Below are 54,768 nucleotides of genomic sequence, written 5' to 3'. Positions count from 1 at the left end.
GCCTTCCAGACCTGCCGGAAGATCGCCCCGGCCACCGTGCCCGCGGCGATACCCAACAACACGCCGACCGGCCGGTATGCGACCCTGCCGATACTCTTGCTCACCTACGCCTCCCCCGCACGATCATCAGCACCACCACGGTGGCCACCGCGCCGGCCGCGATGGCCGCCCACGGCACCGGGTTTCGGCGCACCAACTCGCCCTTGTCGTACGCCTGTGCGCGTACCATCTCGCCCTTTTCGTACGCCTGCGCCCGCGCCATTCCGGCGCCACGGGCGGCCTGCCCGCGGACCCGAGCGACGGTCTGCGCCGCCTGCTCCCGCATCCGCTCCTTGGCCTGCTCGGCGGACTCCTTCAGACGCGCCTTGACGTCGGCCTTGGCGGCCAACGCCTCCATCGTCTCGCCCAACTCGACCCGGGTGCGACGGATCTCCTCGCGGAGGGCCTCCGTGTCGCCGGTCCCGTTACCGGTCATTGCCGCCCCCTGTCCTTCACCGCGGCGGTGACGGTGTCCATGTCTGCCCGGAGGCTACGGACCGTGGCCGCCGGCACCGGCGGGACGGCACGGCTGACCTGCTTCTTACCCACCAGGGCGAGGATGCCGGCCACCAGGAAGCAGGCCACCGCCACGATCAGCGCAGCAGCCCAGGCGGGCAACACCAGGTCGAGCAACAGGATCGCCGTGGCGACCAGCGCACCAAGACCGAAGAACGCGAGCGCGCCACCGCCGCCGAACAGGCCGATCCCGATGCCCGCGTGCTTACCCTTCTGGGTCAACTCCGCTCGGGCCAGCGTCAGTTCGTCCCGTACGAGGCGGGAGATCTGCTCAGTGGCCCGCTGCACCAACTCGGCGGTGGAGGGCTCGCTCCCGTTCTGGGATGTGCGGGCTTTCGCCACGTCAGCCATGCTGTCCTCCTTTCCTCATCACCGCGCTGTATGCCCGAAGTCGCCGCTCGTCAATCCTAAAGCGCGCCAAGCAGCTCACCGTCCCGTTGTCCGGACGCCGCGCCGCCGATACGCGGCGAGCCGCCGCGATCACGCCAGAGACGTCCGGCAGCACATCCCCCACCCAAGCCCGACCAAACCTCCCGCACCGGCCCCCTCCACCCCGGGCGGGGGTGGGGTGGGGGTGGGTTATTGGGGGCGGGTTTCTTCGGGGCCTACGAAGGCTTCGCTGCGGGCGTCGCCGTCGTCGCTGCCGCCGAAGACACGGGCGTCGTCGGGCGCCTCGGTGTCGGACAGGCGGCGGGCCGGCCGCCTCGGCTGCACCCACTGCCAGGACAGGTTGCTGTTGGAGTCGCCCAGCTCGGTGCGCAGCCGTGGCATGGCGGTCGGGCGGTTGTCCCGGATCCAGGCGACCAGGTGCTCCCGGACGAGGCAGCGCAGGTCCCACAGACTGCCCGCGTCGGCGGCGCTGACCAGCGCGCGCAACCGGACCATTCCGCCGGTGGCGTCGGTGACCTGCAGGACGCAGACCCGCCCGTCCCACAGCTCGGTGCCCTCGACGAGGCGCCGCAGCTCCTCACGCATGATCTGCACCGGCACCGCCCAGTCGACGTCGAATTCGGCGGTGCCGAGCACCGCCGCCTCCGTCCGGGTCCAGTTCTGGAACGGCTTGCTGGTGAAGTACGAGGTGGGCAGGATCAACCGGCGGTCGTCCCAGATCTGCACCACTACGTAGCTGAGGGTCAGTTCCTCGATGCGACCCCACTCCCCCTCGACGACGACCACGTCGTCGAGCCGGACGGCGTCGCTGAAGGCGAGTTGGAGGCCGGCGAAGACGTTGCCGAGCAGGCTCTGTGCGGCGAGCGCGGCCACCACACCGACCACACCGGCCGAGGTCAGCACACCGGCGCCGATGCCCCGCACGCTGGGGAACGTCATCAGCATCACGCCGACGGCCAGGATGACGATCACCGCGATGGTCAGTCGGCGCAGCATCACCACCTGGGTCCGGACCCGCCGGGCGTGCCGGTTGTCCGGTACGTCGACCCGGAACCGGGCCAGCGCGGTGTCCTCCACGACGAGCAGCAGACCGGCGACCAGCCAGGCGAGGGTGGCGATGACGCCGAGGATGAGCAGGTGCAGCAGCAGCCGACGCCAGCTCTCGCCGACCGCGTACCCGGTGCTGAAGCGGACGGCGAACTGCACGGCCAGGACCGTTGCGGCGACCTGGAACGGGCGGTGCGCGTGGTCGGTCAGCTCGGTCAACAGCAGTGACCGGCGGCCGAACCGCCGGGTCAACCGGTGGACGACCTCGACCAGGAACAGGGCGACCGCCGCCGCGACGAGCGCGGCGACGGCCGTTTCGAGATAGTTCTGCACGGCTTCGGTGCTCCCCTTCGACCAGGCGTCGGGCACTTCGGGCAAAAGCCCAAGAGTGCCCGACAGCCCGGGAATCGACCAGTTCAGACCTTGCGGTACCGGGACTGGAGGAAGCAGTAGACGCCGAAGGCGGCGATGCCGAGGGCGACCAGGGTCAGCAGGAACATGCCGTAGGACTGCTCACGCAGGGCGTGCAGCGCGGCGTCCAGACCACGAGCCTTCTCCGGGTCGTAGTTCACCGCGGCCACGATGACCAGCAGACCGGCGATGCCGTACGCGACGCCCTTGGCGATGTATCCGGCCATGCCCAGCCGGCGGGCGAGCTGGCGGGTCTTCGGGTTCATCTCGCCGGTCTTGAGGTGCTTCTCGAACTTCTTCCGGGCGCCGTAGATCACCAGGCCGATGCCGATCGCGGCGACGACCAGGCCGGCCAGGCCGACCAGCCACCGGCCACCGCTGGAGGTCATCAGCTTGCCGGTCAACGCCTCCTGCTGGTCGGCGCTGTTCGACCCGGCGTCGGAGAAGACCTTGAAGGCGGTCCAGGCGAAGTAGAGGTAGACGATGGTCCGGCCGGCCGAGGCGACCCGTTCCATCACCCGCTCCTTGCCGCGCTCGGCGCGGTGCCCGACCGCCGCCTCCAGCGCCTGCCAGATCGCCATCGCGAGCAGGCCGACAGCGACGGCGATGACCAGGAACTTGCCGAGGGGCTGTGCGGAGAGGGTACGCAGCGCGCCGGACTGGTCGCCGTCGTCGGACGACGTGCCGAACGCGATCTGCAACGCCAACCAGGCGAAGAGGAGGTGGACGATGCCGTAGCCGATGAAGCCGGCCCGGGCGAGGAGTTCCAGCCACCGGCTGTCCGCCGTACGGGAGGCGGTGGCTTCGGCGCTACGGGTAAGTGACATGGCGTCACAATCTCCGATTCTGAAGATTCCCAAACGTCGGCCACCGCCGCCCGCCCGGGTCAGCTACCCGGGTTGCGCGCTACGCGAATCTTGACCTGTTGGTCGGTCACGCTGTCCAGGGTGACAGCGAAGCCCCCGGCCTCGGCGGCCTGCTGGCCGGTGGTGAGGGTGAGCTGCTCACCGGCGACCTCGACGGTCACCTGGTCACCCTCGGCACCGACCAGCTTGGCCTCGACGCCCAGGATGGTGGCGCTGGCGTCGACACCCCGCTCGAAGGTGACGGTGCAGGCGTCCAGCCCGCAGTCGGTGGAGGCGCCCTGGGAGCTGCACCCGGCGAGCACGGCGAGGCCGAGCGCCAGACCGGCGAAGAGACCGGCAGCGCGGCGGACGGTGGGAATGGGCACGGTGGCGGGTCGGTTCGTCACCCCGCCAAGAGTACGAGACATCCGCGACGGCACCGCCCAACGGTGATCACCTGGCGGCCGGGAAGGGTACGGGGAGCACCGGCTAGGGTCCGGGACATGCCGTTCGACATCGCCCGCACCCGGGCCGCGTACCCCGCCCTGACCGAGGGCTTCGTCCACTTCGACGGTGCCGGCGGCACCCAGACCGCGGCCGGTGTGATCGACGCGGTCACCGACGCCATGCGGTCGGCGGTGGGCAACCGCAGCGCCGCCTTCCTACCGGGTCGCCGGTCGTTGGAGCTGGTGGCCGAGGCCCGCTCGGCGGTGGCCGACCTGCTCGGCGGCGACCCGGCCGGGGTGGTGCTCGGCCCGAGCGCTACCGCGCTGACGTACACCCTGGCCCGCACGCTCGGCGCGGCCTGGCGCCCGGGTGACGAGGTGGTGGTCTCCCGGCTCGACCACGACGCGAACGTGCGGCCGTGGGTGCAGGCCGCCGAGGCGGCCGGCGCGACGGTGCGCTGGGCCGAGGTCGACCGGCACACCGGTGAACTGCCCGCGGCACAGTACGCGGACCTGGTGGGTGAGCGGACCCGGTTGGTGGCGGTCACCGGCGGTAGCAACGCCATCGGCACCATGCCGGACGTGTCGGCGATCGCCAAGACGGCGCACGCGGTCGGCGCGTTGGTCTACGTCGACGGGGTGCACTCGGTGCCGCACGGGCCGACCGACCTGGCCTCGCTCGGCGCCGACGTGCTGGTCACCAGCGCGTACAAGTGGTCCGGCCCGCACCTGGCGGCGATGGTGGCGGACCCGGCCCGGTGGGCGGCGCTGCGCCCGGCGAAGCTGGTGCCGTCCTCCGACGCGGTGCCGGACCGGTTCGAGTACGGCACGCCGAGCTTCCCGCTGCTGGCCGGCGTGGCCGCGGCGGTGGATCACCTGGCGGGGCTGGACCCGGACGCGGTCGGGGACCGGCGGGCCCGGCTGCGGGCCGGGCTGGCCGCCGCCCAGGCGCACGAGGAGGCGCTACTGGACCGGCTGCTCGCCGGGCTGGCGCGGCGGCCGGCGATCACCGTCTACGGCTCGCCGGCGCGGCGCTGCCCGACGGTCTCGTTCCGGATCGCCGGGATGTCCCCGACGGCCACCCAGGAGGCGCTGGGCGACGCAGGGTTCTGCCTCTCCGTCGGCGACTACTACGCCTACGAGTACTTCCAGCTGATGGGTCTGCGCGACAGCGGCGGGGCGGTGCGGGCCAGCATCTACCACTACAACACGGCCGACGAGGTGGACCGGTTGCTCGGCGAACTCGACGCGTTGGCCGAGCGGGCGGGGAGAATGGCCGGATGAGCACCCTGGTCGAGGACAACCCGGCGAAGCACCGCTTCGAGATCCTTGTCGACGACGCGCTGGCCGGCTTCACCGCGTACCTGCCGCGCGGGGAGGTCCTGGTCTTCACCCACACCGAGGTGGACCGGGGCTTTCAGGGCAAGGGGGTGGGTGGCACGCTGATCCGCGGCACCCTGGACCAGCTCCGGGCCCGCGGCACGACAGTGGTGCCGCAGTGCCCCTTCATGGCCGCGTTCATCGACAAGCACCCCGAGTACGCCGACCTGGTCGCCGACCTCCCGTAGCGCGGACCGTCAGCGGACGCCGGTGAGCACCTCGGCGGCGGCCTGCCCGCTGGCCCGGGTGGCGCCGTGGGTGGCCAGGTGCACCGCCCCGGTGACCAGCTCGGGCACGCCCAACTCGACCACTACGGCGTCCGGCCGGGCGGCCAACGCGCGGTGCACGGCGGCGCGCATCCAGTCGTGCCGGTGCTGGTCGCGGACGACCAGGACCAGAGGGCGGCTGCCCGCACCGGCGCTCGGGTCGGCTGGGACGTCGGGTTCGGCGTAGCGGACCGTGCTGGTGCCGGGCAGCAGCTCGGTCAGTGGTCCGCCGATGCCCCACGGGGTCTCGGCGCCGATGGCGATGTTGCGCAGCGGCTCGAACTCGACGACGTGTGCCGCGCGGGTCAGGGGCAGCGCGACAGTCGTGCCCGGGGCGGCGGTGACCCGGACGGCCCGGCGGGCGGCGACCAGGCCGACGTCGGCGGTGGCGCGCGCTCCGGCCGAGCCGGAGCTGCGGGCGGCCACCGTCCAGGCGGCGAGTTGACCGACGCGCTTGGCGGCCTCGGCGAGACGTTCCTCGGGCAGCTCACCGGAGACGACGGCGGCCACGATGGCGTCGCGCAGCTCGCCGGCGGCCTGCTCGTCGGCCCGTTCGCCGCCGATGCAGATGGCGTCGGCCCCGGCGGCGAGGGCGCGGACCGTCGCCCCGGCGAAGCCGTACCGGTCGGCGACCGCGCGCATCTCCATCGCGTCGGTGACCACCACGCCGGAGAAGCCCAGCTCGTCGCGGAGCAACCCGCCCAGGATGCGCTGACTCAGCGTCGCCGGCAGGTGCGGGTCGAGCGCGGGCACCAGCAGGTGACCGGTCATCACCGCCTGCACCCCGGCGGCCACGGCGGCGCGGAACGGGGCCAGTTCGCAGGCGTCCAGCCGGTCCCGGTCGGCGGTGATCCGGGGCAGGTCGTGGTGTGAGTCGACCCGGGTGTCGCCGTGCCCGGGGAAGTGTTTGGCGCAGGCCGCGACGCCGCCGGCCTGGAGCCCGCGGACCCAGGCGGCGGTGTGCCGCGCGACCAGCACCGGGTCGGCGCCGAAGGAGCGGACGCCGATCACCGGGTTCGCCGGGTTGGAGTTGACGTCGGCGTCCGGCGCGTAGTTGAGGGTGACCCCCGCCGCGGCCAGCTCGGCGCCGAGGTCCCGGGCGACGGCCTCGGTCAGCTCCGGGTCGTCGACAGCGCCGAGGGCGAAGTTGCCGGGCCGGGAGCTGCCGTGCACCGACTCCAGCCGGGTGACGTCGCCGGCCTCCTCGTCGATCGCCACGATGACGTCCGGCCGTTCCGCGCGCAGCGTCGCGGTGAGCGCGGCCACCTGCTCGGTGTCGACGACGTTGCGGGCGAAGAGCACCACCGAGCCGAGACCCTCGCCGAGCCAGCGGCACACCCATGGTGGTGGGGTGGTGCCGACGAAGCCGGGTTGCAGGACGGCGGCGGCGAGCGCCGGGAGGTGCCCGTTGGTAGTGCTCACTCCGCCCCCTCGCAGTGATCGGTGTCGATCACCGGCGACGGTGCGCCCCCGTCGATCCGCTGGTTGCGCTCGCTCATGCGGCCCCCGTACCCCATCTCTCGCGCGCCCTCGGCGCACCGCCACCGGCAGGCGGTCCTGCCATGGTCACACTGAGCGATTCAATAGTCAATAAACCTTACAGTTGCCTGGCGGCCCGCTCCCCGGGGAGAGTGCGGGGATGGATCCCGTCCTGCTGGCCGACGCGACGAGCCCGGCTGACATCCCCGGCGTACGCCTGCTCGGCCTGGTGGTCGGCGCGCTGCTGCTCCTCGCCGCGATCCGGGCGATGTTCGGTCGACGCTGAGCGAGCCGTGCCGATCCGGGCCCGGCGGTCCGGGTGTGGTCCCCCGCGACCGGGGTACGGCTCTTGCCATCAGCAGGTCCGCGTGCCGAAGGGGTAAGCCATGAAGATCGGATATTTCCTGTCCAGTGAGGAGTTCACGCCAGCCGAGTTGCTGGAGCAGGCGCGCGGTGCCGAACGGGCCGGCTTCGAGGCGCTGTGGATCTCCGACCACTACCACCCCTGGGTGGACGCACAGGGCCAGAGCCCGTTCGTCTGGTCGATGATCGGCGCGCTCAGCCAGGTCTGTTCGCTGCCGGTGACCACAGCGGTGACCTGCCCGACAGTGCGGATCCACCCGGCCGTGATCGCGCAGGCGGCGGCGACCAGCGCGGTGCTGCACGGCGGGCGCTTCGTGCTCGGCGTCGGCACCGGCGAGGCTCTCAACGAGCACATCTTCGGCGACGCCTGGCCGCAGGCCGACGTCCGGCTGGAGATGCTGGAGGAGGCAGTCGAGGTGCTGCGCGCGCTGTGGGGCGGTGGCTTCGTCAACCACCACGGCAAGCACTACACAGTGGAGAACGCCCGGATCTACACGTTGCCCGACTCTCCCCCGTCGATCTACGTCTCCGGCTTCGGGCCGAAGTCCATCGACCTGGCCGCGCGGATCGGTGACGGCTACGTGAGCACGATGCCCGACGGCGAGATGGTCCGGCGCTTCCGCGAGAACGGCGGCGGCGACAAGCCGTGCCAGGCCGGCTTCAAGGCGGCGTACGCGGACAGCGAGGAGGAGGGGCTGCGCATCGCGTACGAGCGCTGGCCGAACGCGGGGGTGCCGGGTGAGCTGTCCCAGGTGCTGCCCTCGCCGCGGCACTTCGAGCAGGCTGCCGAGTTGGTCAAGCCGGAGATGCTGAAGGAGGCGTTCGTCTGCGGCAACAGCGCCGACGCCCACCTGGAGATGATCGACCAGTACGCCAAGGCCGGTTTCGACGAGGTCTACGTGGCCAACACCGGCCCGCACTACCAGGGCCTGTTCGACCTCTACCAGCGCGAGGTCCTGCCCCGCCTGCGCTGAGTCGGACATCAACGAGCCCATGATCGTCCGAATGCGTTTCGGCGGTCATGGGCTCGGGTACCTCCGGCCCTCGATGAAACTGTCCACGCACTCGATGACGTTGCGCCGCGCGGCCCGCAGCCTTTTCGGCTGGAAGGCGCTACGGCCCAACCAACTGGCCGCCATGCGCGCCGTGATGAAGCGACGCGACGCACTAGTGGTGCTGCCCACCGGCGCCGGCAAGTCGGCGATCTACCAGATCCCGGCCAGCCTGATCCCCGGCCCCACAGTGGTGATCTCCCCACTGCTGGCCCTCCAGCAGGACCAGATCGCCTCCCTCAACGAGCGGCAACGCCCGGAGCTGCGGGCGGTGCGGATCAGCTCGAACGAGTCGCCGACCCAGCAGGCCGAGGCGATCACCGAGATCCGCGAGGGCCGGGCCGAGTTCCTCTTCATCACCCCGGAACAGCTCAGCAACCCGGACCGGATGGCCGAGGTCGCCGAACTGAAGCCGGCACTGGTGGCGATCGACGAGGCGCACTGCATCTCCGCGTGGGGGCACGACTTCCGCCCCGACTACCTGGCGCTCGGGCACCTCATCGACGGCATCGGCCGACCGCCGGTGGTCGCGCTGACCGCCACCGCCTCCCCTCCGGTACGCGACGACATCATCGCCCGGCTGCGACTGCGCGAGCCGGAGGTGGTGGTCTCCGGACTGGACCGGCCGAACCTGTTCGTCGAGGTCGCGCACTGCCCCACCGAGGACTACCGGTGGCGGCGGCTGATCGCGCTGCTGAGCGACGACGAGCGGCCCGGGATCATCTACGTGCCGACCCGTCGCGCCGCCGAGGAGCTGGCCACCCGGTTGACCGACGCCGGCTACCCGGCGCAGTTCTACCACGGTGGGATGGCAGCCGGCGCACGCCACGAACTGCACGAGGCGTTCCTCGCCGACCAGGTCCCCATCATGGTGGCGACCTCGGCGTTCGGCATGGGCATCGACAAGCCCAACATCGCCTGGGTGGTGCACATGGCGCTGACCGACTCACCGGACAGCTACTTCCAGGAGATCGGCCGGGCCGGCCGCGACGGGCAACCAGCCCGGGTGCTGCTGCTCTGGCAGGCCGAGGACGTGGGCCTGCAACGGTTCTTCAGCGGCGGCCTGCCCGACGTCGACGAGCTGCGCGACCTCGCCGCGCTGCTGCGTCGCGAGCCGGCCACCAAGACCGAACTGCGCGAAACCACCGGCCTCGGGCCGCGCAAGCTGGGCCAGTACCTCTCCCTGTTGGAGCAGGTCGGGGCGGCCGAACCGCGCGCACGACAGCGCATCGGCGCGCCCCGTTACTCCCCCACCCCGACCGACGCCGCCGCGGCGGCGCTGGCGGAGGCGGAGCGCCAGCAGACCGTGACCCGGTCCCGCACCGACATGATGCGGGCCTTCGCCGAGACCCGGGCCTGCCGGGGGCAGACCCTGCTGGCCTACTTCGGCGAGCAGATGACGCAGGTCTGCGGCCACTGCGACAACTGCCACAACGGCACCAGCGTGGCCGACCAGGGCGCGGTGGGTCCGTTCCCGGTGCACAGCCAGGTGCGGCACCCGGAGTGGGGGTCCGGCATGGTGCTCTCCTACGAGGAGGACAAGATGACGGTCCTCTTCGAGGAGGTCGGGTACAAGACGTTGTCCGTGCGCGTGGTGTCCGAACAGGGCCTGCTGACCCTGGACTAGCCTGACCCGGGCGCCGCTTTCGGGCCCGGTGGATCGACCAAGCAGAGCACCGATTGACCAAGCAGAGCAGGGCGGAAGGGGCGTTGTCGTGATCGAGCAGCCGGCGTACACCGGGTTCGGTTTCTCCGACGAGGAGTGGGGGCTGCTGGTCGGCCTGCCGCAGTCGGTGCTGACCGCGGCGAGCGCCGCCGAGTCCGACGGCACCCGCCGGACCATGGCGGAGACCGCGGCCGGGCTGGAGACCATCGCCGCCGGCCGGGAGTCGGCCAGCCCGCTGGTCGCCGCCGTGGCCGGCGAGATCGTCACCCGGGTCGGTGACCCGGACACCGGCGAGGAGTTGCCGGTCATCGCGCCCGCCGACCCCGGGGCGTACATCGACGACGTGCTGCTGCGGGCCGGTGAGGCCGGCGCGTTGCTGGCCGCGCGGGTCGACGAGGGTGAGGCCGGCGCGTACAAGCACTGGCTCGTGAAGATCGCCGAGCAGGTGGTGGGCGCCGCGTCCAGCGGTGGGCTGCTGGGCATCGGCGGCGAGTCGGTCAGCGACTCCGAACGGCGTTTCCGCGACCGGCTCGCGCACGTGCTCATCGACTGACCGACGACAACGACGTGTCGGCCGGTCGGACGCCGCGCAGCGCGACCAGCGCGGTGACCGCGCCCAGCAGCATCACCGCCATGGCGGCGTACGCGGCCAGGTGCAGCCCGTCGGTGAACGCGACAGCGGCGGCGTGCCGCACCGCGTCGGCCAGCTCCGCCGGCAGTTCCTGGGCGACCGCGAGCGCACCGCCCAGGGTCTCCCGGGCCGCGGCGGCGGTGTCGGTGGGCAGCCCGGCCGGCAGGCCGTCGACGATCTCGCGGTGGTAGACCGCAGCGCCCACGCTGCCCAGGATCGCCATTCCCAGCGCACCGCCCAGCTCGCTGCTGGATTCGGTCAGCGCCGACGCGACACCGGCCTGCTCGGGCGGTGCAGCGCCGAGGACCAGCTCGGTGACGAGGGACATCACCATCACCAGGCCGGCCGCGTAGACACTGGCGCCGACGAGCAGCAGCCACAGCGGCGTCTCCGGGGTGACCCGGGTCAACACCACGAAGCCGACCAGGGCGATTCCGAACCCCGCCCCGATCAGGTACGCCCGCTCGACGCGCTGGGCGAGGGCGGCGGCGGCCGGCGCGACTCCGCCCACGGCGAGGGACGGCACGAGGCTCCAGAGCGCCGCCCGCAGCGGGCTCAGGCCGAGCACCAGTTGGAGGTGCTGGGTGGTGAAGATGGCGAAGCCGACGATGGCGAACATCGCCAGCAGGTTGACCGCGAGCGACCCGGCGAAGCCGCGACGGCGGAACAACGCGAGGTCGACCATCGGGTACGCCCGGGTCCGCTGTCGGTGCAGGAAGAGCGCCCCCACCAGCAGACCGCCGACGATGGCGAGGACCCGCACCGGGCTCAGGCCGTCGCGGGCCATCTCCTTGATGCCGTAGATCACCGGCAGCAGCGCGCCGAGCGACAGTGCCGCGCTGACCAGGTCGAACCGCCCGGTGGCCGGGTTGCGGAACTCGGGCACCAGGAGCGGGACGAGCAGAAGCAGCATCAGCATCGCCGGGATGTTGATCAGGAAGATCGAGCCCCACCAGAAGTACTCCAGCAGGATGCCGCTGAGCACCGGACCGATCGCGATGCCACCGGTGAGGGTGGCGGTCCAGATGCCGATGGCGGTGCCGCGCTGCCCGGCGTCGTGGAACATGTTGCGCACCAGTGCGAGCGTCGAGGGCATCAGGGTGGCACCACCGACGCCGAGCAGGGCCCGCGCGGCGATCAGCGTCGCGGTGCTGTCGGCGTACGCGGCCAGCAGCGACGCCGCGCCGAACGCGGTGGCGCCGATCAACAGGAGTCGGCGTCGGCCGATCCGGTCACCCAGGGCGCCCATGGTGATGAGCAGCCCGGCCAGCACGAAGCCGTAGATGTCGAAGATCCACAGCTGTTCGGTCGCGGTGGGGCGCAACTCCGCGCTGATGAACGGGACGGCGAAGTAGAGCACCGACACGTCCATCGAGACCAGGAGCAGCGGCAGCATCAGCACCGTGAGCCCGATCCACTCCCGCCGGCCCGCTCGCGGTGCCGGTGTGGTGGTGACCGTCATGACCAGTTCTCCTTCTGCGTAGGGCGTACGCTGTTATGCGTAGACCATACGCAGAACTAGGATGGCGGGGCAAGGAGGAAATGTGGCGGCGAAGACAGACGACAGCGGGCCCGAACTCCCGCCGGCCATCGAGAGCGCCTGGGGGCTGCGGGAGCGGCAACCCAAGGGCCCACGGCCGGGAATGAGCGTGCCCGCCATCGTGGACGCCGCCGTACGCGTGGCCGACGCCGACGGTCTGGCGGCCGTCTCGATGAGCCGGGTGGCCAAGGAGCTGGGCGCCGCGACCATGGCCCTCTACCGGTACGTCGGCTCGAAGGACGAGCTGCTCATGCTCATGGTGGACACCGGGTACGGCCCATCCCCCGGGCCGCCCCCACCCGAGGACGACTGGCGCGCCGGCCTCACCCGTTGGGCCTGGGCCGAGCACGAGGTACTGCGGCAACGCTCCTGGCTGCTGCACGTGCCGATCAGCGGCCCACCGATCACCCCGCAGCAGCTCGGCTGGATGGAGGACGGGCTGCGCTGCCTCGACGGCACCACGCTCGGCGAGGGCGAGAAGATGTCGGTGCTCCTGCTGATCACCGGCTACGTCCGCAACGAGGCCACCCTCACGTCGCAGATCGCCGAGGGCAGCCGGGCGGCCGGCGTCGAGCCCAGCGAGATGATGCCGGCGTACAGCCGGCTGGTGACCCGGCTCATCGACCCGGCCCGCTTCCCCGCGCTGCACCGGGTGCTGAGCGCCGGCGTGCTCACCCAGGACGACGACCCCGACGACGAGTTCGCCTTCGGCCTGGACCGGATCCTCGACGGCGTCGAGGCGCTGATCCGACGCCGGGCGGGCTGAGGGAGCCCCATGCTGCCGAGACACACCATCGACACCACGGTCCTGCCACCGGGCGAACGGTTCGGCATGTGGCTGGACCTGGTCGCACGTACCTCAGCGCCGCTGCGCATCCAGTCCGCGCACAGCGACGACTTCGCCGCCCGCGCCGACTTCACCGCTCTCGGCCCGATCCAGCTGGTGCAGTACGAGTACCCGTCGCTGGACGCCACCCGTACCCGGAAGCTGGTCCGTCAGTCCGACCCGGAGCTGTACATCCTCGCCCTCACCACCGGCGGCCTCGGCACGTCCAGCCAGGACGGTCGCCGCAGCGAGATCCTGGCCGGCGAGTTCACCTTCTACGACGCGTCCCGGCCGCACGTCGTCTGCCACCACGCGACCGAGCCCGAGCGGAACCAGGCCACCTCGATCATCACGATGATCCCGCACGCCGCGCTGCCACTGCCACCACAGCGGATGGCCGCGCTCTACGGCGGCCGGATGTCCGGCAGCGAGGGGATCGGGGCGTTGCTCGCGCAGTTCCTGCTCCAGGTGACCGGGCACCCCGAGCAGTACCACGCCGCCGACGCCAGCCGGCTCGGCGCGGTGGGGCTCGACCTGGCCACCACCATGCTCGGCCGGCACCTCGTCGCCGAGGACGCCGTGCCCACCGAGGTCCGCCGCCGGGCGCTGCTCACCCAGGTCCAGTCGTACATCCACAGTCACCTCGGCGACGCGACGCTCGGCCCGCAGGTGGTCGCCGACGCCCACCACATCTCGGTGCGGTCCCTGCACCGATTGTTCGAGGCCGAGGACGCCACTGTGGCGTCGTACATCCGGGATCTGCGGCTGGCCCGGTGCCGGCGCGACCTGACCGACCCGGCGCTGCGCAGGCAGCCCGTGCAGACCGTCGCGGCGCGGTGGGTTTTTCCGACAAGGCCCACTTCAGCCGGGCATTCCGGGCCGCGTACGGCACCACCCCGCAGGAACACCGTGACAGTGGCTCGGATTTGGCGCGGATCGTCAACCGCCAGGCGTCCACGGTCAACTCGCTGCCGGCAGACTGACACCAACGCGGCCGGCCATCGACTGGTGGGCCGCCAACGGGGGCCGTGGCGAGGCGCCCGCCGCTCGCGCGGCGGGCGGCCGCCCGGTGGCACCCCGCTGACGCCGAGGCTCCGGCTCCGTCGCGCTTCCCCCCAGAATCGCCGACGGGGCCGGTCAGGCCCCCTCCAGCAGCTTCAGGACGACCTGCTCCGCCTCCTCGCGAGGCGCCTGCGGGTCCACCGACGCCACCACCCCGTCGTGGTAGAGGTCGACCACCCGAGGGTCCACGTAGGACGCGCGAGCCACCGTCGGCGTGTTGCCCAGCAGCTCCGCCACCTCACGCATCACGGCGACCACCGCCTTCCGCCGGGCGGTCACCGAGCGGGCCGGACCGGCGGTGGCCAACTCGGTGGCCGCGAGCACCGTGGCGTGCCAGGTGCGGAAGTCCTTCGCTGTCATCTCCCCACCGCTGGCGTCGCGCAGGTAACCGTTGACCTCGTCGCTACGCACGTCGCGCCACTCCCGGCCGTCCCAGTAGCCGAACAGCCGCTCCGCCCGTCGCCGACGACGGCGCAGATTCACCAGCACCTGGCACAGCTCCGGGTCCTCGATCCGGCGTACCTGCTCGATGCCCCCCTTCGCGGGAAACACGAACACCACGCAGCCGCTCCGGGACCGGGCATGCTCGGGGCGCAGGGTGGACACCCCGTACGTCGGGTCGTCGCCGTTCGCGTACTGGTCACTGCCGACCCGGAACATCCCCATGTCCAGCAGGCGGGTCACCGTCGCCAGCACCCGGTCCCGGCCCAGTCCACGGCCGTCCAGGTCGCGCCCCACCCGTTCGCGCAGCGCCGGTAGCCGCCGGGCCACCTCCAGCATGTGGTCGAACTTCGCCTCGTCCTGCTTCTCCCGCCACCGCGGGTGGTAGATGTACTGCTTGCGCCCGGCCGCGTCGATCCCGATCGCCTGGATGTGCCCGTTCGGGTGCGGCGCGATCCACACGTCCTGCCAGGCCGGCGGGATGACCAACTCCCGCAGCCGGGCCAGGACATCCGGATCCCGCACCGGAGCCCCGGACGAGTCGACGAAGAGCCAACCCCGTCCGCGCCGACGCCGTCCGTACCCCGGTCGACCCGGGTCGCTACGCCGCAACCGCACCGGAGACCCGCACCACCCTCTCCACCTCGGCCACGGCGGCCAGCACCTCGTCAAGGCGCAGAGCCGCCATCGTCGGGTGGCTTCCTACCCCATCCCACCTGGACCAATCCGCCTCGCCGGCCCAGAGCACCCGGTGCCGTGGCCGGTCCGGTGGTGGCCCCCACAGCGCCGGCGGCACCGGCCCGAAGAGGACGACCGACGGGGTGCCGTACCCGGTGGCCAGGTGAGCGACCCCGGTGTCCCCGCTGACCACCAGCCGGGCGTCGGCCACCAGCGCGGCGAGCGCGCCCAGGTCGGTCCGGCCGGCCAGCACAGCCTCCGAGCTCAGGCCCGCCGCCTCGGCCACCCGGGCCGCCAGCGCCCGTTCGTCGGCCGAGCCGGTGAGCAGCACCCGGTGCCCCTGGTCGGTCAGTGCCCGGGCCAGCGCGGCGAACCGCTCGGCGGGCCACCGCTTGGCCGGGATCTTGCTGCCCGGGTGCAGCACCGTGACGCCGCTGGGCAGCCCCGCCGAAGGGGTCCGACGCAGGCTGAGGTCGGCGCGGTCGGCCGGGATGTCGTACCAGGACAGCAGCCGGCACCACCGGTCCACCTCGTGCTCGTCGACAGCCCAGCGCGGGCCGTCGGCGCAGCCGGCGTCCGGGCTGGCGAAGGCGAGCAGCCGACCGGGCCGGGTGGCCGCGAGCAGCCGGTGCGACTGCGGGCCGCGTCCGTGCAGGTTGACCGCGACCCGCGGGGCCGACTCCACCCGGAGAGGGCGATCCAGCCCTGCGGTGTCCACCAGCCGGTCGACGCCGCCGACCAGGTCGACCAGCGGGGCCAGCCAGCCGGGCGCGGCGAGCGCCAGCTCCCGCGACGGGTACGCGGCCCGAAGCGCCCGCAGCGCGGGCACCGCGGTCACCAGATCGCCGACGCCGAGGGCGCGCAGCACGAGGATCACGGGTACGAGGTCTCCTGCTCGGCGCAGACCACCATCTCGCGCACCGCGCAACCGGGCGGCTGGTTGAGCGCGAACATGATCGCGGCGGCGGTGTCGGCGGGCTCGTTGAGGTTCGCGTCCGGCCCCGGCTTGTACTGCGGGTCACGTTCGTCGAAGAACGCGGTGCGCATGCCACCCGGAATGAGCAGGGTGACGCCGACCTGACCGGCCAGCTCGGCGGCGAGGGCTCGGGTGAACCCCACCACGCCGAACTTCGCCGCGCAGTACGCGGTGGCGTCGCTGACCGCCTTGACGCCCAGGGTGGAGGCGACGGTGACGATGCGGCCCCGGGAGGTCAGCAGGAACGGCAGCGCGGCCCGGATCACCGCCGCGGTGGCCAGCAGGTCGACGGCGACGATCCGGTCCCAGGTCTCCCCCGGCAGGTCGGCGAGTCGGCCCGGCACGTCCGTGCCGGCGGCGGTCACCACCGCGTCCAGGCCACCGGCCTGCTCGGCGAGGTGCTGGGTGGCCACCTCGGCGGCACGCGTGTCGGCCAGGTCGCACTCGGTCCAGGACACCCCGTCGGCCGGCGGCTGCCGGTCCAGCACGAGCGGTCGGCCACCGGAGGCGGCCACCGCGGCGACCACCGCGGCGCCGAGGCCGCTGGCGCCGCCGGTGACCAGGACGGTGGGCCCGGCACCGGGCCGCGTGGCGGTCATCGGGTCCGCTCCGCGAGCGTGCGGACGATCAGGTCGGTGGTCGAACGACCGTCCAGATAGGGCACCACGACGGTGTTCCCACCCCAACGGCGCAGGACCTCCGCCTCCGGCAGTGTGGCGTTCGCGTCCCCACCGCCGGTGGCGTAGTCGCCGCCCTTGACCCACACGTCGGGGCGTACCCAGGACAGCGCCGTCTCCGGGGTCGGCTCGTCGAAGACGAGGACCGCGTCGACGCAGCTCAGCGCGGCCAGCAGTCGGGCGCGGTCGCCTTCGGACTGCACCGGCCGGTCCGGCCCCTTCAACCCGGCCACGCTGGCGTCGGAGTTCAGGCAGACGATCAGGCAGTCGCCGAGCTGCCGGGCCGCCTCCAGGGTGGCCACGTGCCCGGCGTGCAGCAGGTCGAAGCAACCGCCGGTCGCCACCACAGTGCCACCCGCGGCGCGTACCTCACCCAGGAGCGTGGCGACGGCGGCGACTCCCACCCGGTCGGCCACCGCAGCACCTCGTGGTACCGGCTGGAGGGCTCGTGGCCCCGGCGCACTCCTGGCCCGCACCGCAGGCGCCGACGGAGGCAGTGCCGTGGCCACTCCCCCACCGGCCACGTACGCGGACGCCTCGGCGACCGCCACCTGCACCGCCTCGGAGACCAGCGCGCCCTGGGCCAGCGCGAGGCTGGCCGCCGCCGCGAACCGGTCGCCGGCGCCGCAGGTGTCCCCCTCGGCGCTACCCGGCGTCGGCACCACCAGCGGCGTCGACCCGGCGTGGCAGAGCAGCGCGCCGTCGCCGCCCAGCGTCACGGCGACCGCGCCGGCCCGCCAGCGCCGCCGTAGCCCCTGGGCGCCCCGGGACGCGGTGGCCAGTCGGGAGGCGCCGGGCAGCGCGGGGACCAGCTCGCGCACCTCGGACTCGTTCGGGGTGGCCAGGTGTACGCCGGGCACGGCCGCCGGGCCGCGCGGATGCGGGTCCCACACCACCGGCGCGCGGGTGGTGGCCAACGCGTCGCGCAGCGCGGGCTGCCGGGCCACCCCCCGGCCGTAGTCGCTCACCAGCACCGCCGACGCCGCGGCGATCACCCGGAGCACCTCATCGGAGGGCTGACCCGGCTCCCCGGACGTGCCGCCCCGGTCGTGGCGCAGCAGCACCCGCCCCCGGGCCCGCAGCCGGATCTTCTCCGGCGTCGCGCCGGAGAGGGCCAGTGGGTACACCTGCACCCCGGCGGCGGCGAGCAGCGCGCTCAGTCGGGCCCCGCCGGCGTCGTCGGCGAGCGCTGTCACCAGCACCACCTCGGCGCCCTGCGCGGCGGCGAACACCGCCGCCAGCCCGGCGCCCCCCGGTCGGTCGGTGGCCACGGTCTCGTCGAGCACCGGCACCGGGGAGTCCGGGCAGAGCCGGTTCACCACACCTTCCACGTCCCGGTCGAGCAGGGTGTCCCCGAGCACCACCACCGGTCCCCTCACGCTTGCCTCCTCATCCTCACGCGTCGACCTGCTGTCCGGCTCACGCGTCGACCTGCTGTCCGGGCCCACCGTCGAGCACCACCTCGACCCCGGTGCGTACCGGCGCGGCGCTCAGCCGACCGGACGGTGCGGGCCCCCCGGGCACGGGGTGGACGACCGCCGGGTCGGCGACCGCCGCCAGCGCGGCGGGCAACTCCTGTTCGAGGTATTCGCAGAGCAGATGGCTGGTCACCAGGTGCAGCTCCTGGACGACCTGGGTGTCCGGGGACGCGACGGCCAGCACGTCGTCGCAGGCGTCGGCGAGCGGATTGGGGGCGACGCCGGTGAGCGCCCAGGTGGTCACCCCGACGTCGCGGGCCGCCTGCGCGGCGGCGACCAGGTTGGGGCTGGTTCCGCTGGTGCTCAGCAACAGCAGGATGTCGCCCGCGCGGCCGTGGGCGCGCACCTGGCGGGCGTACACGTCGGTGTAGCCGTAGTCGTTGGCGATGGCGGTGAGCGCGCTCGTCTCGGCGTGCAGCGCGATCGCGGACAGCGGCTGACGGTCGTCGTGCAGCTTGCCGACCAGCTCGGCGGTGAGGTGCTGGGCTTCGGCGGCGCTGCCACCGTTGCCGGCCACCAGCAGCCGACCCCCGGCGGCCAACCGGTGGGCCAGGTCCGCGCCCCAGCGCGCCAGCTGGCGCTCACACCGTCGGTACGGCACCAGCGCCGCCGCGAGATTCGTCAGGTGGGTGTCGAGCAGGCTGCCCGTCGGCATCAGGCCACCACCCGGGTCGGCCGGCGCACGGCGGCCACCTCGCTGTAGACCTCGACCAGCCGCTCGGCGGTGGCCGCCCACGAGTACCGCTCGCGGGCCCGCTCACGCGCCGCCGTCGCGTACGCGAAACGCCTGATCCGGTCGTCGAGCAACCCCTGGATCGCGGTCGCCAGCGCGCGCGGGTCCCGGGCCGGCACGAGGTCACCTGTCGTCCCGTCGACAACTGTGTCCCGGATGCCGCCCACGGCCGTGCCGACGACCGGCACCCCACACGCCATCGCCTCCAGCGGGGTCAACCCGAACGGCTCGTACCAGGGCGCCGCCACCAGCAGGTCCGCCGAGCGGTACCAGCGGCCCATCTCCTCCCGGGGCACCGCGCCGACCAGGTGCACCCGGTCGGCCACCCCGCACGACTCCGCGAGGGCCCGCAGCCGGCGGGCGTACGGGTCGGTCTCCAACAGCCCCTCGGGTGGGCCGCCGACGACCACGCACTCGGCGTCCGGGACCAGCGCCATCGCGCGGATCACGGTCTGGAAGCCCTTGCGCTCGACCAGCCGACCCACTGTGAGGATGCGGGCTCGTCCGGGTTCCCGGTCGGCGGCCGGCCCGAGCGGGGCGAAGGTGGCGAGGTTGACCCCGGACGGCACCACTGTCATCCGGGACCGGGGCACACCCATCCGGACCAGCTCGCCCACCTCGTCGCGGCACTGCGCGACGATCCGGTCCACCGAGCGGCCCAGCTCCCGCTCGTAGGAGACGCGTCGGGCCGGGCTGGTGTCCTGCACCCCCTGGTAGCGACGCTTCACAGTGCCCAGCGCGTGGTACGTCTGCACCACCGGCACCCCGGTCTGCCTACCGGCGGTCAGCCCGGCCAGTCCGCTCATCCAGAAGTGCGCGTGGATCACCTCGGGCACCCAGTCGCCGCCGCGCCACCGCTCGATCAGCCAGTTGCTGAACTCCCGCATGTGCGGCAGCAGCGCGTCCTTTGCCACCGGCTCGGCCGGGCCGGCCGGCACGTGCACCACGTCGTACCCGTCCGGGCTGCGGACGGTCACCGGCAGGTCGGGCGCGTCGCGGCGGGTGTAGACCCGCACGTCGTGCCCGGCGGCGGCGAGCGCTGCGGACAGCTCCGCGACGTGCGTGTTCTGGCCGCCGGCGTCCTCCCCTCCGAGGACGGCGAGCGGGCTGGCGTGCTCCGAGATCATCGCGATCCGCATACTTCCTCCTCCAGCAGCCGGTCCCAGTCAGCGAGGAAACGGTCGAGGCCGTACCTGTCGCGCGCGGCGGTTCGCGCCGCCGCTCCGGCCTGGCGCGCGGTAGCCGGTTCGGCGATGAACCGGCGGGCGGCGTCGAGCAGGGTGTCGGTCCGGGTGGCGAGCGCCCCCGCCTCCGGGGGCACCGCCATCACCGCCTCGGTGGTGGCGAGCGCGACGACCGGCATGCCGATCGACATCGCCTCGATGAGGCTGAGCCCGAGGGAGGTCCACCGGCACAGGTGCAGGTACGCCCGCCGCCGGGCCAGTTCGGTGTGCATCCGCTCCTGGGGCACGTCGTCGTGGCTGGTGAGCCGGTCGGCGGGCAGCCCGAGGTGGTCGGCCAGGCCGGCGACGCCCATGCCGAACACATCCAGCGGCGCGATCTCGGCGAACTGTGGCAGCAGGTCGGTGCCGGTGACCCGACCTCGCCGTACCGGCTCGTTGATCACCACGGCGAGCCGGTCCAACTCGCCCGTGTAGGACGCGGAGGGGGCGACGATGCCGTGGTCGACCACTGTGGTGCGCGTGGCGCCGGTGTCCCAGAAGATCTGGTTGAACCCGGTGACGTGGGCGATGAGCAGGTCGTCGCGGTCAGCCATCGGGTGGCGGGTGTTCGGCACGTCGCCCTTGGGGGTGTTGTGCTCGACGTAGATCGCGGGAAGGTCGCGGCCGGGGCGGCGACCAAGCCACTGCTCGGCCCGGTCGATCTCCTCGGGGCGTTGCAGGATGACCAGGTCGACGTCAGCGCTCGGCAACTCCTCCGGGCTGACCTCGACCGCGCTGTCCGGCCACGGGTAGGTGCGGGCCCGGCCGAGGCCGTACGGGCCGCGGTCGGGTGTGGTGGGAATCAGGTAGCGATGGCTACCGTGCACGAACGACGTGGTCCAGGAGCCGTGCACGTGCCAGAGCAGGATGTTCATCGGCCGCCACCACCGCTGACGGCGAGGGTCCGGAGCGCGTCGACCACGTCGCCCGGGTCGACGCCACTGAGGCAGGGGTGCCCGGGGACCGGGCAACTGGCCGCCCGGGTGTCCCGGCAGGGAGCGGCGGCGTCGCCGAGGCGGACGGTGGGCACCCGGTAGGGCCCCCACTGGCCGAACGGGACGGTCGGCGCGAACAGACTCACCACCGGCACACCCGCGGCGGCCGCGAGATGCGCGGGCCCGGTGTTGCCGACCACTACCGCGCTGGCGTCCGCGACGATCGCGGCCAGCCCGGCCAGGTCGGTGCGGCCGCCCAGGTCGGTGCCGCCGGCCGCGGCGACCCGGGCGGTGACCGCGCGCTCGTCCGGGCCGCCGGTGACCAGCACCCGGTGCCCGGCGTCGGCCAGCGCCCCGACGATCCGGGTGGCCACCTCGGGCGGGCAGGCCCGGCTCGACGCGGCCGACCCGGGGTGCAGCACCACGTACCCGGGATCGCCGAGGTCGGCCGGGCGCGACGGCACGGCGTCCCGGCGGAGCCGCAGGACCGGTTCGTCGCCGTCGGGCAGCCGGTGGCCGGCGGCGGCGGCCAACGAGAGGGCGCGTTCGGGTTCGGGGACGCCCACCGGCACCCGGTGCCGGATGTCCAGCAGCGCGCCCGGATAGTCGTCGCTGATCGCCGCGATCCGGTCGATCCCGGCCATCCGCAACAGCAGGGCCAGCGGCAGGGCGGACTGGTGGAACGAGGTGAACACCACCGCCTGGTCCGCGCCGACCGCGCCCAGTCGCGCGGACAGGCTCCGCATCGCGTCCGGGTCGACCGGCCCCGGCGCGGGGTCGATCCACGGCAGCGGATGCTCGATGATCTCGTCGACGCCGGGCAACAGCTTGGCGGCGGCCCGACCGCGTGGCCCGCACAGCAGCACCACCCGCTCCGCTCCGGCCGCGACGGCGCGGATCGCCGGGCCGGTGACCAGCACGTCACCCGCCGAATCCGAGCGGACCACGAGCGCCGTCCGTACCGGTTCGGTGGGCGGGTTCGAGGGCTGCACGGCCTGTTGGCGGCGCAGGATCTCCGCCACCGCCGCCGGCAGATCGGTGGCCACCCACCCGGCGGCGGCGACCTCCTCCGGCCGGGTCACCGGGGTGGGCACCAGCACCCCCGCGGCCCCGGCGGCCATGGCGGCGCCGACGTCCCGGCCGATGTCGCCCACGAGTACGCAGCGGGACGGCGTCGTGCCCAGCTCGCGGGCGGCGGCGTACACCAGACCCGGCGCCGGCTTGCGGCAGTCACAGCCGTCGGCGTCGTCGTGCGGGCAGACCAGCCACGCGTCGAAACGGCCCAGCAGTTCCTCGACGCGGGCGTGCACCGCCCGCATCTGCTCACCGGTGAAGTAACCCCGGGCCAGGCCCGACTGATTCGTGACGACCGCCAGCCGCAGCCCGGCCGCGCGCAGCCGGTCCAGCGCCGCCCGCGCGCCCGGCACCGGCCGCACCTTCTCCGGGTCGCCGTTGTACGGCACGTCCTCGATCAGGGTGCCGTCGCGGTCCAGCAGCACCGCGTCGTAGAGCACGTGTCGGGGGCTTGCGACAGACCCCGAACCGGCGCGGTCAGCAGCGGCGTACACCTGGGCTGACCTGCGCTGATACGGATCCTCCTGGTCCTGTCGCACAGCCGGCGGGTTCCCTGCGCCCCGAGGAGTAAACGTCGTCGTCGAGGCGGTGGGCCAGCGCCGCCAGCGGTGCCCCGGGTCGGCCTTACCCGCCGTTCGAGAGAAGCTAACCCGGTCAACTGTTAGCCAGTGCCGTGCTCCGGGTATGGGATCCCGGTGGCGATTGTGGAGAAAGTGATAGACGCTTCCCCGCAGCAGGTGTTCGACGTGCTCGCGGACGGATGGACGTACAGCGACTGGGTGGTCGGCACTGCGCACGTGCGGGACGTGGACGACACCTGGCCCCGGGTGGGCAGCCAACTGCACCACCGTGCCGGGCCGTGGCCGCTCTCCTTGCAGGACGCCTCGACGGTGCTGGTCTGCGAGCCGCCGCACCGGCTCGTGCTCAAGGCCGGGCTCTGGCCGGCGGGCGAGGCGATAGTGGCCTTCACCCTGGAGCCGGTGGGCGACGGCGCCACCCGGGTACGCCTCGGCGAGGACTTCGCGGCGGGCCCGCTGCGGTGGGTCCACAACAAGATCAACGATCTGGTGCTGCACCGGCGTAACCGGGAGACGCTGGCCCGCCTCTCCGACATCGCCACCCGACAGAAGGGGTCACCGTGACCCGGACCGTCGTGGTGACCGGCGCGAGCGCCGGCGTGGGCCGGGCCGTCGCCCACGCGTACGCGGCGCGCGGCGCCCGGCTGGCGCTGCTGGCTCGGGGCGAGGCGGGTCTGGCCGCCGCCGAGCGGGAGTGCCGACTGCGCGGCGCGACCGAGGTGCGGGTGTACCGGGTCGACGTGGCCGACGCGGGCGCGGTGCAGCAGGCCGCCGACGACGTGGTGCACCGCTGGGGCGGCATCGACGTGTGGATCAACAACGCGATGGCGTCGGTGTTCGCGCCGGCGTGGGAGATTCCGGCGCGTGAGTTCCGTCGGGTCACCGAGGTCACCTACCTGGGCACTGTGCACGGCACCCTCGCCGCGCTGCGGCACATGCGGGCGCACGGGCGGGGCACGATCGTGCAGGTGGGCTCGGCGTTGGCCTACCGGGGGATCCCACTCCAGTCGGCGTACTGCGCGAGCAAGCACGCCGTCCAGGGGTTCAACGACTCGCTGCGCGCCGAGCTGCTGCACGACTGCCCGGGGGTGAAGTTGTCGATGGTGCAGCTGCCGGCGGTCAACACGCCGCAGTTCTCCTGGGTCCGCACCCGGCTCCCCCGGCATCCGCAGCCGGTGCCGCCGATCTTCACTCCGGAGCTGGCCGCCCGAGCCATCGTCTGGGCCGCCGACCGCGGCACCAGGGAGCTGAACGTGGGTGGCCCGACCTGGCGGGCCCGGGTGGGCGACGCCCTGTTCCCCGGCCTGCTGGACCGGAAACTCGCGCGCGACGGCTACGACAGCCAGCAGACCGGCGAGAAGATCGATCCAGCGACCTGGCGGGACAATCTGGATCACCCCGGCGATGCGGACACGGACCGGGGCACCACCGGGGTGTTCCGCGAACAGGCGCATGACCGTTCCGCGGCGCTCTGGGTCGGCACGCACAAACCGGCGCTCTCCGGTGTCGCGCTCGCCGTCGCGGCGCTCGCCCTCAGCGCTGTCGCTCGCCGTCGGCGCTGACCAAAACAAGCCTCTGACCAGGGCTTCAACGCCCGCGCGCGGTAGCGACGAGGGTTCGCAACGCCCGGAAGGGGTGCCTCCCTCGGACCGAATCCGGGAACTAGATACCCTTTCCATGACCCTTGTCCGCAAACCGAGGATGACCGACATGATCAAGCCGGTGCAGTTGCCGTCGCCGTGGCGGGACGCACGCCTGACCGTCGTCGTGCCCACGTACAACGAGGCGGGCAACCTCCCGACGCTGGTCGAGCGACTGCTCGCGCTGCCACTGCCGGGGCTGCGCATCCTCGTCGCCGACGACAACTCCCCCGACGGCACCGGGGAGGTGGCCGACAAGCTGGCCATCGAGCACCCCGACCGGGTCGAGGTCGTGCACCGCGCCGGCAAGGAGGGCCTCGGCCGGGCGTACGTGGACGGGATGACCCGGGCGATCGAGGGCGGCGCCGAGTACGTGGCGCAGATGGACGCCGACCTCTCGCACCCGCCCGAGGCGCTGCCGGGGATGCTCGGCGCGCTGCTCTCCACCCAGGCCAGCGTGGTGATCGGTTCCCGGTACGTGCCCGGCGGCGAGCTGGACGAGAACTGGCCGCTCTACCGCCGGGCGCTCAGCGGCTGGGCCAACCTCTACGTGCACACCCTGCTGCGGGTACGCATCCGGGACCTCACCGCCGGCTTCAAGATCTGGCAGGCCGAAGCCCTGCGCGACATCGACCTGGAGCGGGTGCAGTCCAACGGCTACAGCTTCCAGGTGGAGATGCACTACCTCGCGACCAAGCTGGGGCACACCATCCTGGAGGTGCCGATCCGCTTCGAGGAGCGGCGCGACGGCGTCTCCAAGATGACCACCGCGACCAAGGTGGAGAGCGCGCTCATGCCCTTCCGTCTCCGCAGCAAACACCGCAACATCACCCGCTAACAGCGAGGTGGAGGGCCGGGCGGTTAGTCGGGGTAGATGGCGCGGTGGGCGGTGGAGATGGCTGCGGCGTAGGCGCGGCCGGTGAGCGCGCGGTCACGGGCCAGCGCGGCGCGGGCCGCGTTCGCGCCCGGTGAGCCGTGCACGCCGCCACCGGGGTGCGCCGACGCGCTGGCCACGAAGAGCCGGTCCACCGGGGTGTCCGCCCGGCCCAGGCCAGGGATCGGACGCAGGAAGAGCTGCTGGTACGCCGCGGCGGTCCCGCCGCCGAGCGTGCCACCGACCAGGCTCGGGTTGCCCTTCTCCAGGTCGGCCGGTCCGGCCACGTGTCGGCCCACGATCAGGCTTCGGAAACCCGGGGCCGCCGCCTCCAGCACGTCCTCCATCCGCTGCACGTGCCCGGCGACCTCCTCGGCCCGCCAGTTCCGCCGGAACGGCAGATGGGTGTACGACCAGAGCGACTCGGTGCCCGGCGGGGAGTGACTCGGGTCCGCCACCGACATCTGCCCGACCAGCAGGAACGGGTCGCGGGGCAGCTCGCCACGGGCCAGCTCACTGGCGTAGTGGGTGAGCCCGTTCAGGTCCGCGCCGAGGTGCACGGTGCCGGCCCCGGCCAACTGCCGGTTCGTCCAGGGCACCGGCGCGGAGAGCGCCCAGTCCACCTTCAGCGTGGAGCCGTCCCACCGGAAGTGCGCCAGGTCCTCCACGAGCCGGGACGGCAGCGCCGCCGCGCCGACCAGGTCGAGGTAGAGCGCCGGCGCCGGCACGTCGGCGAGCACGGCCCGCCGGGCCCGCCACAGCGCGCCGCCGACGGTCCGGACCCCCATCGCCCGGCCCCGGGCGGTGAGCACCCGGTCGGCCCGGGCACCGTAGATGATCGTCCCGCCGCGCCCCTGTAGCCGATCCACCAGCGCGTTGGTGATCTGCTGCGCGCCGCCGTCGGGCACCGGCCAGCCGACCTGCTGGCCGAGCATGGCCAGCAGCCAGCCGTACACCCCGGAGCCGGCCTCCTCCGGGGAGAGGTCGGTGTGCAGGGCGCAGCCGGCCAGCAGGGCCGGCCCGCCGGGACCGTCGAAGAGTTCGTCGCCAAGTTTGCGGACCGGTACCACGAGCCGGCGCGCGAGTCGCAGCGCACCGGCGACGCGCAACCGACGCAGCAGGCCCAGCCCACCGCGCACCGGCGGGAACGGCGAGGTGATCGCCTCCAGCATCGGCTCGGCCACGTCGAGCCAGTCGGTGTACGCGTTGAGCCAGCGCTTACCGTCGCCGGGGGCGAACTGCTCCAGCGAGGCGGCCGTGACGTCCGGATCCCGATTGATCACCGCGGCTCGACCGTCCGGCAGCAGGTGCGCCAGCACGTCCGGCGAGTGCCGCCAGGACAGCCCGTGTCGGCCCAGGTCCAGGCCGCCCAGCACCGGTGAGGCGTACCCGAGGGGGTAGAACGAGCTGTAGAGGTCGCTCAGGTAGCCGGGCGCGGTGACCTCGGCGGAGCGGACGGCGCCGCCGGGCACCGCTGTCGCCTCCAGCACCACCACGTCCCAGCCGGCGTCGGCCAGCAGGTTGGCCGCCACCAGGCCGTTGTGCCCGGCGCCGACGACGACGGCGTCCGCGCTCTGCGCGGTGGTGGTTGTCATCGGATCCGCCTACCCGGCGCGCAACCGGGCGAAACGCGTTTGCCTCGTCGAGGCCGGGGCATCCAACGCCGCATGTACACGGTTGCGCAGCTGGTGGGCGGGGTGTGGGGTGCGGGCGGCGACGGCGGCGAACTGGTCGTGCGTGATCCGGCGGACGACGCGCCGGTGAGCACGGTGCCGGTGGCCACTGCCGACGAGGTGGGCAAGGCGACCCAGGCGGCCCGCAACGCGGCGTCCCAGTGGGCGGCGACCGCGCCGGCGGAACGGGCGGCGGCGCTGCACCGGGCCGCGGACGCGGTGGAGGCGGTCGTCGAGGAGTTGGCGGCGGCGGTCACCGCGGAGATGGGCAAGCCGTTGGCGGACGCGCGCGGCGGCGTCGAGGCGGGAATCGGCACCCTGCGACAGTATGCGGAACTGGCGCCGCTGCGCGGCGGGCGCACGCTGAACGGCGAGACCGACGCGCTGGACTTCCTGACCCCGCAGCCTCGCGGGGTGGTCGCGGCGATCACCCCCTGGAACGACCCGGTGGCGGTCTCCTGTGGACTGCTCGGCGCCGCCCTGGTGACCGGGAACGTGGTGCTCTACAAGCCGAGCGAACGGACACCGGCGACGGGTTGGCTGCTGGCCCGGGCACTGGACCAGGCGCTGCCGGCCGGGGTGTTGTCGCTGCTCACCGGCGGCCCGGAGGTGGGTGCGGCGCTGGCGGCGCAGGACGTCGACGTGGTGGCCCACGTGGGTTCCACAGCGACCGGGCGGGCGATCGCCGCCGCGGCGGCCCGGACCGGCGCGAAGGTGCTCCTCGAGAACGGCGGCAGTGACCCGTTGATCGTGGACGCGGGCGTGGACCCGGAGTGGGCGGCGGAGCAGGCCGCGCTGGGCGCGTTCGCCAACGCCGGGCAGATCTGCGTGGCGGTGGAGCGGCTCTACGTGCACCGGGAGGTGGCCGACGACTTCGTGGCAGCGCTGGTGAGGCGCGCCGGAGCGCTGCGGATCGGGCCGGGTCGGGACTCGGGCACCGAGCTGGGCCCGCTGGTCGACCGGCGGCACCGGGACCACGTGCACGGGCAGGTGGCGGCCGCGGTGGCGGACGGCGCGCGGATTCGGGTGGGCGGCGAGGTGCCGGACGGGCCGGGGGCGTTCTACCCGGCCACCGTTGTCACCGACTGCCGCCACGACATGCCGCTGGTGCGGGAGGAGACCTTCGGGCCGGTCGCCCCGGTGGTGGTCGTCGACTCGTTCGACGAGGCGCTGCGCTGCGCTGCGGACTCCCCGTACGGGCTGGCCGCCACGGTGTTGACCTCGTCGATGAGTCACGCGCAGCGGGCGTGGCGGGAGCTGCCGGTAGGCACGGTCAAGGTCAACGCGGTGTTCGGGGGGGCGCCGGGGGGTGCCGCGCATCCGCGCCGGGGCAGCGGGCAGGGCTTCGGGTACGGCCCGGAGTTGCTGGACGAGTTCACCGCCACGAAGGCGGTGCACATCGAGGCGCCGGGAGGCGGGCATTGGTGAACGGCGCGGGCGGACGCAGGGGTGGCGCGCCCGCCCGTACCGCGTCGGTTGTGCTCCGGTGCGGCAGCGGTCAGTCGCCGCGGGCCTTGCGGGTGGCGCGGTCGTTGGCCTTCTCGATGGCCGTGACCAGCTCCGGTTTGGTCATGCTGGACCGCCCGGGCACGTCGAGTTTGCGGGCCACCGACATCAGGTGGTCCTTTGTGGCGTTGGCGTCCACGCCACCAGCGGTGGGAGCCCGTCGCTCCGGCCCGCCACCGGCGGCCTGCTGGTCGCTGGGGCCCTTGCGGCCCTTCGGCTCCCAGTGGTCGCCCACCTTCTCGAACTGATGTTTCACGGCGGCGAAGGCGGTACGGTGCGACCGCTCCCCCTCGCCGTAGGTCTCGACTGCCGAGTCGTGCGTCTTCTCCCAGGTGCGCTGCGCCTTCTCCGGGGAGCGTCGCAGCGTGCTGGGCAGGTCTTCGCGCCCGGGCATCTCGTCCTCCTCCGTGTCGACACTGTCACTGTGTCGGTTCCCCGGTGACCGGGCGGCAAACCATAGCGACGCCGGCCAGGCAGCGGGTGGGTTTGTCGATTTCACCATCCGGGTACCGCCGGGCCAGGCCAGACCGGACGACCGGTCATCCGGTGGCCGGGGCGCAGGGAGCGGGCATGACGACCACGGAGCCCGGTACGACGCTCGACGGCACACCGGGCACCCGGGTGCCCCGACGGATGCGGCAGTTGAGCTGGCGGACCTGGCGCGGGGTGCTGGTCCGCAGCGTGCAGAACTTCGTCAACGACAACTGCGCCGACTGGGCTGCCGCGCTGACCTACTACGGGGTGCTGGCGCTCTTTCCGTCCGCCATCGTGGTGGTGGCGCTGGTCGGTCTGGTCTCCGACGGGGAGCGGACCCTCGACACGGTGGTCGACCTGGCCAACCAGGTGGGCGCCGGTTCGGTGCTGACGAACGACGAGGGCGGCGTGGTCGGGGTGATCCGGACCGTGGTGCTCGACCAGAGCAACCCCAAGCTGCTGCTGAGCTTCGGCCTGCTCGGCGCGCTGTGGTCCGCGTCGGGTTTCATCGGCGCGTTCACCCGCGCCTCCAATGCCGTCTACGGGGTGACCGAGGGCCGACCGGTGTGGAAGCTTCGGCCGCTACAGATCTGCCTGGCGGCGGTCACCCTGGTGCTGCTCGCGGTGGTCGCCCTCGGCCTGATCGTCAGTGGGCCGGTCACCGATGCGGTCGGCGACCTGATCAACGCCGGCGGCCTGGCCCGCACGACGTGGAGCGTGGCGAAGTGGCCGGTCCTCGCCATGATCATGATGGTGCTGCTGTCCCTGCTGTTCTGGATCGCGCCGAACGTGCGCCAGCCCCGGTTCCGCTGGCTCACGCCGGGCGGCGCGGTGGCCCTGATCTCCTGGGCGGCGGCCTCCTTCGGCTTCGGCCTCTACGTGGCCAACTTCGGCTCGTACAACACCACCTACGGCAGCCTCGGGGCGGCCATCGCGTTCCTGGTCTGGCTCTACCTGTCCAACTCGGCGCTGATGCTGGGTGTGCAGATCAACTCCGAGGTGCAACGCGGGCGGCAGTTGCAGGCCGGCGACCCGGACCCGGACGAGCCGGTGCTACCGCCCCGCAAGCCCGCCGACGAGTGAGCCCCGTTCGGCCGCGGTGTCCGGTTCGCCGCCGGGCCGAGGGCCGGTTCGTGGCCCGGTGCCGGTTTATCGGGTGGGGTGCCGGGTAGCGCAGAAGGCATGGAGCGTGGCAACAGCAAGCACGGACCGAGGATCGACGAACAGATGAGTCAGGAGGTCAGCGGTCTCGTACAGGGGCCGGGGACCGGTGGCTCTCGGGTCGACGAGTCGCGGGTGCCGGAACCGGCTGGCGAGGACCAGCCGGAGACGACCACCGCCCCGGCCGGCGACCTGCGCACCGGCACCCCGCAGGGCATGAGCTCTACGGACGTCGAGCAGCGCAGCCGGCTCGGCCGGTTCATCTCGATGAGCGCGCTGCCGGGTGACCGTCTGGTGCTCATTGCCAGCGCCCGTGAGAACGAGGCGCCGGACGACATCGTGGCGGCGCTGGAACGGCTGCCCGAGGGCACCGTCTACCAGACGGTCTCCGAGGTGTGGGCGGCGCTGGGCAACAAGAACGAGACAACTCGCTGGTGACCAGGATCGCCCCCGATCCGGCAATCCACCGGCGGCTGAAGGAGGTTCCCCGATGAGTGGCGTTACCGAACATGTGGACGTGTCCGTACCCGTACGCACCGCGTACGACCAGTGGACGCAGTTCGAGGAGTTCCCCGAGTTCATGGAGGGTGTGCAGGAGGTCCGGCAGCTCTCCGACACGATGACGCACTGGACGGTGGACATCGCCGGGGTGAAGCGCGAGTTCGACGCCGAGATCACCGAACAGCTCCCCGACGAGCGGGTCGCCTGGCGCTCGACCGGCGGCACCCAGCAAGCCGGCGTGGTGACCTTCCACCGGCTCGACGAGGACAAGACCCGGGTCACCCTGCAGCTCGAGTTCGAGCCGCACGGCGTGGTCGAGCAGGCCGGCGACAAGCTCGGCATCGTCGACCGACGGGCCAAGGGCGACCTGGAGCGGTTCAAGACCTACATCGAGCGGCGTGGTCAGGAGACCGGCGCCTGGCGCGGGCAGGTGGACCGTCCGCAGCCGTGACAGTGCGCAGTGACCTGCGATGGCCGCCGGAATCCCGGCGGCCATCGCCGTATCCGAGCCCGTTTGCGATCATCACGCCCGGGTACGGCTGAAGGTATGACCGACGACAACATCAGGGTGTGGCGGGACGAGGAGCGGCTTCCGTTGGAGGAGTTGGAGCGCGCGGTGTCGGGCTCCAGCCTCGACGGGCAGGCCGACGACGTGACGGGTAACGACGCCGGCGAGGAGGCCGCGTTCGGGCACGGACCGGCCGCGTCGGACCGAGACGGTGCGGTCCGGGGCAACAGCCGGGAGGACACCGACCCGCAGCGCGCCTACCGCCCGTCCACCACCGGCCGTACCGGGCCCGACGTCTGAGGATCGCTTCCGGGCTGGGCGGGCACCGCCGGCACGGGAGGTCCGGCAGCCGGCCGGCGCGCGCCCCACTCGTAGAGCGCGATCAGCGCCAGCGCGAGCACCAGCAGGGCCGAGCCCAGCACCTGCACCGACGTGTTGCCGATCAGCACGCCCAGCCCGGCCGGGACGAGCGCCGCGCCGACCCCTGCGGCACCGATCTGGAGGCCGATGGCGCGGTCCGCGTGCGCCGCGCCGACCCGGTCGGCGGTGGTGAGGGTGAGCAGCGGAAAAACCGGTGCGGCGGCGAACCCGACAACGACCAGGCCGAGCACCGCCAGGACGGCCGGCCCGGGAACGGCGATCAGGGCCGCGCCGACGGCAATTCCGGCCAGGCTCGCGCGCAACACCAACCCCGCTCCCAGGCGCTCGGCCACCAGACCCTGCACGACCCGACCGACGAACAGACTGCCCCAGTACGCGGAGACGCAGCCGCCGGCCAACGCCGCACTGAGCCCGCGCCCCTCGGTCAGCAGCAGGAACGCCCACAGCCCGGCGGACACCTCGATCGCCACGTACAGCACGAAGGCGAGCGTCCCCGACCAGACCGCCGGCAGCCGCAGCGTGTCCCGAACCGGAACCTGGACTGTCGACGCCGGCCCGGAATCCGTGGCGGCGGGCACGCCCTGGACAGCCGCACCCGCCTCGGTGCCGGCCGGCGCGGCACGGCGCCAGGCCCGAACGGTGAGCGCGAACGCGGCGGCGAGGACGAGTTGAGCGGCGGCCACGATGCCGTACCCCCAGCGCCAGGCGAGCCCGGCGCTCAGCACCGCGGTCATGATCAGCGGACCGATGGCCACGCCGAGGCCGAAGAAGGCGTGCAACCAGTTCATGTGGCGGGGCCCGAAGGCCCCGGCGGCGTACGCGTTGAGCCCGGAGTCGACAGCGCCGGAGCCGAGCCCGAGCAGCAGCGCACAGCCCACCAGCACCGCCAGCACGGGGCTCACCGAGTAACCGGTCAGGGCCAGGCTGGCCAGCAGGGTGCTGCCGGCGAGCAGGGCGCCCACGCCGACCCGGGCCAGCGTGAAGCCGGCCAGCACGCTGGAGGTGAGATAGCCGACGGTGCCGGCGGTGAGCACCCACCCGACGGCCTCGGTCGGTACGTCGAAGTCGCCCCGGATCGAAGGCCAGCTGACGCCGAGCAGGCCGTCGGGCAGGCCGAGACTGACGAACGCGAGGTAGGACAGCAGGAGCAGTGCGGCGCGGGGACGCGCGGGCGCGGTGGACACGAGACACCATCCTGCCGCAGGGGCACCCTAGCGCCGTCGGCACCCGATCGCTCGCGGCGTGAAGAAGTCGTGTCCGTACGGTCGAGAAAACGGACAGCTCATCCAGAATCGGCCGATCGGTGGACGGCAAGCCGGCCGGTTCGCGTAAGAATTTCGGGATGCATCAAGGCTCCGGAATCCTCTCCACGCGTCAGCGCAAACTCGCCTGGCTCGGCTTCCTGCTCGCCGCGCTTCAGGCACCCGTGTCCGCCTGGCTCGTCGCCGACGAGTCGTGGCTGTTCAGCCTGTGCGTCGCGTTGATGGTGGCCACCGTGATCATCGCTGACGACGCGGCACGGCGTCGCCCGGCCGACGCGACAAGCGACTAGCCTCCGCCGCCCGGCCGGGCCTCGTGGCCCGGCCGGCCCCGGCTCCGGCGGCGTTCCTTCATCTCGGCCTCGTAGAGGTGGCGCCGCCCACCCACCAACTCGTCGCGGGCCTGCTGGTCCAACTCCCGGAACAGCGCGTGGTAGCCGTCGTCGAAGTCCTCGACGATCTGAAACGTCCACCGTCCGGCGATGACGTTGCGACCGCGCAGCTCCGTGGCGATCCGGTCGGCGAGGTGCGGATGCCCGGCGGCGCGAAACTGCTCCACCGCGTCGTCGAGCATCAGGTCGGCGTGGCCGATCAACTGGTGCATCGAGTAGAGGTGCCCCCGGGCCCGCTCCACACACTCCAGCGCCTCGCTGAGCTTGCCGAGCGCGGCGACCGTCGCGTCGCTGACGCCGTCCGGCCGCCGGTGCCGCTCGTCGGGTCCGTCCGCCTGCTGTCCCATCCATGCCTCCGTGCCGGGTGCCGTCATTCCTGGGTGTTCTCCTGCTGCCCAGTCTGTGCCGGATCAATCCCCCGGGTCAGCGGCGACCGCCCCAGTGGCGCAGCCGACATCCGCCGAGCGGACGAGGTCGACACGGTCACCGGTCGGTTAGCCTCGGTCACCATGCGTGTGCCGTTCAACCGGGTCGCCTCCCGTACCGCCGTCGACTCGGCGCGGTCCACCCTGGCCGCCCTCACCGTCTCCGTGGGCACTGTCGGGCTCGCCGCCGCCGCCGCGCGACCCGGGCTGCTGGCCCTCGTCGACCAGCACGCGGCGGCCGTCCGGGACAGCCTCGACGGGGACCGCACGCCGCTGAGCGCCGCGGCGCTCGCCGGCTACGCCGAGGGGGTGCGCGCCGCCGCCCTGGAGCACGGGTGGACGCCGCCCGGCGGGCCGGTGGACTGGAGCCACCCGGAGTGGCTGCTCACCCGGCTGGTAGCGGTCTGCGCGCTGGCTCGCGCACTCGACCGGCACTGACACGCGAGGGGAGGGCACCCCGCGTCGTACGCGGAACACCCTCCCACCCGTCGTGCCGTTCCGCCCGCTACGAGCGGTACTGCTGGGGTTCGTCCACCCGAGGCATGGCCTGGGTGCGGTCACCCCCGCGGTCGGCCATCTGCCGCTCCACGTCGCTACGCCCGGCCGACGCGGCCTGACGTTGCTGCTGCACCGCCCGGGCCTCCTGGGCCGCCCGCTGCAGCCAGCCGTCCCAGCGGTTCTGCATCGGCTTCACGAGACCACCGCCGACGCCGACGATCAGGATGCCGGCCACCGTGGCGAGCACCGCGATCAGCACCGGAGTGGTCACCGTGGTGGCGATACCCACCTGGTTCAGGGCGGCGATCACACCGAGCGCGATGATGAAGATCGCCGTCAGGTCGGCCAGGACCTTGCCGTACGAGAGCCCTCCCAGCGCCCCGGTGACCAGATCCCGGACAGCGTTGGCGATCGCGGCCGCCACCACCACGATGACGATCGCGATGAACGCACGCGGCAGCCAGGCCACCACGCCGCTGATCAGGTCACTGATCGCGTTGGGCCCCCAGACTCCGAAGGCGAACTGCAGCGTGAACAGCAGTACGGCGTAGTACGCCAGTCTGGCCAGAATGTCGCTGGCGTCGTACTTCGTTCTCTCCAGGGCCCGTTTGATGCCACCGCGTTCGACCGCCTGGTCGAAACGCACCCGTTCCAGCACCGTATCCACGATCTTGAGGACGGCTCTGGCGATGAGCCAGCCGACCACGAGGATGACGATGAAGGCCACTGCCTTCGGGATGAAGAGCAGCACCGACCTCCAGGTGTCGGCGATGGCATCGCCGATGTCGGCCTGCCGGACCGCGAGGGTTTTCAGCATGATGTCCCTCCTGTCGCATGGACTGCGCCGGGCGCATACCCGGCAACCGGTCCGGCACTCCGCGCAGCGCGCGGCGTTTTTCCCGACAGACCTCCGGACAGGGGCCCTGAACTGCCCGAACGGCCACCGCGACGGACTCGGCGACGGCCCGCCGCCGTGGTCGGATGTCTTTTCCGGTCGGCCGACTAGGCTGCGAACATGCCAGGAACGGTCGGGCGGGTCCCCACGCCAGCAACTCCGGGCCCGGGCGCACCCACCGGGTCCGGCCCGGCCGTCGGCGTGCTCGCCCACGACTGGGCCAACACCCCGCTGGGCCCGGCCGACGACTGGGACGTCGCCCTCCAAGCCGTGGTGGAGTTGGTCCTCGCCTCGCCGATGCCGATGGCCCTGGCGTACGGCGACGATCTCGTCCTGCTCTACAACGCCGGCTATGCCGAGCTGCTGGGCACCAAGCACCCCAGCGCCCTCGGCCGCCCGGCCGCCGAGGTGTTCGCGGAGATCTGGGCGCTGCCCGGCGTCGGTGCGGTGATCGAGCGCTGCTACCGGCAGGGCGAGCCCTTCCTGGAGAAGGAGTCCACCCTGCCGCTGGTCCGTGGGCACTCCGCGACGGTGGAGCAGGCGGTCTTCACCCGGGGCTACTCACCGGTGCGCGACAGCGCCGGGCAGATCGTCGGCGTGCTGACGGTCGCGGCCGAGACCACCCACGTCACCGAGCAGTTGCAGAGCCTCAGCGAGGTGGCCGCGGCGCTCGCCGGCACCCTCACCCTCGACGACGTCGCCCGGGTGGCGCTGCGGTACGCGATCACCACGTTCGACCCCGACCAGGCCTCGTTCGCCGTCGACGAGGGCGGCGGCGGCTGGCGCATGGTGCGTCGGGTCCGTGGCGAGTTGTTGGACGAGGCCGACGAGCGGCTTCCCCCGCTCTGGCGGCGCGCGCCGGCGGACTGGTCGGCCCCGGTGGTGCAGGCGGCCCGCTCCGGCGCCCCGTCGTTCACCCGCGACGGGCAGCCGCTGCGGGACACCGCCGTGGACCGCCACGACCAGAAGGTCCGCGCGATGGCGGCCCTGCCGCTGGGCACCTCGGTGGTCCGCGGCGGGCTGGCGGTCGGCTACCAGGTTCCGCACACCTGGTCTCCCGCCGAGCGGGCGTTGCTGGCCGCCTCGGCCGAGCTGATCGGCCAGGCCGCCGAGCGGGCCCGCCGGTTCGAGACCCAGCACGGCACTGCCCAACTGCTGCAACGCAGCATGTTGCCGGAGCACCTGCCGGATCTGCCCCGGTTGCGGATCGCGGCCCGCTACGACCCGGGCGTGGACGGCAACGCGGCCGGCGGTGACTTCTACGACGCGTTTCTGCTGCCCAACGGCTCGCTCGGCGTGGTGCTGGGCGACGTCGCCGGGCACGATGTTCAGGCCGCCGCGCGGATGGGGCAGGTCCGGGCCGCGCTGCGCGCTCTGGCCCTGGCCGACCCGACGCCCGCCGCGGTCCTGGGCGGCCTGGACCGGCTGGTGACCAGCCTCGGCGTGGAGGCTGGCACCCACGAGCTGTTCGTCACAGTGGCGTTCGGGGTGATCGACGCGGAGCGGCGGGAGCTGACCCTGTCCAGCGCCGGTCACCCCGCGCCGTTGATCCGCCGCGGCGACCCGGATGGTCGGTTCCACGCCGAGTACGTCGACGTCCCGGCCGGGCCGCCGCTGGGGCTGGGCGGCCGGCCGGGCACCACGACCGTCCCGTTCCGCCCCGGTGACACCCTGCTGCTGTTCAGCGACGGGGTGGTGGAGCGCCGCCGGCAGAGCCTGAGCGCCGGCCTGGCCACCCTGAGCGACGCCATTGCCAAGGCCGGCAGCGGCGACCCCCGCGCGCTCTGCGCGGTGGCCACCGCGGCGGTCCCGGGTGGCACGGAGGACGACGTGGCCGTGCTGGCGGTCGAGCACGCGCTCAAACCGAGTCGTTCGGCGAGCATGGAGGTGCCCGCCGAGCCGACCGCGCCAAGCCGGGTCCGGCACTGGCTGACCGGCCAGCTCACCGAATGGCAGGTGCCCGAGTCGGTGATCGGGGCGGCGGTGCTCTGCACCAGCGAGCTGACCACCAACGCGTTGCTGCACGCCGGCACGGCCGCCCGGGTGGAGATCGACCTCAGCGCCGAGCGGCTGCTCGTCTCGGTGGCGGATTCCGGCACCCGGGGCACCGTGACCCGGGCCCGTACCGACACGTTGAGCAGTCGCGGGCGCGGCCTCGGCCTGATCGAGGAGCTCAGCGACGCCTGGGGCACCGACCCGTCGGTCCGGGGCTCCACGGTCTGGTTCGAGATCCTCACGCCGCCGGCCGCGCATCCCTGAGCCGCCCGAGGGTAGGAGGACGCCCATGGCTACCGACCGGCCCGCCGGGGTCCTCTTCGATGTCGACGGCACCCTGGTCGACACCACCTACCTGCACACGGTGAGCTGGTGGGAGGCATTACGCCAGACCGATCAGCCGGTGCCGATGGCGGTGGTGCACCGTTCGATCGGGATGGGGTCGGACAAGCTCCTGGATCATCTCCTCGGCCCGGAGCGGGACCGCGACGCCGACTCGAAGCTGCGCGACGCGCACGACACCCTCTACGCCGAGTACTGGGAACGGCTCACGCCGCTACCCCGGGCGGCCGACCTGTTGCGGGCCTGCGCCGAGCGGGGGTTGCGGGTCGTGCTGGCCACCTCCGCCTCGGAACCCGAGGTGGGCGCGCTTCGTCGGGCGCTGGCCGCCGACGACGTGATCGACACGGTCACCTCCTCCGCGGACGCCCAGCAGAGCAAGCCGGCACCGGACATCCTGGTCGCCGCGTTGGAGCAGTCCGGGTTGACCGCCGAGCGGGTGGTCTTCGTCGGCGACTCGGTGTGGGACGTCGCCGCGGCCGGGAAGTTGAACATCCCGTGTGTGGGCCTGACCTGCGGTGGCACCAGCCGCGGCGAGCTCGCCGGCGCGGGTGCCGTGGCGGTGTACGACGACCCGGCCGCGCTGTTGCACGAGTTGGCGGATTCGCCGCTCACCCGGCCCCGCTGAGGATCACTCGGGTCCACCGGCACGGATGCGCATAGCCGGAGCCCTTGCGGGGCAAGGACTGTCACCACCTGCCCGCACCTCGCGGGTGCGGGCAGAAGGGTGGTGCCGTGGAGCCGGTAGATGTGGCGTTCGCGCTGGTGGGCCTGGGCGCGCTGCTCGCGGGCATCCTGCCGCGGGTGCTGGAGCGGCGCCCGCTGTCCATGCCGATCGCCTTCCTCGCCCTCGGCATGCTGGTGTTCCTGCTGCCGGTCGGGCTGCCGTCACCGGACCCCCTGGCCCACCCGGAGCTGACCACCCACCTCACCGAGATCGGGGTGATCGTCGCGCTGATGGGTGCCGGGCTGAAGATCGACCGACCGTTGAGTTGGCGGCGGTGGTCGTCCACCTGGCGGCTGCTGGCGATCGCTATGCCCCTGTGCATCGCGGCGGTGGCCCTGCTCGGCTGGTGGTGGGCGGGGCTGGTGCCGGCCGCCGCGCTGTTGTTGGGCGCCGCGCTCGCGCCCACCGACCCGGTACTCGCCGCCGACGTGCAGGTCGGCGAGCCCACCGACGTGGAGGATTCCGAGGACGAGGTCCGCTTCGCGTTGACCTCCGAGGCCGGCCTGAACGACGGGCTGGCGTTCCCGTTCGTCTACGCGGCCATCGCGATCGCCTCGACCAGCCTCGCGCCGAGCGACTGGATGGCCGAGTGGTTCACGGTGGACGTGCTCTGGAAGATCAGCGTCGGCGTCGGCGGTGGCCTGCTCATCGGATGGCTGCTCGGCAAGCTGTTCTTCCGCGCTCCCAGCGAGCTGCGGCTGGCCCGGCACGCCGAGGGCTTCCTGGCACTGGCCGCCACGTTCCTGGCGTACGGGCTGGTGGAGGTGGTCGGCGGGTACGGCTTCCTGGCGGTGTTCGTGGCCGCCCGCGCCATTCGGGCCGCCGAACGGACCCACGAGTTCCACTCGGTGCTGCACGACTTCGCCGAGCAGGTCGAACGGCTGCTCACCCTGGTGCTGTTGCTGCTGCTCGGCGGCGCGATCGTGGGTGGTCTGCTGGGCCCGCTGACCTGGCCGGCGGCCGCCGTCGGGCTGGCGCTGGTGTTCCTGGTACGGCCGCTGATCGGCTGGTTGTCGTTGCGCGGCGCTCCCGGACGCCCGGCCGAGCACTGGGTCATCTCGTTGTTCGGCATCCGCGGCGTCGGCTCGTTCTACTACCTCGCGTACGCCACCACCAAGGCCGACTTTCCGCAGGCCGAGCTGCTCTGGGCGACCGTCGGGCTGGTGGTGCTCGTCTCCGTTGTGGTGCACGGCATCACGGCGACCCCGGTCATGCAGTTGCTGGACCGGGAGGGAGAGCGGACCTCCGACCCGGCCGAGCGGGACGCCGACGCTCGGCCCGTCGCGGCAGCCGGGCACGCCTGAGCGGATGGCTCAGGCCAGCCGGGCGGCCAGCGCACGGCCCAGGTCCCGGCCGGAGCGCCAGGCGCTCTGCACCCGGGGCTTGCCGAACGCGTCGCCGGCCAGCCCGATCCCGTCGGCGTCGAGGTGGTGGGTCGCGCCGCCGGCGTCGCTGGTCGGCTTCGCGTACGTCCAGCGGTGCACGTGCACGTCGACGGCCTGCTCGGGAAGCCCGAGCAGGTCCCGGACGGCCTGTTCGATCGCCGGGCCGGCCCCGGTGGGTTGGGCCAGGTGCCCGGCCGCGAACTCCGGCACGGTGTGCGCGACCAGCACCGGCGCGCCGTCACCGCGCCGGTCGCCGTCGTCGCAGACGAGGTTGAGGACCGGGTGCTCGTTGACGAACGCGCCCCGAAAGTCCGGCCAGCGCCGGGTCGGGAAGCGCAGTACCGCGGCCAGCGACGGCGACCAGCGTTGCGCCTGCACGACCCGGGTGGCGTCGGTCAGGGCCGGGTCGAGCAGAAGGGCGGCCTGCGGACCCGGCATGGCCAGGGCGACCGCCGCACACGGCTGCCCGTCGACGACCGGGCCGGGTTCCACTGTGAGCACCAGCCGGTCGACTGTCACCGGCACCTCGTCGGCCAGGTGCTCGACCAACGAGCGCAGCCCACGGGGGGCGGCGAAGCGCATCGGCCCGGGCACCTCGTGGTTCCCACTCCGGTCGTACGCCTGGAAGGTGTCTGTCCATTCGCGGACCAGCCCGGCGGCGCGCCACTGCTCGACCAGCGCGGCGAAGTCCGGGTCGGTGGCGGTGAAGTAGGCGGCGCCGATGTCCGCGGGCCGGCCCTGGAAGCGTTTGCTGGCCATCCGGCCACCGCGGACGTGCCCCCGCTCCCGGACCTGCACCGGCACCCCGGCCCGGGTCAACTCGACAGCACAGGCCACCCCGGCGATGCCCGCCCCGACCACCACCACGCTCGACCGGTCCTCCGTCATCCGATGATCGTAGGTGGCGGCGTTCGGGCATGAACCACCGACGATCGGGGTACTGGCACACCTGTTCGAAAGAAAGGGTGATGATGATGACGGACCGCCGCACCGAGCAGGCCGACCAGAATGCCGCGATCAAGGACCCGGACGAGTGGGTCACCGGGGACGAGCCGCCGACGGCGGCGCAGGAGTCCTACCTGAACACGCTGGCCCGGGAGGCCCACACCGACCTCCCGGACGACCTGACCAAGGCCGAGGCGTCCAAGCGCATCGACGAACTCCAGGCCGAAACGGGCCGAGGCCAGTAGCCCCAACCCCCTCCGCGCGATCTTGCACTTTCTGTCGCGACAAAAGAACACACAAGGCGCAAATCAACGACAGCAAGTGCAAGATCGCGGGTGAAGGGGGCGGGGCAGGGCGGGTGGGGTGGGGCGTCAGGAGCGGGGCAGGTGGTGTAGGTGGACCTTGGTGAGGGCGCCGGCGTGCACCTCGGCGGTGAGGTAGGTGGCGTGGGGTTGGGAGCGGCGGTCGGTGGGTGAGCCGGGGTTGAGCAGGCGCAGCCCAGAGGGCGCCTCGGTGTCCCAGGGGATGTGCGAATGCCCGAACACCAGCAGGTCGACGTCGGGAAAGCGGGCCGCGCACCGCTTCTCACGGCCGGTCCGTTGACCGGTCTCGTGCACCACCGCCATCCGCAGGCCGTCGAGCTCGACCCGGGCCACCTCCGGCAGCCGGGCACGCAGCGCCGGGCCGTCGTTGTTGCCGTACACCCCGATCAGTCGGCGTGACCGCGCGGTCATGGCGTCGAGCAGGGCCTCGTCCACCCAGTCGCCGGCGTGCACCACCACGTCGGCCGCCTCGATGGCCGCCCAGAGGGGCCCGGGTAGGTCCCGGGCCCGCTTCGGTACGTGGGTGTCCGCCGTGAGCACCAGCCGCATCCCGACATCCTCCCCCAACCTCACGATCACTTGATGCTGAGTAGCTGTTGGAGCCTTCCCACAACTCCTCAGCATCAAGTGATCAAGGAGCAACGTGCCGCGGCATCTCCGAGCCGGTCAGGGGGCGGTCACGGCAGGGTCCAGCGTTGCGCCCCGGTGCCGTTGCAGGTCCAGATCCGCAGTTGCCGACCGTCGGTGAGGTCCGAGTTGGGGATGTCCAGGCACCGCCCGGACTGGGGGTTGCGCAGGCTGCCGTCCGACTGGGCGGCCCACTGCTGGGCCCCGCTGCCGTTGCAGTCGTAGAGCTGCACGAGGGTGCCGTCGGTGGTCCCGCTCGCCTTCACGTCCAGGCACTTGGCGAGCCCCCGCACCGTGCCGTCGCCGGGCAGGCTCCACCGCTGGGCTGCGGTGCCGTTGCAGGTCCAGGTCTGCACCTTGGTGCCGTTCGCGGTCTGGCTGGAGGCGATGTCCGCGCACTTGCCGAGGGCCTTGACCTCACCGGTGCGCGCCCCGCCGGTGCCGACGCCCGGGCCGGTGAAGGTGTAGCTGTCCACGTCCAGCAACGCCCCGCTGCCGCCGGTGACGACCAGGTACAGGTCGTGGGTGCCGTCGTCGGGCTTGGTCACCGTGGCGCTCAGCTCGGTGTAGTTGTCCCAGCCGCCGGTGTTCGGCACCGCGATCCGGGCGACCTCGGTGCCGGTCGGTGAGTCGTACCGGAAGGAGAGGGTACCGCCGGGGCCGCCGGAGGAGACCCGGGCCCGGACGCCGGTGATCCCCTTGAGGCTCACCGCGTGGTGCCGCACGCTCTCGCCGTTCTGGACGTCGCCCAGCCGCTTGCCACCCTCGGCCGCCGCCTGGTCGATCACCTTGGGGCCGTTGAGCTGGACGAAGTGCTCAGCCTGCCACTGTTTCGGGTAGAGGCTGATCTCCTGCTCACCGGTGAGCGCGGCCGAGCCGGTCGCGCCGCGATCGGTGTAGCTGCCCCGCAGGACGAAGAACAGCACCGAGTCGGGGCCGGCGTGCACCGGGCCGGTGTTGAAGGTCGCGCCGCAGCCGGTCCCCTCCCCCTCCTCGTGGGCGTGCTCCTGGTGGCCCAGCGCGGCCCGGACGACCACCGCCGAGCAGGCCGGCGTGCCGTCCTGCGGGTCACTGGCCGTGGCGCCCACCGCCAGGTCCTGCCCCCAGTCGAAGAGCCCGCCGGCGGGCAGGCCGGTCAACGTGACAGTCGGCCGGTTGTTGCCGACCACCACCGACACCACTGTGGTGGCGCTGCGGCCGGTGCCGTCGTTGACTGTGAGCCGGGCGCTGTAGGTGCCGTTGGCGGAGTACGTGAAGGACGGGTTCGCGGCTGTCGAGTCGGTGCTGCCGTTGTTGGTGAAGTCCCACGCGTACGTCAGCGGGTCGCCGTCCGGGTCCGAGCTGCCGGCGCTGGAGAAGGTCACCGAGAGGGGGGCCAGGCCGTTGTCCCGGTTGACGGTGGCCTTGGCTTCCGGCGACCGGCCACCCTGGACATAGTTGATTTTGTAGAGACCGGCGTCTACCGCGCCGGAGAAGTAGCCGCTGCCGTACTCCAGCAGGTAGAGCGAACCGTCCGGGCCGAACTGCCAGTCGATCGGGTGGACGAGCTTCATGCCGGCGAGCACCGGCTCGATGACGGTCGGCGTGCCGGTGGACGGGTTGCCGTTGTCGAACTGGACCTCCTTGATCCAGTTGCGGCAGTACTCGGAGATCAACCACTTGTTGTCGTAGTAGGCCGGCCACTTCACGTCCGAGACGAGATTCGGGTCGTAGTGGTAGACCTCGACGTGGTTGGGCGACCCGCACCCACCCGGGTTGTCCAGCGCCGGCCAGTCCTCACTGCCGCCGTGCTGTTCCCAGACCAGTGCCGGTTTCGTCGGCGGAAGCTGCTGGACACCCGTGTTGCGGGGTGAGTTGTTGACCGGGCCGGTCGAGCCGCCGCAGGGGAACCAGCCACGCGGTGTGGCGGTGGCGAAGTCCCAGTCGTTGTAGGCGACGTTGGGGCCGCCGCAGTACGGCCAACCGTAGTTGCCGGGCCCGTTGGCCCGGTTGAACTCGTCGTAGGCCGCCGGGCCACGGTTGGCGAGGTCGGTGCCGGCATCCGGGCCGACCTCACCCCAGTAGAGGGTGTTGTTGGCCTTGCGGTCCACCCAGATCCGGTACGGGTTGCGCACGCCCATCACGTAGATCTCCGGGCGCGTTCGGGCGGTGCCGGCGGCGAAGAGGTTGCCGGCGGGGACGGTGTAGCTGCCGTCGTTCTCCGGGTGGATCCGGTTGATCTTGCCGCGCAGGTCGTTGGTGTTGCCAGAGGTGCGTTGGGCGTCGTACTGCGCGTTGCGGTTCGTCCGCTCGTCGATCGGGGCCATTCCGGCGGAGTCGCCGCCGGAGTTGGTGTTGTCGCCGACGGCGAAGTACAGGTTGCCGGCGGTGTCCCAGCTCATCGAACCGGCCGAGTGGCAGCAGAGATCGCGTTCGGTGGGCCACTCGATCAGCACGTCCTCGCTGCCCGGGTCGAGCAGCAGCGTGGACGGGTTGAAGGTGAACCGGCTGATCCGGTTGACCAGTGGGGTGACCTTCGGCGAGTAGAAGAGGTAGACCCAGCGGTTGCTCGCGAAGCTCGGGTGCAGGGTGATGCCGATCAGGCCGTCCTCGAAGCGGGCGTCCAGCGCCAGGGTGAGGGCCACGGTGGTGGACCTGGTCGCCGGGTTGTAGAGGCGGACCTGGCCACCGGCGCTGCTGGTGCCCCGGTTGATGTAGAAGACCTTGCCGTCGGGTGCGACGGCCAGTTCGATCGGTTCGCCCATGGAGAGGCCACCGTCGAGGGCGACCTTCTCGAACCCGATGGTGGCGGGCGGGGCGAGGGCGGCGGCCTGGGCCGGGGAAGCGGCGGCCGGTAGAACGCTTGCCTGCGGGACGAGGCAGAGGGTGACCAGGACGGTGAGCAGAGTGGTGGCGCTGACGAGCCGTCGACGCAGAGTGCGGGACACGAGACCTCCAGCTGTCCGGGGGATCTCGGTGCCGCTCCCGCCGACTGGAGGAGCACCGCGGTGTTTCCCGGACATTAACGTCTTTCACTGGAAGGCGATAGAACTTCGCGTCATCGGATCGAAAGTTGTCAAGATTTATACGAAAGTACGGGCTCAGTTACGCGTCGGGGTGAAGTGCGCCGGGGGCATCGCGCAATTGCGCAACGTCAGGTCCTGCTCGACGTCGGTGAGCACACCTGCGGCATTGATGAGACCGATGTGCGAGAACGCCTGCGGGAAGTTGCCCAACTGCTCCCCGGTCTGCTGGTCGATCTGCTCGGCGAACAGGCCCAGGTCGTTGACCCGACCAGCCAGATCGCGAAACAACTCGTGCGCCCGGTCCCGCTCGCCGGCCAACGCCAGGCAACTCACCAGCCAGAACGAACAGATGACGAAGCCCGCCGGGTCGCCGTCCCAGCGCCGCAGCAGGCCGTCGTGCGACAGCCGCCGCTCCACCGCGCGGACCGTCGAGCGCATCCGAGGGTCGTCGGCCCGCAGAAAGCCCACCAGCGGCATCACCAGCACCGACGCGTCCAGCTCGTCGGAATCAAAAATCCCGGTGTACGACTGCAGCCGGTCGCTCCACCCCCGCTCGAGGATCGCCGCGCGCACCTCGTCCCGGGCCGCCGTCCAGCGAGCCAGGTCCTGCGGCCCGCCGAGCTGGTCGCCGAAGCGGACCGCCCGGTCCAGCGCCACCCAGCACTCCACCTTCGAGGACACGTGGTGGTGTTGCACTCCACGCTCCTCCCACATCCCCGCGTCCGGTTGCTTCCAGTCCTGCTCGGCCTGATCGGCGAGCACCCGGAGCAGGTGGTAGACGTCCGGGTCGAACGGTTCGAGCTGGTCGCGCATCAGCCAGGCGGCGTCCATGGCCGCGCCGTAGATGTCGTTCTGCCGCTGCCGCCACGCGTCGTTGCCGGTCACCACCGGCGGGCTGTCGCGGTAACCGCCGAGCTGGTCCAGCCGATGCTCGGTGAGGTCCCGCTCCCCCAGCACCCCGTACATGATGGGCACCGGCTGGTCGCCGATTCGGCCCATCGCCCGGCCCAACCAGGCGAACTGCCGCCGCACCTCGTCGAAGCACGCCGAGCGCCACAGCGCCCGCAGGGTGTGGCTGAAGTCGCGCACCCAGACGTAGCGGTAGTCGTAGTTGCGGTCCCCGCCGAGCTTCTCCGGCAGCGAGGTGGTCACCGAGGCCACCACCGCGCCACTGGGCCGGTACGTCATGCCCTGCACCACCAGCCCGCTGCGCCGCACCTCCTCGGCGTAGAGGCCCTTGTAGTCGTGCTCGTCGGCCCAGGACCGCCAGCCGGCGACGGTGTCGGCGATCGTCTGGTCCGCGTCCGGCACCTCCGGCAGTGGCGCGTCGTAGGTCGGGGCGTACCCGAGACTGAAGTTGTGGGTCGTGCCGGCGCGGACGGTGAACGTCGCCGCGGCATCGCCATCGTCGCCGCACGCCAACCGCACGCTGCTGCGGAAGGTGAGCCGCGCGGCCCCGGCGATGGCCTCGAGCATGTCCTCACGCTCGACCAGGTATGCGATGGTGCGCCCGTACTCGAAGCGCGGACGGTAGTGCACCCGCACCGGCACCGCACCGGAGAGTCCCTGCACGCTGCGGACCAGCACCTGCGGTGGGTGCATGCCGATGTCGTGACCTCGCGAGCCGGGCTCGAAGGCGAGCGCGTCGGTGAGCGCGACCTCCCCTTGCGCGGTGCGGAAGATGGTCCGCAACACCAGGGTGTGCTCCAGGTAGCTCCGTTCGACAGTGAAATCGACCTCCGGTCGGATCGACCAGTGCCCCGCGCCGTCGTCGAGCAGCCGCCCGAACACCGACGGGGCGTCGAACCGGCCCGGGCACCACCAGTTCACCGAGCCCGAGGCGTCCACCAGCGCCGCGCTGCGGCCGTCGGCGAGGAAACCGTAGTCGCTGATCTGTCCGCTCTCCACCTGACTGCCTACCCGGGCAGTCCGCGCCCATTCCCCTCCTGCCCGACGGTGGAGACCGCGTTACCGGTCGGCCTGGACGGGAACCCGGCGGGCTGACGAGGGAGGATGCTCATGACGTCAGCTTCGGGGCCGACCGCCGCGTGGCGGCCCGGCACACAGGGTGGCGACCTGCTTCCATCCGGGCCGGCCGGCCGCCTGTCGACACCGGCCGGGGACGGCCACGGGCCGGAGACCGGCCCGCCGACCGTGACGATCGGCTCGTACCCGGACTATCCGACCGCGCAGCGGGTCGTCGACTACCTGGCCGACAACCGCTTTCCGGTGGAGCACAGCGCCATCGTCGGCACCAACCTCACACTGGTGGAGACGGTGCTCGGGCGTATGACCACCGGTCGCGCCGGCCTGCTCGGCGCCGGTACCGGCGCCTGGTTCGGGCTCTTCATCGGCCTGTTGTTCGGCATCTTCACCGTCGGCAACTGGCTGGCGGTGATCCTGGTCGGGTTGGTCATCGGGGCGATCTGGGGTGCCGTGTTCGGCGCGGTCGCACACGCCATGACAGGCGGGCAGCGCGACTTCACCTCGGCCAGCTCACTGCGCGCCGGCCAGTACGCGGTGACAGTCGACGCGCAGCTCGCCGACCAGGCGCGACAGCTGCTCGGTCGGATGCAGATGTCCAGCTCGACGCAGAACGCCCGCTGAGCGACGACCGACCGCCCGTCCCGGCAGCACTCGGGGCGGGCGGCCGCGTCGTCGTTCAGTCGTGATACGCCAGCTCGCCGGCCCGCAGCGGCACGTCGACCCGGTTCTCCGGTGGCGCCAGCGGGCAGGCCCAGCGGTCGTCGTAGGCACAGCTCGGGTTGTAGAGGTAGTTGGCGTCCAGCCGGACCCGGTCGCCGGGCAGCAGCTCGACGCCCCGGCCGAAGGTGCCCTTCACCGTGTCGGTGAGGTACCGGCCTCCGCCGTAGCTCTCCCGCCCGCAGGTGCCGTCGCGCAGCGGAACGAACAGCCCGCCCCCGTACGCCTCGATCCACCACAGGGTCAGCGGCCCCCACGGCGTCTCGGCCACCGCGATTCGCCGGTAAGCGACCACCCCGTCCGGGCCACCGGTGTCGATGCGCAGCTCGCCGCTGGCCGAGCGCAGAGGCGCCTCGACCACGGCCTCCGGGTTGGGTGGGAAGTAGCGCACCCCGGCGAAGTCGGGCCGCTCCGCCACGGGGATCGGGCTCTGCGGGTGGGTGGCGAAGAGTTCGTCGCGGCCGGCGCGGAAGCCGGCCAGGTCGACCTCGGACAGGTACAGCCGGGCCACCCGCTCCCGCCAGTCGGCCAACTCCAGATCATCCACGTCACCGAGCCTATGCCGTGGCTCTGCGGCAGCTCAGCGCGACGGCCAGTTGGTCAGGACGGCGTCGAGGGCGTCCAGGGTGCGCGACCAGGAGTCGTCGGTGGGGCGCGGGGTGTGCCGGAAGCCGCCGGTCTTCTCCAGGCTCACGAACCCGTGGAACGTGCTGTGCATCATCCGCACCGCGTCGGTCTGGTCGGGCTCGGAGAGCCGGTAGCCGCGCAGGATCGCCCGGGTCATCTCGGCGTGCCGGACGCCCGCGCTCGCGGCGGCGGTCTCCGGGTCGAGGTCGATCTGCATGGCCGCGTAGCGGCCCGGGTGCTCTCGCGCGTAGTCGCGGTAGGCGTTGGCGAACGCCACCAGCGCGTCCTTGCCGGCCCGGCCGGCGAGCGCGGCGGCGACCCGGTCGGCCAGCTCCGCCAGTGCCAGCAGGGCGATCCTGACCCGCAGTTCGTGCGCGTTCCTCAGGTGGAAGTACAGGCTGGCGTCCTTCACCCCGAACTGGCGCGCGAGCGCGGCAACAGTGACGTTCTCGACGCCCACCTCGTCGGCCAGCTCGGCTGCGGCCAGCGTCAGGCGCTCGACGGTCACCCCGGCACGTGCCATGCAGCACACTCCAAACCTAGCCGTAATAATCGCTTGCCTAAGAGGGCTAGGCTACTACCTATGTTGGCCCTAACCGAATCCGTCATCCGCGCGTCCTTCGTCAATTGCAGCAAGGGCGAGGCGAAGCGGCTGACCGTACCGAACGATCTTGAAGTGCGTCAGTGGGACGACCTCGACTTTCTCGGCTGGCGGGATCCCTCCGCGCCGCAGCGGGCCTACCTGGTCGCCGAGACCGACGGCGAGCTGGCCGGGGTGGTGCTGCGGGCCGCGGCGCACCAGACGGGGCGTGTGCGGCACAGCATGTGCTCGTTCTGCCTGACCACCCACCTCGGCGGTGGCGTCTCGCTGATGACCGCCCCCAAGGCCGGTCCGAGCGGACGCCAGGGCGACTCGGTGGGCACGTACCTGTGCTCCGACCTGGCCTGCTCGCTGTACCTGCGGGGGAAGAAGCACGCCGGGCCTCCCGCGCCCGAGCCGTTGCCCCTGCCGGAGCGGATCGACCGCGTCAGGACCGCCCTCGCGACATTCCTCCGCAAGGTCACCGAGTGACGGTTCGAGACGGCCTGCGCGGCCGGGGCCGGAGCGCGTTCGGGCCCCGGTCCGCCTCCGCCTAGCGGTCGGTGGCCAGGCGGGCGTGCAGGTGCTCGTCGTAGCGGCGACCGTCGCCGTACCGGTACGACTCGCGCAGGGTGCCCTCGGCCGGGTAGCCGGCGCGGTCGGCGACCCGGCAGGACGCCGGGTTGGCCACCGCGTGACACAGCTCCACCCGGTGCAGCCCGAGATCCGCGAACGCCCAGTCGGTGAGCCGGACGACGGCGCGGACCGCCACCTGACGCCCCCGTGCCGCGGGCACCGTCCAGTAGCCGATGGACGCGTCGCCGTCGTGGATGCGGTGCAGCGACACCGAGCCGAGCAGTTCGCCGTCGGCCGCCGCGGTGACCGCCATCGAGGCGTGGCCACCGGTGGACCAGTCGGCCCGGCGACGCACCCAGAGCAGCGCGACCTCGTCGTCGATCGGGCCGCCACCCTGCGGGTTCCACTGGGCGATCGCCGGGTCCCGGAGCGCGTCGCGCACCGCCGGGGCGTCCTCGTCCCGCCAGGGGCGCAGCAACAGGTCGGCGGCGGCGAGTTCCACGTGTTCCACGAGGCCGGAGTCTGGCACAACCCCCGGCCTCCGCGCCGCCGGATTAACGCGGCTTTCCTTCAAAGCTGCACGATCCGGCAGCCAGAGCGTGAGGAAGTGACCCAGGCAACGCTCAACGACGTTACTTAAATTTTGAAAGAGTGCTACTGTCGTGGCATGACCGAGAGCCTGGACAGCACCCGAGAGGCCGCCTGGCGCGCCTACATCGAGGCCAGCCAGCGTCTCTACACCCAGTTGGAAGAGGATCTGCGGGTCGACAGCGACCTCAGCTTCGCCGACTACCACGTGCTGGTCCTGCTCTCCGAGGCACCCGGGCAGCGGCTACGGATGGGCGAGCTGGCCAGCCGGTTGATCTTCTCGCCCAGCCGCCTCACCTACCAGGTCTCCTCCATGCAGCGTCGTGGCCTGGTCAGCAAAGAGCCCTGCCCGGACGACCGGCGTGGCAGCGAGGCGGTGCTCACCGCCGCCGGGCTGCTCGCCCTGCGGGAAGCCGCACCCCACCACCTGGCGTCGGTGCGTACCCATCTCATGGACGACCTCGACGATGCCGAGGTCGCCTGCCTCACCCGGGTCTTCGACCGGCTCGGCGAGCGCCTGCGGGCATCGCGGGTTAGCTCGACCACCCCCGCCTCACGCTAGGAGCCTCGACATGCCCGCGATCACCGTCGACAACGTTCTCGTCCTGCCCCGCCTGCCCCAGCTCGACGAGGCCACCACGATCCGCCCGGTCCGCACCGTGACCACGGCGCCCAGCGGCTTCGAGGGTGAGGGCTTCCCGGTCCGTCGCGCCTTCGCCGGGGTGTCGACCACCGACCTGGACCCGTTCATCCACCTCGATCAGATGGGCGAGGTCGACTACGCGCCGGGCGAGCCCAAGGGCACGCCGTGGCACCCGCACCGCGGCTTCGAGACCGTCACGTACATCATCGACGGCGTCTTCGACCACCAGGACTCCAACGGTGGTGGCGGCACCATCACCGACGGCGACACCCAGTGGATGACGGCGGGCAGCGGCCTGCTGCACATCGAGGCGCCGCCGGAGCACCTGGTGATGAGCGGCGGGCTCTTCCACGGCACCCAACTGTGGGTCAACCTGCCCCGCTCGGCCAAGATGAACCCGCCCCGCTACCAGGACATCCGGGGTCGGGAGTCGGCGCTGCTCACCACGCCCGACGGCGGCGCGCTGATCCGGGTCATCGCCGGCGAGGTCGCCGGGCACCGCGGCCCGGGTTCGACCTTCACCCCGATCACCATCACGCACGTCACGGTGCAGCCGGGCGCGCAGGTCGACCTGCCCTGGCGGCCCGACTTCAACGCCCTGGTGTACGTGCTGGGCGGTCGCGGCACGGTCGGCACCGACCGGCGGCCGGTGCGTACCGGCCAGCTCGCGGTGCACGGCCCGGGTGACGCGCTGCGGTTCAGCGCCGCCACCTCGCAGGACAGCAACACCCCCGCACTGGACCTCTACATCATGGGCGGTCAGCCGATCCGGGAGCCGGTGGCACAGTACGGCCCGTTCGTGATGAACACCCGGGACGAGCTGCTCAAGGCGTTCGAGGACTTCCAGGCCGGTCGCCTCGGCGTGATCCCCACCGAGCGGCTCCCGCACACCGGCGGCCAGGGCACCCGGCCCTGACCACGCTCGACCGCTGAGTTCGGCGCCGACGCCTCCGGTTCACCCCGGGGGCGTCGGCGCCGCCTCAGGAGACCGCAAAGATCCCGGCAACGCCCAGAATCACCATCAGCAACACCGCTACCAGCGCACCCCGTTCGCTCTCCACCGCCGGCTCGCGGTTCTCGGTCACGGGATTCGTCGTGTCGCGGGGCATGGTGTGGCCTCCTCGGCTGTTGTCGCGTCGCTTCCGATGGCGTTGGCCAGGTCACCGGTCTGGGGTCCTGGCGTGCGGACCCGCGTCGGGGGTCCTACCGTGAGGACGTTGCCGACCTCCAGGGGGGCTGGACGGTGCCGTTGCAGGACTGGTTCCTCACCGCTGAGGAACGCGCCAACCCGGTCTCTGGCTTACCCGTGTGGACCACGGGAAACCTCGCCGAGCCGTTGATTCACGGTGCCGCGTACTTCGACCGACTGGTCCACGAGGTCGAGGCCCTGGGCTCCGGCGACCACCTGTTCTTCACCGACTGGCGGGGTGACCCGGACCAGCGACTGCGCCCGGACGGTCCGACAGTGGCCCAACTCTTCGCCCAGGCCGCGCAGCGCGGTGTGGTGGTGAAGGGGTTGATCTGGCGCTCGCACCTCGACGTCCTGGCGTACAGCGAGGCCGAGAACCGCGACCTCAGCGAGACGATCTCGGCCGCCGGTGGCGAGGTGCTGCTGGACCAGCGGGTCCGGCGCGGCGGCTCGCACCACCAGAAGCTCGTGGTGCTGCGGCACCAGGGCGCGCCCGAGCGGGACGTCGCCTTCGCCGGCGGGATCGACCTGTGCCACAGCCGCCGCGACGACGCCGCGCACCACGGCGATCCGCAACCGGTGCAGATGTCCCCCCGGTACGGACCCAATCCGCCCTGGCACGACGTGCAGCTCGCGGTGCGCGGTCCGGTGGTCGGCGCGTTGGACACCCTGTTCCGGGAACGCTGGACCGACCCGATGCCGCTGGACTCGGAGAACCCGCTGGCCTACCTGCGGGACCGGCTGCGCGGCTCGGATTTGCGCCCCGACCCGCTGCCCGAGCAGCCGGCCGACCCGCCGCCCTGCGGTCCGCACCAGATCCAGGTGCTGCGCACCTACCCCGCCGTCCGTCCCCGCTACTCGTTCGCACCGGACGGGGAGCGGACCGTGGCCCGGGGCTACACCAAGGCGGTACGCCGGGCCCGCCGGCTGATCTACCTGGAGGATCAGTACCTCTGGTCGGCCGAGGTCGCGGACCTGTTCGCGCACGCGCTGCGGGACAACCCGGACCTGCACCTGATCGCCGTCGTCCCCCGCCACCCGGACGTGGACGGCAAGCTGGCGTTGCCGCCGAACATGGTCGGGCGCGAGCAGGCGCTGTCACTGTGTGAGCGGGCCGCACCGGACCGGGTGCACGTGTTCGACGTGGAGAACCACGCCGGCGAGCCGGTCTACGTGCACGCGAAGGTCTGCGTGGTCGACGACGTCTGGGCCAGCGTGGGCAGCGACAACTTCAACCGGCGGTCCTGGACGCACGACAGCGAGTTGTCCTGCGCGGTGCTCGACGACACCCCGGACCAGCGGGAGCCCACCGACCCCGCCGGGCGGGGCGACGGCGCGCGGAGCTTCGCCCGGGACCTGCGCCTGCGGCTGTGGCGCGAGCACCTGGACCGCGACCCGGACGGCGCTGACGACGCCGACCTGTTGGACCCGGCGGACGCCGTCGCGGCCGTCACGGCCGCCGCCGACGCGCTACAGCAGTGGTACGACGACGGCCAGGTGGGAGAACGGCCGCCCGGGCGGCTGCGCCCGCACCGCCCCGAGCGGCTGCCGTGGTACACCCGGGCCTGGGCGCTGCCGATGTACCGGCTGGTCTACGACCCGGACGGCAGGCCACTGCGGGCGAGGCTGGCCGGCACCTGGTGATGCGGTCGGGCCGGCTCCGGTGCGGCGACCGCGTGCACGTTCAGCCCGCCGGGGTAGGCGAACGACGAGCGCGGTGAGTAGTAGCCGAAGCCGATGGTCAGCGGGTTGGCCGGGCGCAGCGCGTACATCGGATGGCCGGGCTGGAGGAACTCCACCGACTCGATCTCGAACGGGGCGACCGGCTCGGCGATGAACGGGTAGGCCGAGCTGAGCAACTGGCCGTCGCGCCGGGTGAAGTAGCGGTGGTGCCCGCTGCTGATCACGTGACCGGTCTCCCCCACCCGACACCGGGCCCGGACCAACGGCGTGCCGTCGATCTCCGTCTCGGAGAGCAGGTCCTCGCCGTTCACGTCGATCCGGGTGCGCCCGGCGAGCACCGGGGCGCCGCGAGCGAGGGCGTACTCACGGACCCGCCGGCTGGAGGCCACGTAGTGGGTCCACCAGCCACCGGCGTTGAGGCCGCCCGGCGCGTCGACGCCCAGCAGCGAGACGCCGAGGTAGGTCAGCGAGTACGCGCCGAAGCCGGAGGTCTGCGTCTCGTCGTCGACGATGTACTGGTTGAGGAAGACCTGCCGGTCGGGGCGGGGGCAGAGCCCCGGCGGGACCAGCGCGGCGACCGCGTCGGGGTCCGCCGGCAGCCAGCTGAAGTAGAGGGTGCGACTGTTCACGACAAGCTGGGGAGCGGCTGGATCGAGCACGGTGCCTCCGAACCGGGTGTGTACACGCGACGCTACGGCCGGTCCCACCAGCGGGACAAGGACGGATAGTCGACACTCCTGGCGACTTGTCGGATTTCCTGTTGACCAGTCGGCGCGACCCGTGGGCCGATCGGCCGGACCGGCCAGCCGACCGGGTACCGGATCGCAGCGGGAACAACGGGTAAGGATCCTCACAACCATCCCGACTTCCGCGCCATTTGCCCCTTTTATTGCTCAACACACCTTAAGTACATCAACCTTTCGGCTAGATTTCTGGGAGACGATCAGGTTAAGGTGACTCCCGAACGGCCTATTGGAAGCTAAACCAAAGCGTCACGTCTTTCTTGTCAGCGGACGAGGTGCAGGGAGGACCACCCATGACCGCGCCAACGATCACCGAGCAGCCGAGCGTCGCCGCCAAGGCCACCACCAAGCTCGACCCGCGCGCTCTCACCGACAGCGCCGCCAACCTGCTCAACGCGATGGCCGCGCTGCCCGCCAACCACCCGTCACGCGCCGCTCTGCGGGACCGGGCGATCGAGGCCTGGCTGCCGCTCGCCAACCACCTGGCCCACCGCTACAGCGGGCGCGGCGAGCCGAACGACGACCTGGCGCAGACCGCCGCGATCGGCCTGATCAAGGCCATCGACAAGTTCGACCCCGAGCGCGGTGTCGACTTCGCCGGTTACGCGATCCCCACCATCATCGGTGAGCTCAAGCGGCACTTCCGGGACCGCACCTGGGACATCCGGGTGCCCCGCCGGCTCCAGGAGCTGCGGCTGGCCATCTCCGACGCCAACAGCTCGCTCCTGCAGACCCTCGGCCGCTCGCCGACGGTCGCCGACATCGCCGCGCACCTCAAGCTCACCGAGGAAGAGGTGCTGGAGGGCCTGGAAGGCGCCCGCGCGTACAACGCGGTGTCGCTGTCCACCCCGACCGGCGACGGCGAGCGCGCCACCGAGCTGGGCGACATGCTCGGCGGCGAGGACAGCGAGTTCGAGCTGGCTGAGCTGCGGGTCGCCCTCGGCCCGGCGCTGGCCACCCTCGACGAGCGCGAGCAGAAGATCCTCACGCTGCGCTTCTACGGCAACCTGACCCAGTCGCAGATCGCCGACCAGATCGGCGTCTCGCAGATGCACGTCTCGCGACTGCTGACCCGGGCACTGACCAAGCTGCGTGGCCAGCTCGACGGCACGTACTGACCGGTTGACGACAGGAGGGCCGGGTCCATGGAC

The 54,768-nt window shown here is 72.4% G+C and carries 58 protein-coding genes and 1 pseudogene (1 of these 59 only partly in view); 29 read left to right on the top strand and 30 right to left on the bottom strand.

All coding sequences use genetic code 11. From position 1 onward, the window contains the following. The 6 genes from PSH03_RS05625 to PSH03_RS05600 form a co-directional block, all read right to left on the bottom strand. A protein-coding gene (locus PSH03_RS05625) for a DUF4235 domain-containing protein (protein ID WP_124817926.1) crosses the window boundary here: on the bottom strand, nt 1–104 show its start. Its footprint begins 169 nt before the window's first position; the window shows 104 of its 273 coding nt (coding positions 1–104); its start codon is at nt 102–104; its stop codon lies off the left edge, out of view. Continuing rightward, the gene (locus PSH03_RS05620; RefSeq protein WP_210785212.1) at nt 101–475 is read right to left on the bottom strand and encodes a DUF3618 domain-containing protein; all 375 of its coding nucleotides are present in this window, start codon (nt 473–475) and stop codon (nt 101–103) included. Before PSH03_RS05620 ends, PSH03_RS05625 begins: the two co-directional genes overlap by 4 nt. Beyond that, entirely contained in the window at nt 472–906 is a 435-nt protein-coding gene (locus PSH03_RS05615; protein WP_030338239.1) for a phage holin family protein, read from the bottom strand. Before PSH03_RS05615 ends, PSH03_RS05620 begins: the two co-directional genes overlap by 4 nt. 228 nt (nt 907–1,134) lie before the next feature. Beyond that, nucleotides 1,135–2,325 carry a mechanosensitive ion channel family protein gene (locus PSH03_RS05610; RefSeq protein WP_210785238.1) on the bottom strand — a complete coding sequence of 397 codons (1,191 nt, stop codon included), beginning with the start codon at nt 2,323–2,325 and terminating at the stop codon, nt 1,135–1,137. 83 nt (nt 2,326–2,408) lie between these two features. After that, on the bottom strand, nt 2,409–3,230 hold the full coding sequence (locus PSH03_RS05605) for a DUF1206 domain-containing protein (RefSeq protein ID WP_210785213.1): 822 nt from the start codon (nt 3,228–3,230) through the stop codon (nt 2,409–2,411). 59 nt (nt 3,231–3,289) lie between these two features. After that, nucleotides 3,290–3,655 carry a hypothetical protein gene (locus PSH03_RS05600; protein ID WP_210785214.1) on the bottom strand — a complete coding sequence of 122 codons (366 nt, stop codon included), beginning with the start codon at nt 3,653–3,655 and terminating at the stop codon, nt 3,290–3,292. Between the two features lie 96 nt (nt 3,656–3,751). Here PSH03_RS05600 and PSH03_RS05595 point away from each other — a divergent pair, with 96 nt between their 5' ends. Together PSH03_RS05595 and PSH03_RS05590 are read left to right on the top strand one after the other, a co-directional pair. Further along, nucleotides 3,752–4,978, top strand: coding sequence for a cysteine desulfurase-like protein (locus tag PSH03_RS05595; RefSeq protein ID WP_210785215.1), 1,227 nt, complete (start codon nt 3,752–3,754; stop codon nt 4,976–4,978). Next, the gene (locus PSH03_RS05590) at nt 4,975–5,262 is read left to right on the top strand and encodes a GNAT family N-acetyltransferase (RefSeq protein WP_210785216.1); all 288 of its coding nucleotides are present in this window, start codon (nt 4,975–4,977) and stop codon (nt 5,260–5,262) included. The genes PSH03_RS05595 and PSH03_RS05590 overlap by 4 nt, the downstream gene beginning before the upstream one ends. 9 nt (nt 5,263–5,271) lie before the next feature. On the opposite strand, the gene PSH03_RS05585 is transcribed toward PSH03_RS05590, so the two are convergent. Continuing rightward, nucleotides 5,272–6,762 carry a glycoside hydrolase family 3 protein gene (locus PSH03_RS05585; protein ID WP_238688468.1) on the bottom strand — a complete coding sequence of 497 codons (1,491 nt, stop codon included), beginning with the start codon at nt 6,760–6,762 and terminating at the stop codon, nt 5,272–5,274. 217 nt (nt 6,763–6,979) lie between these two features. On the opposite strand from PSH03_RS05585, the gene PSH03_RS32395 reads away from it, so the two are divergent. The 4 genes from PSH03_RS32395 to PSH03_RS05570 all read left to right on the top strand — a co-directional run bounded on the left by PSH03_RS32395 (nt 6,980) and on the right by PSH03_RS05570 (nt 10,453). Next, entirely contained in the window at nt 6,980–7,105 is a 126-nt protein-coding gene (locus PSH03_RS32395; protein WP_255750123.1) for a hypothetical protein, read from the top strand. Nucleotides 7,106–7,205: 100 nt separating this feature from the next. Beyond that, nucleotides 7,206–8,156 carry a TIGR03557 family F420-dependent LLM class oxidoreductase gene (locus PSH03_RS05580; protein ID WP_238688467.1) on the top strand — a complete coding sequence of 317 codons (951 nt, stop codon included), beginning with the start codon at nt 7,206–7,208 and terminating at the stop codon, nt 8,154–8,156. A gap of 73 nt (nt 8,157–8,229) precedes the next feature. Continuing rightward, nucleotides 8,230–9,861, top strand: coding sequence for a RecQ family ATP-dependent DNA helicase (locus PSH03_RS05575; RefSeq protein ID WP_210785219.1), 1,632 nt, complete (start codon nt 8,230–8,232; stop codon nt 9,859–9,861). An 88-nt stretch (nt 9,862–9,949) separates the two neighbouring features. Continuing rightward, a complete protein-coding gene (locus PSH03_RS05570; RefSeq protein ID WP_238688466.1) occupies nt 9,950–10,453 on the top strand; it encodes a hypothetical protein in 504 nt (167 codons plus the stop codon). On the opposite strand, the gene PSH03_RS05565 is transcribed toward PSH03_RS05570, so the two are convergent. Next, nucleotides 10,443–11,903, bottom strand: a complete 1,461-nt coding sequence (locus PSH03_RS05565; protein ID WP_441005693.1) for an MFS transporter — start codon at nt 11,901–11,903, stop codon at nt 10,443–10,445. The genes PSH03_RS05570 and PSH03_RS05565 overlap by 11 nt on opposite strands. A gap of 172 nt (nt 11,904–12,075) precedes the next feature. Here PSH03_RS05565 and PSH03_RS05560 point away from each other — a divergent pair, with 172 nt between their 5' ends. The 3 genes and pseudogenes from PSH03_RS05560 to PSH03_RS05550 all read left to right on the top strand — a co-directional run bounded on the left by PSH03_RS05560 (nt 12,076) and on the right by PSH03_RS05550 (nt 13,880). Further along, complete coding sequence (locus tag PSH03_RS05560; RefSeq protein WP_210785222.1) at nt 12,076–12,837, top strand: TetR/AcrR family transcriptional regulator; 762 nt, start codon at nt 12,076–12,078, stop codon at nt 12,835–12,837. Between the two features lie 9 nt (nt 12,838–12,846). Next, nucleotides 12,847–13,389, top strand: a pseudogene (locus PSH03_RS05555) (cupin domain-containing protein); the annotation flags it as partial. A gap of 344 nt (nt 13,390–13,733) precedes the next feature. Further along, nucleotides 13,734–13,880 (top strand): AraC family transcriptional regulator, encoded by a 147-nt coding sequence (locus tag PSH03_RS05550; protein ID WP_238688465.1) that lies wholly within the window; start codon nt 13,734–13,736, stop codon nt 13,878–13,880. A 154-nt stretch (nt 13,881–14,034) separates the two neighbouring features. On the opposite strand, the gene PSH03_RS05545 is transcribed toward PSH03_RS05550, so the two are convergent. From PSH03_RS05545 to PSH03_RS05510, 8 genes are read right to left on the bottom strand one after another with little or no spacing between them, the layout of a single operon-like run. After that, nucleotides 14,035–15,018 (bottom strand): DNA topoisomerase IB, encoded by a 984-nt coding sequence (locus PSH03_RS05545; protein WP_210785224.1) that lies wholly within the window; start codon nt 15,016–15,018, stop codon nt 14,035–14,037. Beyond that, on the bottom strand, nt 15,002–15,955 hold the full coding sequence (locus tag PSH03_RS05540; protein ID WP_238688464.1) for a glycosyltransferase family 9 protein: 954 nt from the start codon (nt 15,953–15,955) through the stop codon (nt 15,002–15,004). Before PSH03_RS05540 ends, PSH03_RS05545 begins: the two co-directional genes overlap by 17 nt. Beyond that, the gene (locus tag PSH03_RS05535) at nt 15,952–16,653 is read right to left on the bottom strand and encodes an SDR family oxidoreductase (RefSeq protein WP_210785226.1); all 702 of its coding nucleotides are present in this window, start codon (nt 16,651–16,653) and stop codon (nt 15,952–15,954) included. Before PSH03_RS05535 ends, PSH03_RS05540 begins: the two co-directional genes overlap by 4 nt. Further along, entirely contained in the window at nt 16,650–18,110 is a 1,461-nt protein-coding gene (locus PSH03_RS05530; protein WP_210785227.1) for a PfkB family carbohydrate kinase, read from the bottom strand. The genes PSH03_RS05535 and PSH03_RS05530 overlap by 4 nt, the downstream gene beginning before the upstream one ends. A 40-nt stretch (nt 18,111–18,150) precedes the next feature. After that, nucleotides 18,151–18,867, bottom strand: a complete 717-nt coding sequence (locus PSH03_RS05525; protein ID WP_210785239.1) for a D-sedoheptulose-7-phosphate isomerase — start codon at nt 18,865–18,867, stop codon at nt 18,151–18,153. Further along, on the bottom strand, nt 18,864–20,081 hold the full coding sequence (locus PSH03_RS05520; protein WP_210785228.1) for a glycosyltransferase: 1,218 nt from the start codon (nt 20,079–20,081) through the stop codon (nt 18,864–18,866). The genes PSH03_RS05525 and PSH03_RS05520 overlap by 4 nt, the downstream gene beginning before the upstream one ends. Beyond that, complete coding sequence (locus tag PSH03_RS05515; protein ID WP_210785229.1) at nt 20,066–21,040, bottom strand: glycosyltransferase; 975 nt, start codon at nt 21,038–21,040, stop codon at nt 20,066–20,068. The genes PSH03_RS05520 and PSH03_RS05515 overlap by 16 nt, the downstream gene beginning before the upstream one ends. Further along, complete coding sequence (locus tag PSH03_RS05510; protein WP_238688463.1) at nt 21,037–22,713, bottom strand: HAD-IIIA family hydrolase; 1,677 nt, start codon at nt 22,711–22,713, stop codon at nt 21,037–21,039. The genes PSH03_RS05515 and PSH03_RS05510 overlap by 4 nt, the downstream gene beginning before the upstream one ends. A 174-nt stretch (nt 22,714–22,887) precedes the next feature. Here PSH03_RS05510 and PSH03_RS05505 point away from each other — a divergent pair, with 174 nt between their 5' ends. The 3 genes from PSH03_RS05505 (at nt 22,888) to PSH03_RS05495 (ending at nt 25,230) form a co-directional block, all read left to right on the top strand. Beyond that, on the top strand, nt 22,888–23,316 hold the full coding sequence (locus tag PSH03_RS05505; RefSeq protein WP_307850602.1) for an SRPBCC family protein: 429 nt from the start codon (nt 22,888–22,890) through the stop codon (nt 23,314–23,316). Continuing rightward, nucleotides 23,313–24,314 carry an SDR family oxidoreductase gene (locus tag PSH03_RS05500; RefSeq protein WP_238688462.1) on the top strand — a complete coding sequence of 334 codons (1,002 nt, stop codon included), beginning with the start codon at nt 23,313–23,315 and terminating at the stop codon, nt 24,312–24,314. The genes PSH03_RS05505 and PSH03_RS05500 overlap by 4 nt, the downstream gene beginning before the upstream one ends. Before the next feature lie 148 nt (nt 24,315–24,462). Beyond that, nucleotides 24,463–25,230 (top strand): polyprenol monophosphomannose synthase, encoded by a 768-nt coding sequence (locus tag PSH03_RS05495; RefSeq protein ID WP_210785233.1) that lies wholly within the window; start codon nt 24,463–24,465, stop codon nt 25,228–25,230. Between the two features lie 23 nt (nt 25,231–25,253). Here PSH03_RS05495 and PSH03_RS05490 read toward each other — a convergent pair whose 3' ends face one another. Continuing rightward, nucleotides 25,254–26,861: a phytoene desaturase family protein gene (locus PSH03_RS05490; protein WP_238688461.1), complete on the bottom strand. Its 1,608-nt coding sequence runs from the start codon at nt 26,859–26,861 to the stop codon at nt 25,254–25,256. 72 nt (nt 26,862–26,933) lie between these two features. Between PSH03_RS05490 and PSH03_RS05485 the strand changes: the two genes are divergently transcribed. Continuing rightward, the gene (locus PSH03_RS05485) at nt 26,934–28,367 is read left to right on the top strand and encodes an aldehyde dehydrogenase family protein (RefSeq protein WP_238688460.1); all 1,434 of its coding nucleotides are present in this window, start codon (nt 26,934–26,936) and stop codon (nt 28,365–28,367) included. A gap of 70 nt (nt 28,368–28,437) precedes the next feature. Here the strand turns inward: PSH03_RS05485 and PSH03_RS05480 are convergent, their stop codons facing one another. Next, nucleotides 28,438–28,839, bottom strand: a complete 402-nt coding sequence (locus PSH03_RS05480) for a ChaB family protein (protein ID WP_210785235.1) — start codon at nt 28,837–28,839, stop codon at nt 28,438–28,440. Nucleotides 28,840–29,015: 176 nt separating this feature from the next. On the opposite strand from PSH03_RS05480, the gene PSH03_RS05475 reads away from it, so the two are divergent. From PSH03_RS05475 to PSH03_RS05460, 4 genes are all read left to right on the top strand, one after another. Next, nucleotides 29,016–30,002, top strand: coding sequence for a YihY/virulence factor BrkB family protein (locus PSH03_RS05475; protein ID WP_238688459.1), 987 nt, complete (start codon nt 29,016–29,018; stop codon nt 30,000–30,002). Between the two features lie 99 nt (nt 30,003–30,101). Beyond that, complete coding sequence (locus tag PSH03_RS05470; RefSeq protein WP_088947320.1) at nt 30,102–30,518, top strand: DUF2795 domain-containing protein; 417 nt, start codon at nt 30,102–30,104, stop codon at nt 30,516–30,518. Between the two features lie 52 nt (nt 30,519–30,570). Further along, nucleotides 30,571–31,032, top strand: a complete 462-nt coding sequence (locus PSH03_RS05465; protein WP_030334984.1) for an SRPBCC family protein — start codon at nt 30,571–30,573, stop codon at nt 31,030–31,032. A 96-nt stretch (nt 31,033–31,128) separates the two neighbouring features. After that, entirely contained in the window at nt 31,129–31,389 is a 261-nt protein-coding gene (locus PSH03_RS05460; protein WP_238688458.1) for a hypothetical protein, read from the top strand. Here the strand turns inward: PSH03_RS05460 and PSH03_RS05455 are convergent. Beyond that, nucleotides 31,347–32,654, bottom strand: coding sequence for an MFS transporter (locus PSH03_RS05455; protein WP_238688457.1), 1,308 nt, complete (start codon nt 32,652–32,654; stop codon nt 31,347–31,349). The two genes, PSH03_RS05460 and PSH03_RS05455, sit on opposite strands and share 43 nt — an antisense overlap. 158 nt (nt 32,655–32,812) lie before the next feature. Between PSH03_RS05455 and PSH03_RS05450 the strand changes: the two genes are divergently transcribed. Beyond that, entirely contained in the window at nt 32,813–33,022 is a 210-nt protein-coding gene (locus PSH03_RS05450; RefSeq protein WP_210787345.1) for a hypothetical protein, read from the top strand. Here PSH03_RS05450 and PSH03_RS05445 read toward each other — a convergent pair. Then, the gene (locus PSH03_RS05445) at nt 33,019–33,468 is read right to left on the bottom strand and encodes a hypothetical protein (RefSeq protein WP_238688456.1); all 450 of its coding nucleotides are present in this window, start codon (nt 33,466–33,468) and stop codon (nt 33,019–33,021) included. The two genes, PSH03_RS05450 and PSH03_RS05445, sit on opposite strands and share 4 nt — an antisense overlap. 162 nt (nt 33,469–33,630) lie before the next feature. Here PSH03_RS05445 and PSH03_RS05440 point away from each other — a divergent pair, with 162 nt between their 5' ends. Next, nucleotides 33,631–33,984 (top strand): DUF6401 family natural product biosynthesis protein, encoded by a 354-nt coding sequence (locus tag PSH03_RS05440; protein WP_238688455.1) that lies wholly within the window; start codon nt 33,631–33,633, stop codon nt 33,982–33,984. Between the two features lie 67 nt (nt 33,985–34,051). On the opposite strand, the gene PSH03_RS05435 is transcribed toward PSH03_RS05440, so the two are convergent. Continuing rightward, entirely contained in the window at nt 34,052–34,861 is an 810-nt protein-coding gene (locus PSH03_RS05435; RefSeq protein WP_210787353.1) for a mechanosensitive ion channel family protein, read from the bottom strand. A 198-nt stretch (nt 34,862–35,059) separates the two neighbouring features. Between PSH03_RS05435 and PSH03_RS05430 the strand changes: the two genes are divergently transcribed. From PSH03_RS05430 to PSH03_RS05420, 3 genes are all read left to right on the top strand, one after another. Then, nucleotides 35,060–37,198, top strand: a complete 2,139-nt coding sequence (locus PSH03_RS05430) for an ATP-binding SpoIIE family protein phosphatase (protein WP_238688454.1) — start codon at nt 35,060–35,062, stop codon at nt 37,196–37,198. A 25-nt stretch (nt 37,199–37,223) separates the two neighbouring features. Continuing rightward, the gene (locus PSH03_RS05425) at nt 37,224–37,901 is read left to right on the top strand and encodes an HAD family hydrolase (protein WP_238688453.1); all 678 of its coding nucleotides are present in this window, start codon (nt 37,224–37,226) and stop codon (nt 37,899–37,901) included. A 107-nt stretch (nt 37,902–38,008) separates the two neighbouring features. Further along, nucleotides 38,009–39,304 carry a cation:proton antiporter gene (locus PSH03_RS05420; RefSeq protein WP_238688452.1) on the top strand — a complete coding sequence of 432 codons (1,296 nt, stop codon included), beginning with the start codon at nt 38,009–38,011 and terminating at the stop codon, nt 39,302–39,304. Nucleotides 39,305–39,313: 9 nt separating this feature from the next. Here the strand turns inward: PSH03_RS05420 and PSH03_RS05415 are convergent, their stop codons facing one another. Beyond that, the gene (locus PSH03_RS05415; protein WP_238688472.1) at nt 39,314–40,252 is read right to left on the bottom strand and encodes an NAD(P)/FAD-dependent oxidoreductase; all 939 of its coding nucleotides are present in this window, start codon (nt 40,250–40,252) and stop codon (nt 39,314–39,316) included. A gap of 104 nt (nt 40,253–40,356) precedes the next feature. Here PSH03_RS05415 and PSH03_RS05410 point away from each other — a divergent pair, with 104 nt between their 5' ends. Continuing rightward, nucleotides 40,357–40,575, top strand: a complete 219-nt coding sequence (locus PSH03_RS05410; RefSeq protein WP_238688471.1) for a DUF3072 domain-containing protein — start codon at nt 40,357–40,359, stop codon at nt 40,573–40,575. Between the two features lie 126 nt (nt 40,576–40,701). Here PSH03_RS05410 and PSH03_RS05405 read toward each other — a convergent pair whose 3' ends face one another. The 3 genes from PSH03_RS05405 to PSH03_RS05395 form a co-directional block, all read right to left on the bottom strand. After that, complete coding sequence (locus tag PSH03_RS05405; protein WP_238688451.1) at nt 40,702–41,202, bottom strand: metallophosphoesterase family protein; 501 nt, start codon at nt 41,200–41,202, stop codon at nt 40,702–40,704. Nucleotides 41,203–41,330: 128 nt separating this feature from the next. Continuing rightward, nucleotides 41,331–44,207: a ricin-type beta-trefoil lectin domain protein gene (locus PSH03_RS05400; RefSeq protein WP_238688450.1), complete on the bottom strand. Its 2,877-nt coding sequence runs from the start codon at nt 44,205–44,207 to the stop codon at nt 41,331–41,333. Between the two features lie 153 nt (nt 44,208–44,360). Next, nucleotides 44,361–46,193 (bottom strand): glycoside hydrolase family 15 protein, encoded by a 1,833-nt coding sequence (locus PSH03_RS05395; RefSeq protein ID WP_238688449.1) that lies wholly within the window; start codon nt 46,191–46,193, stop codon nt 44,361–44,363. Between the two features lie 111 nt (nt 46,194–46,304). Here PSH03_RS05395 and PSH03_RS05390 point away from each other — a divergent pair, with 111 nt between their 5' ends. After that, the gene (locus tag PSH03_RS05390; RefSeq protein ID WP_210781393.1) at nt 46,305–46,892 is read left to right on the top strand and encodes a YflT domain-containing protein; all 588 of its coding nucleotides are present in this window, start codon (nt 46,305–46,307) and stop codon (nt 46,890–46,892) included. 55 nt (nt 46,893–46,947) lie between these two features. Here PSH03_RS05390 and PSH03_RS05385 read toward each other — a convergent pair whose 3' ends face one another. Together PSH03_RS05385 and PSH03_RS05380 are read right to left on the bottom strand one after the other, a co-directional pair. Further along, complete coding sequence (locus PSH03_RS05385; protein ID WP_210781392.1) at nt 46,948–47,535, bottom strand: DUF1684 domain-containing protein; 588 nt, start codon at nt 47,533–47,535, stop codon at nt 46,948–46,950. 33 nt (nt 47,536–47,568) lie between these two features. Continuing rightward, on the bottom strand, nt 47,569–48,138 hold the full coding sequence (locus PSH03_RS05380; protein ID WP_112678031.1) for a TetR/AcrR family transcriptional regulator: 570 nt from the start codon (nt 48,136–48,138) through the stop codon (nt 47,569–47,571). A 60-nt stretch (nt 48,139–48,198) separates the two neighbouring features. Between PSH03_RS05380 and PSH03_RS05375 the strand changes: the two genes are divergently transcribed. Beyond that, nucleotides 48,199–48,687, top strand: coding sequence for an FBP domain-containing protein (locus PSH03_RS05375; protein ID WP_210781391.1), 489 nt, complete (start codon nt 48,199–48,201; stop codon nt 48,685–48,687). Nucleotides 48,688–48,748: 61 nt separating this feature from the next. Here the strand turns inward: PSH03_RS05375 and PSH03_RS05370 are convergent, their stop codons facing one another. Beyond that, nucleotides 48,749–49,282: a GNAT family N-acetyltransferase gene (locus PSH03_RS05370; protein ID WP_238688448.1), complete on the bottom strand. Its 534-nt coding sequence runs from the start codon at nt 49,280–49,282 to the stop codon at nt 48,749–48,751. A gap of 156 nt (nt 49,283–49,438) precedes the next feature. Between PSH03_RS05370 and PSH03_RS05365 the strand changes: the two genes are divergently transcribed. Both PSH03_RS05365 and PSH03_RS05360 read left to right on the top strand, forming a co-directional pair. Further along, the gene (locus PSH03_RS05365) at nt 49,439–49,921 is read left to right on the top strand and encodes a MarR family winged helix-turn-helix transcriptional regulator (protein ID WP_112583452.1); all 483 of its coding nucleotides are present in this window, start codon (nt 49,439–49,441) and stop codon (nt 49,919–49,921) included. Between the two features lie 10 nt (nt 49,922–49,931). Beyond that, nucleotides 49,932–50,918, top strand: coding sequence for a pirin family protein (locus tag PSH03_RS05360; RefSeq protein WP_210781389.1), 987 nt, complete (start codon nt 49,932–49,934; stop codon nt 50,916–50,918). Between the two features lie 64 nt (nt 50,919–50,982). Here PSH03_RS05360 and PSH03_RS32390 read toward each other — a convergent pair whose 3' ends face one another. Next, nucleotides 50,983–51,111, bottom strand: coding sequence for a hypothetical protein (locus tag PSH03_RS32390; protein WP_255750115.1), 129 nt, complete (start codon nt 51,109–51,111; stop codon nt 50,983–50,985). Nucleotides 51,112–51,245: 134 nt separating this feature from the next. Between PSH03_RS32390 and PSH03_RS05355 the strand changes: the two genes are divergently transcribed. Beyond that, on the top strand, nt 51,246–52,835 hold the full coding sequence (locus PSH03_RS05355) for a phospholipase D family protein (RefSeq protein WP_210781388.1): 1,590 nt from the start codon (nt 51,246–51,248) through the stop codon (nt 52,833–52,835). On the opposite strand, the gene PSH03_RS05350 is transcribed toward PSH03_RS05355, so the two are convergent. After that, complete coding sequence (locus tag PSH03_RS05350) at nt 52,784–53,533, bottom strand: hypothetical protein (protein WP_210781387.1); 750 nt, start codon at nt 53,531–53,533, stop codon at nt 52,784–52,786. The genes PSH03_RS05355 and PSH03_RS05350 overlap by 52 nt on opposite strands. Before the next feature lie 377 nt (nt 53,534–53,910). On the opposite strand from PSH03_RS05350, the gene PSH03_RS05345 reads away from it, so the two are divergent. Continuing rightward, entirely contained in the window at nt 53,911–54,735 is an 825-nt protein-coding gene (locus PSH03_RS05345) for a SigB/SigF/SigG family RNA polymerase sigma factor (RefSeq protein WP_210781386.1), read from the top strand. Nucleotides 54,736–54,768: the final 33 nt, after the last annotated feature.

The organism is Micromonospora salmantinae (genome assembly GCF_022230905.1).
In the GTDB taxonomy this organism is placed as follows: domain Bacteria; phylum Actinomycetota; class Actinomycetes; order Mycobacteriales; family Micromonosporaceae; genus Micromonospora; species Micromonospora salmantinae.
This window is presented reverse-complemented; position numbering and strand designations above follow the sequence as displayed.

Excerpts from the sequence above, each read along its gene's own strand:
- PSH03_RS05620 (WP_210785212.1), bottom strand. The coding sequence starts at position 475 with ATGACCGGTAACGGGACCGGCGACACGGAGGCCCTCCGCGAGGAGATC.
- PSH03_RS05615 (WP_030338239.1), bottom strand. The coding sequence starts at position 906 with ATGGCTGACGTGGCGAAAGCCCGCACATCCCAGAACGGGAGCGAGCCC.
- PSH03_RS05605 (WP_210785213.1), bottom strand. The coding sequence starts at position 3,230 with ATGTCACTTACCCGTAGCGCCGAAGCCACCGCCTCCCGTACGGCGGAC.
- PSH03_RS05595 (WP_210785215.1), top strand. The coding sequence starts at position 3,752 with ATGCCGTTCGACATCGCCCGCACCCGGGCCGCGTACCCCGCCCTGACC.
- PSH03_RS05590 (WP_210785216.1), top strand. The coding sequence starts at position 4,975 with ATGAGCACCCTGGTCGAGGACAACCCGGCGAAGCACCGCTTCGAGATC.
- PSH03_RS32395 (WP_255750123.1), top strand. The coding sequence starts at position 6,980 with ATGGATCCCGTCCTGCTGGCCGACGCGACGAGCCCGGCTGACATCCCC.
- PSH03_RS05580 (WP_238688467.1), top strand. The coding sequence starts at position 7,206 with ATGAAGATCGGATATTTCCTGTCCAGTGAGGAGTTCACGCCAGCCGAG.
- PSH03_RS05575 (WP_210785219.1), top strand. The coding sequence starts at position 8,230 with ATGAAACTGTCCACGCACTCGATGACGTTGCGCCGCGCGGCCCGCAGC.
- PSH03_RS05565 (WP_441005693.1), bottom strand. The coding sequence starts at position 11,903 with ATGGACGTGTCGGTGCTCTACTTCGCCGTCCCGTTCATCAGCGCGGAG.
- PSH03_RS05535 (WP_210785226.1), bottom strand. The coding sequence starts at position 16,653 with ATGACCGCCACGCGGCCCGGTGCCGGGCCCACCGTCCTGGTCACCGGC.
- PSH03_RS05520 (WP_210785228.1), bottom strand. The coding sequence starts at position 20,081 with ATGCGGATCGCGATGATCTCGGAGCACGCCAGCCCGCTCGCCGTCCTC.
- PSH03_RS05515 (WP_210785229.1), bottom strand. The coding sequence starts at position 21,040 with ATGAACATCCTGCTCTGGCACGTGCACGGCTCCTGGACCACGTCGTTC.
- PSH03_RS05495 (WP_210785233.1), top strand. The coding sequence starts at position 24,463 with ATGATCAAGCCGGTGCAGTTGCCGTCGCCGTGGCGGGACGCACGCCTG.
- PSH03_RS05490 (WP_238688461.1), bottom strand. The coding sequence starts at position 26,861 with ATGACAACCACCACCGCGCAGAGCGCGGACGCCGTCGTCGTCGGCGCC.
- PSH03_RS05485 (WP_238688460.1), top strand. The coding sequence starts at position 26,934 with ATGTACACGGTTGCGCAGCTGGTGGGCGGGGTGTGGGGTGCGGGCGGC.
- PSH03_RS05480 (WP_210785235.1), bottom strand. The coding sequence starts at position 28,839 with ATGCCCGGGCGCGAAGACCTGCCCAGCACGCTGCGACGCTCCCCGGAG.
- PSH03_RS05475 (WP_238688459.1), top strand. The coding sequence starts at position 29,016 with ATGACGACCACGGAGCCCGGTACGACGCTCGACGGCACACCGGGCACC.
- PSH03_RS05470 (WP_088947320.1), top strand. The coding sequence starts at position 30,102 with ATGGAGCGTGGCAACAGCAAGCACGGACCGAGGATCGACGAACAGATG.
- PSH03_RS05465 (WP_030334984.1), top strand. The coding sequence starts at position 30,571 with ATGAGTGGCGTTACCGAACATGTGGACGTGTCCGTACCCGTACGCACC.
- PSH03_RS05460 (WP_238688458.1), top strand. The coding sequence starts at position 31,129 with ATGACCGACGACAACATCAGGGTGTGGCGGGACGAGGAGCGGCTTCCG.
- PSH03_RS05450 (WP_210787345.1), top strand. The coding sequence starts at position 32,813 with ATGCATCAAGGCTCCGGAATCCTCTCCACGCGTCAGCGCAAACTCGCC.
- PSH03_RS05445 (WP_238688456.1), bottom strand. The coding sequence starts at position 33,468 with ATGGGACAGCAGGCGGACGGACCCGACGAGCGGCACCGGCGGCCGGAC.
- PSH03_RS05440 (WP_238688455.1), top strand. The coding sequence starts at position 33,631 with ATGCGTGTGCCGTTCAACCGGGTCGCCTCCCGTACCGCCGTCGACTCG.
- PSH03_RS05435 (WP_210787353.1), bottom strand. The coding sequence starts at position 34,861 with ATGCTGAAAACCCTCGCGGTCCGGCAGGCCGACATCGGCGATGCCATC.
- PSH03_RS05430 (WP_238688454.1), top strand. The coding sequence starts at position 35,060 with ATGCCAGGAACGGTCGGGCGGGTCCCCACGCCAGCAACTCCGGGCCCG.
- PSH03_RS05425 (WP_238688453.1), top strand. The coding sequence starts at position 37,224 with ATGGCTACCGACCGGCCCGCCGGGGTCCTCTTCGATGTCGACGGCACC.
- PSH03_RS05410 (WP_238688471.1), top strand. The coding sequence starts at position 40,357 with ATGATGACGGACCGCCGCACCGAGCAGGCCGACCAGAATGCCGCGATC.
- PSH03_RS05405 (WP_238688451.1), bottom strand. The coding sequence starts at position 41,202 with ATGCGGCTGGTGCTCACGGCGGACACCCACGTACCGAAGCGGGCCCGG.
- PSH03_RS05390 (WP_210781393.1), top strand. The coding sequence starts at position 46,305 with ATGACGTCAGCTTCGGGGCCGACCGCCGCGTGGCGGCCCGGCACACAG.
- PSH03_RS05380 (WP_112678031.1), bottom strand. The coding sequence starts at position 48,138 with ATGGCACGTGCCGGGGTGACCGTCGAGCGCCTGACGCTGGCCGCAGCC.
- PSH03_RS05375 (WP_210781391.1), top strand. The coding sequence starts at position 48,199 with ATGTTGGCCCTAACCGAATCCGTCATCCGCGCGTCCTTCGTCAATTGC.
- PSH03_RS05365 (WP_112583452.1), top strand. The coding sequence starts at position 49,439 with ATGACCGAGAGCCTGGACAGCACCCGAGAGGCCGCCTGGCGCGCCTAC.
- PSH03_RS05360 (WP_210781389.1), top strand. The coding sequence starts at position 49,932 with ATGCCCGCGATCACCGTCGACAACGTTCTCGTCCTGCCCCGCCTGCCC.
- PSH03_RS32390 (WP_255750115.1), bottom strand. The coding sequence starts at position 51,111 with ATGCCCCGCGACACGACGAATCCCGTGACCGAGAACCGCGAGCCGGCG.
- PSH03_RS05345 (WP_210781386.1), top strand. The coding sequence starts at position 53,911 with ATGACCGCGCCAACGATCACCGAGCAGCCGAGCGTCGCCGCCAAGGCC.